This window comes from Kitasatospora sp. NPDC004723 (genome assembly GCF_040609255.1).
Taxonomy (GTDB): Bacteria; Actinomycetota; Actinomycetes; order Streptomycetales; family Streptomycetaceae; genus Kitasatospora.
In genome coordinates this window covers 56,244-111,965 of the sequence record NZ_JBEXJT010000020.1, presented here as the reverse complement: position 1 = coordinate 111,965, position 55,722 = coordinate 56,244, and the positions used below count along the sequence as shown (strand labels likewise).

Below are 55,722 nucleotides of genomic sequence, written 5' to 3'. Positions count from 1 at the left end.
GCGTGTCCCCGACCATCGAGTCGGCGGTACAGTCGGCCGGGCTGCCGAACTCGGTGGTGGGTGTCGTGATCGCGCTGCTCGTCCTGCTGCCGGAGACCATCGCCGCCCTGCGCGCGGCCAAGCGCAACCGGGTGCAGACCAGCCTCAACCTGGCGCTCGGCTCCGCGCTGGCGAGCATCGGCCTGACCATCCCGGCCGTGGCGGTCGCCTCGTACTGGCTCTCCGGGCCGCTGGTGCTCGGCCTGGACTCCTCGCACCTGGTGCTGCTCACGCTGACCATCGTGGTCGGCACGCTGACGGTCATCCCGCGCCGGGCGACGCCGCTCCAGGGCGCGGTGCACCTGGCCATCCTGGCCGCCTACGTGGAGCTGGCGATCACCCCCTGAGCGCCCTCCGGGGGGTGGGGGCGGGGACACACGAACGGGCCGGTGACCTTGAGGGTCACCGGCCCGTTCGTGTGTCCGGGTGCCGGAGGTCCGGGCGCCGGATCAGGAGGAGCGGCGGGTACGGCGGGTGTAGACGACGGCGCCCGCGCCGCCGAGCAGCAGGACGGTGCCCGCGCCGGCCATCAGCAGGGTGCCGGTGCCGTTGCTCCCGGTGGACGCGAGGTCCTTGCCGGAGGAGGTGCCACCGGCGATCGGGGTCGGCACGCTGACCTGGGTCGGCATGATCAGCGGGTTGGCCGGGTCGACGACGGTGTTCGCCGGCGCGACGTGCACCGGAACGGTTGCGGTGGGCTTGGGGGCCGGGCCGCTCGCACTCGGCTCCGGCGCCTGGCCGCCCGGGGTGGCGGTGCCCGACGGGCTCGCCGAACCGGTGGCGCCCGGGGTGGCCGACGGGGTCGCGGCCGGGGTGGTGGCCGGGGTGCCGCTCGGCGTGGCACTCGGGGTCACCGACGGGACCTCGCTCGGGGTGACGCTCGGGGCCACGGTCGGCGGGACCGTCGGGTTCGGCGGCGTCGTGGTCGGCGGCGTGGACGGGGTCGGCGACGCCGCCTGGGACGGCGTCTCGCTCGGGGCCACCGTGGGCACCGTGCTCGGGGTGACCGGGACCGTCGGGACCGGCGTCGTCGGCGGGGTGGTCGGCGGGGTGGTCGGCGGCGCGCTGGGCGTGGCGCTCGGGGCGGTGGTGGGCGGCGGCGGGACCGGGGTCGCCTTGGTGGGCGTCGGGGTCGGCGTGGCGGTCGGGGTGGGGGTGCGGCCGCCGCAGTCCACCTTGAACACCTTGTGCTTCGGGTTGTTGAGCTTCGGCGGCGCCGTCGGCAGCTTGCCGTGGTCCATCTCCACCGCGGCCCAGTACAGCTTGTACTGGCCGTCCGGCAGGTTGATGTCCTCGGTCCGGACGTGGCCCTTGCCGTCCACCGGGATGTCGCCGTACACGACGGCGGTCTCCTTGGTGTCGGTGTGCATCTGGGCGATCAGCCAGACGATGTCCTGACCCGGGTCGAAGCCGAACGAGTCCAGGTAGAAGGCGCAGACCTTGGGCTCGTTGTTCTTGGGCTCCTCACCCGTCGAGGCGTCATGGATCTTGACGGTGCCGTTGTTGCCCTTCGCGGCCTGGCCGCCGGCGGCGGCTTCGGCGGCGGGGGTGGCGAGCAGCAGGGCGGCGACGGCGGGGACGGCGACGAGGGACCGTGCCGTGGTGGAGCGAATGCGCATGGCTGTGTCCAACGGGGATCGGCGGTCCCGAGGGGACCGCGCGGGGAGGTGGGAGCCCTCGGCCGACGGCAGTCGGCGGACGAGGCGCATCAAACTCCCGCAGTCGGTCCGGCCCCGCAAGGAGGGTTTGGCCGAATTGCCAGGAAGCGGAGCCGATTGTCCGACAAGTCCATTGCAACGATTCGGTCACCCGGATGTGAGGGGCCGGCGGGCCGGATCGGTCCGATCGGGCCGGATGGGGCCGGGTGGGGCGGCCGATGCCCGCGTGTCGGGTTCGACGGGGCGTTCGCGGTCCATATCGTCTGTGTCCGCCGAATCCGCTGAGTCCGCCGCAGGACCGACACCCGTGGGAGCGCCGCATGCCCGGCCCAGCAGAGCAGTCGTCCACCCGTCCCGCCCAGCCGGATCCCGCCGGCCCGTCCGACGGCGCCGAGCCGGTCGGGGCTGCCGGGCCGGTCGGGGGTGCCGAGCAGGCCGGGGGAGCGGAACCGGTCGAGGGGGCGGAGCCGACCGCCGCCGACGACGCGTCCGGGAACGGCGTGGACACCGCCGATGTGATCGTGGTCGGCGCCGGTCCGGCCGGCTCCACCGCCGCCTACCACCTGGCCCGCACCGGCCTGGACGTCCTCCTGCTGGAGAAGTCGGCCTTCCCCCGGGAGAAGGTCTGCGGCGACGGCCTCACCCCCCGCGCCGTCCGGCAGCTGATCGACCTCGGCATCGACGTCTCGGAATCCGCCGGCTGGCTGCACAACCGCGGCCTGCGGATCGTCGCGGGCGGGCGCCGGGTGGAACTCGACTGGCCGGAGCTGGCCGCCTACCCCGGCTTCGGGCTGGTCCGCCGCCGCGCCGACTTCGACGAGCTGCTCGCCCGGCGGGCCGCCGCGGCCGGCGCCCGGCTGGTGGAGCGGGCCAACGTGGCGGGCCCGGTGCTGGACGAGCGGACCGGCCGGATCACCGGTGTCACCGCCCGGCTCGGCGAGGAACGCCGGCCCGTCACCTACCGCGCGCCCCTGGTGGTCGCCGCCGACGGCAACTCCACCCGGCTCTCCCTGGCGATGCGGCGCTACCGCCGTACCGACCGCGCGATGGGGGTCGCCTACCGCACCTACTTCACCACCCCGCGCCACGAGGACCGCTACCTGGAGGCCTGGCTCGACCTGCGCGACCCCGCCGATCCGGCCCGCCGTCTGCTGCCCGGCTACGCCTGGGTGTTCGGCATGGGCGACGGCACCGCCAACATCGGCCTCGGCGTCGTCGACACCGGCGCGGTGCCCCGCGAGGTGGACTGGCGGCAGCTGCTCCGCCGCTGGTGCGACGACCTCCCCGCCGAGTACGGCTACCACCCCGAGGCCGTCACCGAACCGATCCGCGGCTCCGCCCTCCCGATGGGACTCAACCGCCGACCCCACTACGCCGACGGCCTGTTGCTGGTCGGCGACGCCGGCGGCACGGTCAGCCCGGCCACCGGTGAGGGCATCGCCTACGCGATGGAGTCCGGCCGCTTCGCCGCCGAGGCGATCGTCCAGGCCCTCGCCCGGCGCACCGACCGCGGCCGTGACCTGGCCCTGCGCGCCTATCCGCAGGCCCTGCGCGCCGCCTACGACGGCTACTTCGCGCTCGGGCGGCTCACCGCCGCCGCGCTGAGCCGCCCGCGTCTGGTGGGCGCGGCCGGGGCGGCCGGGCTCGGCAACCCGGCCCTGCTGCGGGCGGCGTTCCGGCTGATGGTCAACCTGACGGAGCCCAACTCCCGTGACGCGCTGGACCGCCTGCTGCACCTCCTCGGCCGCCTGGCCCCCAGCAGCCGGGGCTGAGCCCCGCGGTCCCTGCTCCGAATCCCGCGGCCCCTGCCGCGGGGGCCGACGGGCGTGCCTAGTCACTGAACCAGGCGCGCCCGTCGGAGGACAGGAACGCCCGCAGGACGAACGCGCCGAGGGCGATGCCGGCCAGGGCGGCGAACGAGCCGGTGGCCACCAGGAGCACGCCGACGGCCACGGACAGCGCTTCGATGACGGCCACCGTCGTCCTGGTCCAGCCGGCCCGGCGCGAGGCGAGGCCGGCACAGGTGCCGAGCAGCAGGCCGACCAGCACGGAGGTCATCGCGACGAAGCGCACCAGCGCGACCTCGTCGCCCTGGTTCCGGCCGAGGGCCCCGAGCAGCAGCAGGCCCGAGCAGCCGCTGAGCGCGGCGTGGATCCACACGCACGCGACCGCCCGCCGGACCGACGTCGGCATCCGCCGTGCGGCGCCCTGGTCCGTCATCGCTGACCACCCCCGGTCGTCGAGCGGCCGTGGCCGGCGGCCGGGCCGTACCGGCGAGGATCGGGCCGGCCCGACGTGCTGTCAATGGAACTGATGCGTCCCCCGGCGGCTCCCGCGGGGTCCGCCGCTGGTTGCGGCGGCTGTGCCGGGTCCGAGGCTGGGGGCGCGACCCTCCAGTTTGCGCGCCCCCGGCGCCCGGCGTGCGCGGGTTGGCCGAAACCGGGGGCTCCGGACCCGTTACGGGCTCCGGCGGTTGACGTGCGGTCAGATGATCCGATTGCCTGGTGCCGGCTTGGCCACGGAGGGTGACCGATCACGCTCCGGTCCGCCCGCCGTGCCGCTGCCGGCTCATCACCGCACCACCCGACCTGCTCGCCAGCTCACCACCTCATGACGGAGACAACGTGCGCCTTCGCCTGTTCGCCGTACCGCTCGCCGCGGTCGTCGCCCTGCTCGCCCCGACCACCCCGGCCCTCGCCGCCGGGACGGCCGCCACCCCGTCCAACGAGTGCTCGACGGCGGACTTCCACGGCGATCCCCGGCTCGGCCCCGCCGACCTGCCGACCGCCGGCACGGTCGGCCGCGAGCTGATCGGCTACCGGCGGACCGGCGGCCTCGACGAGGCGAAGTTCCTCGCCACCTACTACAGCCCCACCGCCAACAACGGCAGCCCGGGCTGGATATACCCGCCCGCCAACGGCTACGTCACCCTGCCCGACGGCACCCCGGTCGAGTTCGAGATCACCCTCTACCCGAACCAGCGGATCGACCGCTACGGCAGCGAGTACGGTGCGTTCCTCGCCCCCGAGGGCCTGCCCTACGCCAGCCGCTCCATCCCGCCGCAGAGCCTGGACGCCAACCCGGCCGCGAGCTGCAACTACCACGACTACCAGGTGGTCAAGCCCTTCAAGGTGCACGCCGGACCGATAGCGCCCTGGTTCGGTCAGCCCGGCTACGGCCTGCAGTACCAGCTCGACGCCGCGCTCGTCCCCGACGGCCCGGCCCGGCTGAACGTGCTCTGGCTCGTCGACAACGGCTACCTCGCCCGGGTCTGACACCCTCCGGCGCGACGGCGGCCTCCGGGCCCCGGGCCCCGGGCTCCGGCTACCGGACGTCGCCGTCGCGCCGATTGCACAGCAACCGCCCGTCGGGGTCCAGCGCCACCGCACCCGGCAGCACGACCACCTCGCCCTCGTCGTCCGCCGCAGCGGCAGCTGCCGCTGGACCACCGCCGCGTGCCCGATCAGCACCCCGTGCTCCCGGTCCTCCTCGGTCAGGTCGACGAACGCCTCGGCCGGCAGGGCCCGGACCGCCTCCCTGGTGCCGTGGTCCAGGGCGGAGGTGTGGGTGGTGACGAGTTCGGCCATGGGCCGATCGTGGCGCGCCGGGGCGGCGGTGCCGACCGGCTTTCGCGGCGGCCGTAAATCCGTTGCCGGGCAGGTGGGGAGGGGATAGGAAGGGTGGATGAGCACCACGCACCCCACCGCATCCGTCGGCCCTGTCGCTTCCTCCGCTCCCGCAGCTCCCGCAGCTCCCGCAGGACCGCCGACCGGTGGCAGCCGAGGGTTCGTCCCGGCCGTCCTCGACCTGGGCGACGTCGTCCTGCACCCGTGGCGGCCCGGCCTGGAGGTCCGGGGCGGTGCACTGGCGAGCCTGACCGCGGCCGCCGCCGATCCGGAGATCGCCCTCTGGAATCCGCTGCGCGCCGCCGACCTGGTGCAGGCCGAGGCGTGCCTCGACCGCTGGGCCACCGGCTGGGAGAACGGCAGCCTCGCCTACTTCGCGATCCTGGACGCCGTGGACTCCGAACTGCTCGGCACCATCGCACTGCGGTGGACCGACCGTGCCGACGGGCTCGCCATGGTCGGCTATTGGCTGCTGGCGGCGGCCCGGGGGCGGGGCGTGATCACCCGGGCCACCCGCACGGTCACCCGCTGGGGCTTCGACACCGCCGGCGCCCGGCGGATCGAACTCGCGCACGCGGTCGACAACCCCGCCTCCTGCCGGGTCGCCGAACGCTGCGACTTCCCGCTCGAAGGCACCCTGCGCGCCTCCTACCGCTTCGGCGACGGCCTCTACCACGACGAGCACCTCCACGCCCGGCTGGCCACCGACCCCGACACCGACGACGGTGCGGGTCCCGGCCCCGGGGCGCGGGGCCGCCGGGACGGCTGAGCCCGCGCGGACGGCGGCGGTCCGCCCGGGTCCCGGCCGGCCCGGCGGGCTCCCCGACCGCCGCACGGGGCTCCCCGCCTGCCCCGCCGGGCAGGGGGCGGGGTGCCGGGTGCGGGCCTAACCTGGAAGGGCGCGCCCGTACGTGGTGCGGAACGGGAGCGGTGGGCCATGACGGTCATCTCCGCGGCACTCTTCGGAGCCGATTGGCGTGCGACGCCACGCGGTTCCGCCGACCTGCCGCGCGAGTGCGCCGCCCGTGGCTGGACCGTGCTGCTGACCGCTCCCGGTCCTGCCGGGACCCCCGCGCTCACCGTGACCGACCCCGGTCACGACCCGGTTCGGGCCGCGCTCGACCTGGTCGGCGGCGAACCCGCGCACGCGGTGTTCGTCGCCGGGAGCGTGCCCGAGGTCCGGGCGGCGCGCCGGGCCGGGGTGGCCTGTGTCGCCGTGCTCGGCGTCGGTGCCACCGCGCCCGAACTGCGGGCCGCGGGCGCCGTCGAGGTGCACCGTGACGCCGCGGCCCTGTTGCGCGTGCTGGACGACAGCCTGCTCGCCCGCCCCCGGGCGTTCCGCGACCGCCGTCCGACCGCGTCGACCGGGTGGACTGCTTCGACCGCCTTGGCGGGCCGGAGCGGTTAGCCCGCACCCTCCGGGCACTCGCCCGGGCGGGAGGACGTCGTCACCGGAAGTGCCGGAGGTGACCGAGATGGACGGACCCGCGCTGAGCGGACGGGAGCGGCGGCTCCTGGCCGAGATCGAGGGCGAGCTGAGCAGGGACACCCGCCTCGACCGGCGGTTGAGCACGATGGGTGCCAAACGGCCGAGCCGGTTGGGGAACGCGTTGGGCGGCCTCGGCCGCCGGATGCCGGCCGGTGTGCTGATGACGGCACTGGTGATGTCGGCGGTCTGCCTCAGCGTCGCGGTGCGCAAGCCGACCGCGGCCGTGGCGATCGCCTCGGCGGCGGTCTGGGTCGGCAGCGTCCTGCTGGCGGCGGCCCTGTCGACCGTGCTGCGCCGTCGGCGGCGCGCCCGTGCGGAGACGGCGGACGAACTGCTGGACGGCGGGTACCGGGAACCGCGCGCCCGCGGGTGGCCGGGGGAGCCCACGGACGGCGGCGACCGCCCCGGCGATCATCCGGAGGGGCGCCGCGGCCGGCAGGACGGTCGTGAACGCAGGCCCTGGGACTATCCGGAGACGTGATGACCACCGAGCTGTGGGAGTACCGCCCCGGCTCCCACCACGCCGCCGATCTCACGCTGGTCGGCTACGAGGTCGAGGCGACGGACGGCCCGCTGGGCCGGGTGGACCAGGACGCCGGGGACCACCTGCTGGTGGACACCCGGCCGTGGGTGCCGGGCGCCCCGGTCCTGGTACCGGTCGGACTGGTGTCCCGGATCGACCACCTGGAACTGGTCGTCCATCTCGACTGCCCGCGCGCCCGGGTGCGCTCGGCGCCGCCGCCCGCGGCCGTCGACCGGGCGGGAGGGTCGGCCGGGCCCGGTGCGGGCCGTCCGGGCCGTGCGGGCTGAATCGGCGCGGGACGGGTGGTGAGCGGGGTGAGCCGGACGGAGTTCGTCGTCCTCACCGGCCGCACGGTCGCGTTCCTGGTCGCACCCGAGGGCGTCGAGCAGACCGAACTGACGTCCTCCTGGCAGGCCGTCGCCGAGGCGGGCGGCACGCCGCGACTGGTGTCCACCCGGCCCGGACGCGTGCAGGCGTTCCGGCACCTGGACCGGGCGGACACCTTCCCCGTCGACGACCTCGTCGGTGTGGCCGAGCCGGCCGCCTACGACGCGCTGGTCCTGCCGGGCGGCGTCGCCAACCCCGACACCCTGCGGCTGCACCGGGCTGCCGTGGCCTTCGTCCACGAGCTGTCCGCCGCCGGCCGGCCGGTCGCGGTGATCTGCCACGGCGCGTGGACGCTGATCGAGGCGGACGCGGTGCGCGGCCGCACGCTCACCTCCTGGCCGAGCATCCGCACGGACCTGGTCAACGCCGGCGCCTACTGGGTGGACGAGCCGGTCCACATCTGCCGGGACGGTCCCGGCGTGCTGGTCTCCGGCCGAAAGCCCTCCGACCTGCCGGTCTTCAACGAGACGCTGGTGACGGAGTTCGCCCACGCGCACCCGGCCAAGGGCCCGCACCCGCCCTGGCCGGTCGCCCACGAGGCCGCCCCCTCCCGCCACACGGCAGCGGAGGACGTCAGCCGAGGAAGCGGTGGACCGGTCCCAGACTGACCGGCAGTTCGTCGCTCACATCGACGGTGCAGACGTAGGTGACGGCGGCACGCCGGTCGTCGGCCGGGTCGAAGAAGCGCACCATCACGTCCTGGCAGTCGGAGCCCGCCCGGCAGTACGGGCTCCCGGCGACGGCGATCGTGTCCAGGGTGCAGAGGCCGGGCGTGGCGGGGACGGGCGTGGCGGGGGCGAGCGCGTCGGGCAGCTGCTGGGCCGAGAGCGGGCCCTCGCCGAGCAGACCGCCGCTCAGGAAGACCTCCGTCGCGGCGTGGTTCAGCGCCCGTTCGGCGGCGCTCCGGCCCGGGTTGCGGAGCTGGTGGTACACCTTGTCGAGCAGCGCGCGGACGTGTCCGGTCACCGCTTCGTGGTCGTGCTCGCGGGCTGGGTTGCGATCGCGCCGGGTGATGCCCTCCGCGACGGTGTCCACGGCGGCCTCGATCAGCGGGGTCTCCGTCCAGCGGGCCAGGCCGACGGCGCTGACCCGGACCACCGGCACGGTCCGGCCGGAGAACAGCCGCGTCGAGCGTCCGGTGAGCCGGCCGGGCACGGTGAGCCGGCCGATACGGCCCGGATCCCCGGCCGGGAGCGACTGGCCGAGCAGTGTGTCGCGCAGCGCCCGGTGGACGGGGTGCACCGGCGGGGCGGCGGCGATCCGGCGCAACAGCGCGAGCCGTTCCTCCTCGTTCCCGCCCGGCGCGGGGCCGGGGAGCGGGCCGGACCAGTCCATCCCGACGGCGGGTTCGGCCTCCAGGGCGTAGACCGTGGTGCTGTCGAGGGAGAGCGTCCAGGTCACCCTGGACGAGGCCCAGGGGTTGCGGACCAGGTGGTCGTACAGCTGCCGGGCGTCCCCGGGGTCCGGGGGCGGTCCGCCGGGGGCCTCCGCCAGTTGTCGTCGGAAGCCGTCCAGGCGGGCCTCGGAGCGGAAGTCGACGCCGATCCGGCCGACCGCGTACACGGGCGCGCCCTCGTCGGGGCTGGCGTCGGTGACTCGGTCGGCATCGGCATCGGCATCGGCATCGCCATCGCCATCGGCTTCGGCGGGGTTGGGGCTGGGGCTGTGGTCCATGGTGCTGGGCTCCCTCGACGCGGCTCGGTGTGCGGATACGGATCGGTCTGCGCGTCCGGGCTCAGTCGCCGCGCAGCCGCACGAAGAGCGCCGTCGGAGGCCGTCCGGTCACGGTCACCTCGGCGCGCAGCGCGGTGGTGAGCGGCCGGACGGAGCCGTACTGCGGATCGTGGACGGGCGGGCCGAGCCGTCCGGCCGTCGCCTCCGCCACCTGTCGGGACTGCGGCGGCGAGAGCGGCGGCGAGGAGAGCAGCACCCGGCCGTCGTCCAGTTCCAGGACGACCGCCCTCGGCCGCGTCGGCGGTCCGGTGACGGCGCGCACGGCCGCGTCCACGGTGTCGCCGCGCCGGTACTTCACCCAGACCCGCCCGGCGCCGCGGGCCCGGTACCGGGAGCCGGCCGCCTTGCAGACCAGCCCCTCCACCCCGGTGTCGGCGAGCCGTTCCATCCAGGCCAGCGCCTCGGCCCGGTCGGTGGTCGCCAGGACCGCCTGGACCGGGGGCGGGACGTCGGCCAGCGCGGCCAGCAGCAGCCGCCGCCGGTCGGCCAGCGGCAACCCCCGGACGTCCCGGCCCGGCAGGGCGAGCACGTCGAAGGCGATCAACCCGAGCGCCACGTCCTTGGCGGCCCGCGCCCGGCGGGTGCGCAGCAGTTCCTCGAAGGCGAACCGTCCGCCGCGCCAGGCGACCAGCTCCGTGTCCAGCACCAGCCCGGCCGGGAGCCGCGCCACGGCGGCGGCGATCGGCGGGAAGTCGGCGGTGAGGTCCCGCCCCGAGCGGGACTGCAGGAACGGCGGGCGCCCCGGCCCGTGCGCGAAGGCCACGCAGCGGAAGCCGTCCAGCTTGAGCTCGTACACCACCCCGGCCCCGCCGAGGCCGTCCGCCGGAGGGACGGCGGGCACCGCCGCCGGGCGCATCACCTCCACCGGGGGCTCCAGCACCACCGGATCACGGGCGGCGGCCGAGGGCGCTCCTCGGGGCGAGGTGGGCGAGGTGGGCGAGGTGGTCGGGGCGGCTGAGGTGGCTGAGGTGGTTGGCGCGGCGGCGGGCAGCGGACGGGCGCGCGCCGGATCGAGGAGCGGCGCGAGCAGGTCGCCGCGCGCTGCCAGCCGAGCCGGTACGTCGGCGATCGTGAACACCAGCTCCTCCGCCGACCCGGCCGCGTCCAACTCCGCCCAGGACAGCGGCGCCGACACCGTCGGCCGCTGCTGCGCCCGCACGGTGTACGGCGCGGCGGTGGTCTTCTTGGCCGCGTTCTGCGACCAGTCGACCAGCACCCGGCCGGTGCGACGGGCCTTCGCCATGGTGTGCACGACCAGGTGCGGGTGGGCCGCCTCCAGCTCGGCGGCCAACTGCTTGGCGTACGCGGAGACCCGGGCGCTCGGCGTCGGCTCCAACGGCACCATCAGGTGCAGGCCCTTGCCGCCGGAGGTCTTCACCCAGGCCTCCAGGCCGTCCGCCGCGAGCCGCTCGCGCAGCATCCCGGCCACCGCGCGGCAGGTGAGGACGTTCGCCCCCGCGCCCGGGTCGAGGTCCAGGACCAGCCGGTCCGCCAGCCCCGGCGCGGCGGTGTGCCACTGCGGCACGTGCAGCTCCAGACAGCCCAGGTTCACCAGTGAGAGCAGGGCAGCGCCGCTCTCCAGCACCACCTGGCGCAGCTCGCCGCTGTTGCTCGGCACCTCGGCCGTGCGCACCCAGCGGGGCGTCCCGGGCGGCGGGTTCTTCGCGATGAAGACCTCGGCCGCCACGCCGTCCGGGGTACGCAGGAAGGACACCGGGCGGTCGTGCAGGTGCGGCAGCAGCGCGGCATGGACGGCGGCGTAGTAGCGCAGCACCTCGCCCTTGAGGGTGCCGGTCTGCGGGTAGTACACCTTGTCCAGATGCGAGAGCGCGAGCGTGCGCCCGTCGACCACCATCTGCGGCATCGCCGCCTCCGAGGCTGCGCGCGTCCCGGCGCGGCCGGGTCCGTTGCGGCCAGTCTGCCCGGGGCGGGGGCGCGGCGCGAGCCGTCCCCGCCCCGGGCAGGTCGCCGGCCCGGTGATGTCACGGCCCGAGCAGGTCCAGCGCGGTACGGACCAGCGTGGCATCGGTGCGCGGCGCCCGCTCACCCGCCAGCCCGGAGCGGAACAGCGAGGCGCCCTCGATCAGCATCACGAACACCCCGGCCCTGGCCTGCCGCTCGGCCTCCGACAGCCCGGGCCGTCGCCGGCCGAGGAACGCGGCCACCCGCTCCCGGTAGCCGTCGTAGAACCGGCGGACGGCACCCGCCACCGCTGCGTCCCGGGCGGCGAGCGCCCACACCTCGGTGAACAGCCGGACCAGCCGCCTGTCCTCCTGCTCGGCCAGCAGCGCCGCTACCACCGCTGCGGCGGTGTCGGCGGTGTCGGCGGTGTCGATGGGGTCGGTGTCGGCGGTGTCGATGGGGTCGGTGTCGGCTTCGGAGTCGGTGTCAGGGGCGAGCAGCGGGGCCAACCGCTCCGCCGACCGCCGCAGCACCCGCTCCAGCACAGCCGCGACCAGGTCGGCGTGCGTGGGGAAGTAGTACTGGAGATGCCCCAGCCGCACCCCGGCCGCCGCCGCCACGGCCCGCATCGTCAGCTCCGCCCCGCCCTCGGCGACCAGCACCCGCTCCGCCGCGTCCAACAGCGCCTCCCGCCGCTCCACCCCCTTCCGCCCCCGCCCCGGGCCCGCCTTGCCGGCGCTCCCGGTAACCCGCTCACCGGGCCCAGCCCCCACCGGGCGGCTGCCGGAGCCGCCCGGCCCCGGGGCCGCCGAGCCGGTCGGGGCGCGGCCTTCCGGAGCGGTGGCCGATCCGTGCGGACCGGCGGCGCCTTCCGCCCGCTCCGTGTCGGGCGCCGCCACGGCGGCGGTTTCCGTCTGCCGTTCCGGTTCCGCCCGTTCGCCTGCTCGCCCGGGGGCTGTTGTGGTGGCCTCCGTGGCGTTGTCCGGGGTCGGGTCCGGCGGTGCGGCGGGGCCGGGGGTGGTGCTCATGCGGCAGCATCCAAGCCGGTGGCGGAGTGGATGTCGACCGAGACACCCAGGGCGGCGAGTGCGGGGAGGAGCTGGGCGGGGCGGGGCGCCTGTTCCGGGAAGGAGACCCCGGCCGGGGCCGGGGCCGCACCGTCCGTGCCGAGGGCGCGGTGGAGGGCGAGTAGGCCGCCCACGGCGGTGAGGTGGGCCTGGCCGGCGCGGTCCTCGACGACGGCGGTGAGGGTGCGGCCGCCGTGCGTGACGTCGATCCGCAGGAGCGCGGTGCCGCCGTCGCCGGGGGAGTACAGCATGGCGCGGCGGGCGGACTGCCAGCGCTCGCCCCGGCCCCAGCGGAAGAAGCCGGTGTGCTTGGCGGCCAGCAGGGCCCGGGTGCTGAGGCCGGAACTGAAGCCGATCCGGGTGGTGGCGGTTGCGGTGCCGAGGGTGAGCGGCAGGGTGAACTGCTCGGGCGTGTCGATCCGGGCGACCCGGGTGGGGTGGTCGCCGATCCGGACGGTGGCCGCGTCACTCAGCGGGGTAACCGTGCTGCGCCGGCCCCCTCGGATGACCTCGTAGTCCAGCCCCAGCCGGTCCATGAACTCGACGGAGTCCGCGCCGGCCCGGTCGGCGAGGTCCCAGCGGATGGCGGTCTCGACCCGGTCCGCCCCGCCGAGCCGGTCCGCCAGCGCGGCGGTGACCAGGCTGACGACGCCGCCCATCCACGCGGAGGAGAGCAGCACCGGTGCGGTCGGGCGCAGCAGGGCGGCCACGGTGGCGGCCCGTTGGAGCCGGACGGTCCAGCGGGTGATGTCCGCGTACGGCACCCCGCCGGCGACCGCGGCTCGCAGCACCCGGTCGTCCGGGTCGTTGACCACGCCCACGACGGCCCGGACCGCGGCCTCGAACGGTGCCGGGTCGGCGAGGTCCCAGCGGCGGGCCGCGGCGTGCGGGGCTCCGCCGAGGTCGTGGGCCAGGGCTGCTCCCCGTTCCTCGGACCGGCCGGTGAGCAGCACGGGGTGGTCGGCCGCCACCAGGCGGGCGAGTTCGGAGCCGACCGTCCCGTAGCCGCCGACCAGGAGGACGGGCCCCTGGGGGTCGTGGGTGAGCGAGTCGGGGGCGGAGGCGTGTGCGGGCTTGGTCATGGGAGAAAAAGTAGGTCACCTGACCTAAAAATCTCGTGAAGGTGCCCGGCCGGTCACCAGGGCGTGCGCGTCGGCGACCAGGTCCTCGATCCGCTCCCCGTCGAGCGGTGTCACATCGAGGCGGACGCCGACCCAGCCCCGGTGACCGACGTAGGGCGGCCGGAAGAACCGGTCCGGCTCCTCGGCGACCAGGAACTCCTGGGCGCCGGCCGCCGCCGGACACCAGAACGCGAGGCGGTCGTCGTGGTGGTGGTCGGAGAGCATCACGAACACCCGCGCCCGGCGGCCGGCACCGGCGAACCAGGTCGGTTCACCGTGGCTGACCCGCTCCTCCACCTCGGGGAGCGCCAGGCAGACGGCCCGCAGCCGCTGCACGGCCGCCGCCTCGCGGGAGGGGTCGGCTGCGGTCGTGCCACGAGTCGTGTTGCCAGGGTGCACGGCTCAGCCCGCCATGGGTCGGGGCGCGCCCGGGTAGGTGCCGAAGTACCAGTGGTTGCCCTCCGGATCGGCGGCGGCGAAGTCGCGCGAGCCGTAGTCCGTGTCGTACGGCGCGGTGGTGATCCGCGCCCCGGCGGCGACGGCCCGCGCGTGCAGGGCGTCCGGGTCCGCCGTGACCACGTACGCGCTGAACGTCCCGGGGCCGCCCGGCCAGGGCTCGGCACCCTCGGGCGTCGGACGGTCGGAACCGAGCATCACACCACCGCCCTCCGGCCAGGCCAACTCCGCGTGGGCCACGAACGCGCCCTCGCCGTAGGCGACCACCTCCTCGAAGCCGAACGCCTCCGAGAGGAAGCGGATCAGCGCGCGGGCGTCGCGGGCGCGCAGGCTCGGCCAGACCTGCGGCGCAGGCGTCGTACCGCCGGTGCTGGTGCTGTCGCTGCCCATGGCGGGTACCTCCTTCGGGTCGTGGCGACCGGTCCCGGACGGGCACCGGGCCGGACCGCCGTCATGCCTCCCACTCTGGCGCGGGCCCGGTGGCCCCGCCTTGGACGATTCGGAACTTCGCCGCGTCCGGGCCCTCCTCGGCCAGCCAGGTACTCGGCGCGCACCCGGCCAGTGCGCGGAACTCGCGGGCCAGATGGGCCTGGTCGGCGAAGCCGCAGTGCGCCGCGAGCTCCGCCAGCCGGGGCGTCCCGCCGGGCGCGGCCAGCAGCCGTCGGGCCCGGTCGAACCGGATCACGCGGGCGGCGGCCTTCGGGCTGAGGCCGGTCTCCCGGCGGAACCGGTCCAGCAGGTGCCGTTCGCTCCACCCGGTCTCCCGGGCGAGCGCGGCCACCGGCAGGGCCCCACCGCTGCGGCGCAGTGCGGACCAGGCGTGGACGACCTCCGGTGGCACCTGGCCGGACGGGCGCGCGAGCCGCAGCAGCGCGCCGTCCAGCGCCGCGAAGCGCTGCGGCCAGTCGCGGGCCTCCCGGACCGCCTCCCGGAGGTTCGCGACCGCCGCCCCGAGCACCGCCTCGGCCGGGACGTCCAGCCCGGACAGCTCCCCGGCCGGCAGCCCGAACAGGGCCCGCGCCGCGAGCGGGTGGACGGCGAGCTGGATGCCGGACTGCCGGCCGTCGTGGCTGATCAGCGCGGGCGCCGTGTGCAGGCCGCCGATCAGCGTGGCGTACCGGCCGGGTGGCTGCCCCGGGTCCGGGTGACCGGCCAGCGTGAGCGGATCGTCCAGGGTCAGGATGAAGGTGAGGTACGGGGACGGCAGGCCGCGGTGCAGGGCGGGTGGCACGCCGTGCTGGCGGTAGCCCGAGTACCAGGCCACGTACGGGCGCAGCGCCGTCGTGGGCCGCACCCGGACCGCCTCGTCGAGCAGGTCGTCGCCGGCCGCCGTCCTGCCGGGCGGTGCCCCGGCGAACTCGTCCGTCACGCCCCCAGTATCGGTCCGCCCCGTCGCCCGCCGCAGCGGCCGGGCCACCGCCGGGCCCTGCTCCCGCACGGCCCGGCGGTGACCGCACGTAGCCCCCGGGGCGATGCGCTCGCGGACCGTCGGCGGGGTGCATAGGGTGGGCGCAGCGGACCGTTCGCTGCTCGGGGGAAGACCCTGAGGAGGAGTCCCCGTGACCACAGCCCGAGACATCATGCACCCCGGCGCCCAGTGCGTCGACGCCGAACAGAGCCTCGCCGACGCCGCCCGGATGATGCGCGACATGAACGTCGGCGCCCTCCCGATCTGCGGTGGCGACCAGAAGCTGAAGGGCATCATCACCGACCGCGACATCATCGTCCGATGTATCGCGGAGGGACGGGACCCGGCCGCCGTGAAGGCCGTGGAACTGGCCGGCCACCTGCACTGCGTCCGTGCCGAGGACGGCATCGACGTCGTGCTCCAGAAGATGGAGCAACACCAGATCCGCCGGATCCCGGTGATCGACGGTGACCGGCTGGTCGGCATGATCAGCGAGGCCGACCTGGCGATGGGCCACCGTCAGGGCCACCGTCTGACGGACCAGCAGATCGTCGACTTCATGGACAGCGTCTACATGAAGCGGTGACGCCGGCCGTCCCGGACCTGCCGGGGCGGGGCGAGCGGGCCCCGCCCCGCGAGGGCGCCCGCGCCGAGCCGTGCGAGGGTCCTCGCCGTCGCCTCCGGACCCGGGCCGCAGGGCGATGACGGCGACGGTGACGACGGTGGCGACTGCCGGGACGAGGGCCGCGAGGACGGCGGGGGACGTCAGGACCGTCAGGGCCCGGCCGGGTCGGCGAAGGCGCGATCGGATGATCCGACGGTCCGTCAGAACGCTGTGGCGCATGGATGTTCACTCCTGGGTCCGAGGTCCCGGGGGTGGGCCGGGAGGATCGCTGAACCTGACGCTGATGAGGCTAGGGGTCCGCGCAGGGGGCCAAGAAGTGCCGATCTGCACATGTTCGCGCGGTCTGTGCCCTGGCCCTCCATGACGTTTGGCCAATCTTTGTGCGCGGGAGGGGAGGGTGCCGGGAACGCGGGTACAGTCCCGGCGTGGTCGGGACCGGCCCGGTCGGCACTGAGGAGGGGTGGATGGAACAGCGCGCCGTGCGGTGGATCCCGCCCGTGCTCTACACCGTGGTTCTGGCCGGTGGCTTCTACCACGCGGCGGTCGCCGCCGGTGAGTTCGGCGGTGCCCGGCTCACCGTCTTCGCCGCCGGTCTGCTGGCCCTGCTCGCCCTGGAGGCGCCCGGGCCGGACCTGGCGCCGGCCGCGCGGCTGCCCGCGGAACCGCTGCTGGTGGCGCGGGTGGTGCTGTTCGTGGTGGTCGCGGTGGTGGACGGCTCCGGGGTGTCGCGGGCGCTGTTCGTCCTGGTGCCGTTCACCGCGTACCTGGCCTTCGGCCGCTGGGCGGCGCTCGCCTGCGCCGCCGGGTGCGTCGGGCTGCTGCTGGTCGGGCTGACGGTCCTGGCGCCGGGGTGGTGGGTGCGGCCGGTCTACGTGTCGGACGTGCTGATGTTCGGCCTCGCCCTGGCGCTGGTCCTGTCGGTGGCCGGGGCGGCGGTCCGTGAACAGGAGACGCGGGTACGGCTGGAGGAGTCGCGCGAGCGGCTGGCCCGCTACGCGGAGCGGGTCGCGGAACTGTCCGCGGCCGACGAGCGCAGCCGGGCGGCCGGGGAGATCCACGTGAGCCTCGGCCACCGGCTCACCGCCGTCGGCGTGCAGTTGGAGAAGGCCGAGGCGTTCCGGGCGCTGGACCAGGAGGTCTCGGCGCGGGCCCTCGCGGACGCGCGCCGGTCGGTCGGGCGGGCGCTGGAGGAGGTGCGCGCGTCGGTGGGCGTGCTGCGCGGGGTGCGGCCGTTCTCCCTGGTCCGCTCGCTCGCCGAGCTCGTCCGGTACCTCGGCGACGAGCGGCTGGCGGTGGAGCTCACGGTCACCGGTGAGGAGTCGGGCCACGACGCCGGGACGCTCACGACCCTCTACCGTGCCGCGCAGGAGGCGATCACCAACGCCCGCCGGCACGGCCGGGCGACCAGGGTGGAGGTCCGGCTCGTCCTGGACGGTCCGGCCGCCCGGCTGACCGTCACCGACAACGGGAGGGGGATCGCCCGGGGCTCCGTACCGGGCCACGGCATACGCGGTTTGCGCGAGCGGGTGGCGCTGCTCGGCGGCCGGGTGGACATCCGTGGCGGGGCCGACGGGGCCGACGGGGTCGGCGAGGCCGGTGAATCCGGGGGCGTGGCCGTCACCGTGACGGTGCCCCGCCGGTCGCCCGCCGGAGCCGGAGCCGGAGCCGGAGCCGGGGTCGGGGGCGACGTCACGACGACGGCAACGACCGCCGCAGCGGCGGCGACCAGGGCAGATGGTGCGACCGGCCGAGCTGCCGGATGAACATCGCGCGCGACTCCGGGTTCTGACGGCCCGCCTGCCAACCCGTCGGCACCCGAGCCCGCCGCGAGCCCCGCCGGGAGCCCCGCCCCGAGCCCCGCCACGAGACGGGCGCGGCGCCGAGGACCGCTCGGCACCGCGCCCGCCCCGGTCAGCAGGTGAGCACCGGCGCGGCCCAGTCGGCGTGGTCGCTGTTGGTGCCGTCGCCACCGTCCGTCACCACGAGCCGCAGCTCGTTGGCTCCGGTCAGCGCCGCCGTGAGGTGCTTGACCCCGGAGGCTGCGGTCATCCGCCCGCTGTCGGCGACCTTGCTGTCGTCGGCGTAGATCTCGAAGGAGACCGAGCCCCGGCCCTGCGCCTCGTCGTCGACGCCCACGTCGGTGCTCAGCGCGGAGCAGGATCCGCCGAGGTAGTAGACGATCTCGCTGAACGCGTTGACGCCCAGGCCCTTGGCGTACTTGGCGCCCCCGATGCTGATCGTGGAGCCGTCGCGGGCCTGGTTGTCACCATTGCTCATGTCCCGCTCGACCGGACCCCAGCTGTTGCCCGCGGAGGACCAGGCGAGGTCGGAGAGCTGGTGGGTGCCGGCGGCCGGGCCGCTGCCGCAGGCGATCCGGACGTTCGCCCAGTCGGCGTGGTCCCAGCTGGTGCCGTCGCCGCCGTCGGTGACCACCAGCCGCAGCTCCTGGGCCCCGGTGAGGTCGGCGGTGAGCCGCTTCGCCGCGTCCCGGCCGGTGACCGGACCGCTGTCGGCGGCCTTCGCACCGTCCGCGTAGACCTGGAACACCACCGAGCCGTTGCCGTACGCCTCGTCGTCGATCCCGACGTCGCTGACCAGGTTGCGGCAGGTGCCGCCCAGGTGGAAGCCGATCTCGCTGGGGGCGTGCACCCCCAGGCCGTAGGGGTACTGGACGCCGCGGACAGTGATGGTCCGTCCGTCGCCGGCCGCGTGGTCGCCGTTGCTGTGGTCGCGCTCCACCGGGCCCCAGAAGTTGGTGGCGGAGGTGAACGGCAGGTCGCTCAACCGCGTGACCCCGTCGGGCGGGGAGACCGGCGAGCTCGGGGTGACCCGGAACATCGCCGTGCCGTGTCCCGGGACGACCGCGCCGATCGCCCCGGTGCTGGTCGTGGTCTGCTTGGACCACAGGTCCTTGACCGTGTACGACGCCGCGCCGCCGATGCCGACGGCCTGCGCCGTGGTGCTGATGGTGGTGTCATAGGAGCGCTCGTTGGTGAGGGTCACCGAACGGCTGCCGTCCGCCAGCGGCTTGCTCATCACCACGAGGCCGTTCACCCGGGAGACCACGGAGCCCTGCCGGCCGAGCGGGTCCTGGTCCACCGCGATGACGTCCTTGTTGGTGAGGATCTCCAGGGTCTCCGGCTCGGCGCCGCGCAGGTCGGAGCCGATCAGCAGCGGTGCGGCCATCTGGGCCCAGAGGCTGAAGTGGGTCCGGTACTCGGTGCCGGTCATGCCGCCGTTGCCGACCTCCAGCATGTCCGGGTCGTTGAAGGCCCCGGGCTTGGCGTAGTTGGCCAGGCCCTGGTTGGCCTGCGCGATGGAGATCATGCTCTCCCAGTTGTCACTGATGTCACCGGTGGTGCGCCAGGAGTTGCCCACCGGCTGCGCCCAGTTCCACGGCCCGGTGCTGCCCCACTCGCAGATGCTGTAGAGGATCGGCCGGCCGGTCCGCTTCAGCGCGTCGCCCATGGCCCGGTAGCGAGTCTGCGCATCGACGCCCTGGTTGTGGCAGTTGTCGTACTTGAGGTAGTCGACGCCCCAGGAGGCCCACAGATCGGCGTCCTGCTGTTCGTGGCCGAGGCCGCCGGGGAAGCCCTTGGTGTCGCAGGTGTGGTCGCCGGCGCTGGAGTAGAGGCCGAGCTTCAGCCCCTTGCCGTGCACGTAGTCGGCGAGCGCCTTGATGCCGTGCGGGAAGCGGACCGGGTCGGGCACGAGGTTGCCGGCCCCGTCGCGCTGGGGCAGCGCCCAGCAGTCGTCGAGGTTGACGTACTGGTAGCCGGCGGCCTTGAGGCCCTTGTCGACGAAGATGTCGGCGATGTTCTTGATCATCGCCTCGTTGAACTGCTCCCCGCAGGCGGTGGAGTTCCAGTTGTTGAACCCCATCTGCGGGGTCAGGTTGAGGCCGTTGTCGAGGGCCGCGGCCGGTGGCGCGGTGGCGAGTTGGAGCCCGACGGTGAGGGCGCCGCCACCCGCCATCAGGGTGAGCGCGGTCAGTGCGGCCGCGACGCGGCGGCCCGGCCGGGTTTCGGGGGTGCGCAAGAATCCTCCAGGTGAGGGAGCCGAAAGGATGGTCGGGTCGGGGGAGTTGGACCCGGGGAAGGAAGGAACGGAACGCGGCCGCTCAGTTGAGCAGTGTCCAGGCCTGACCGGGGGCGGCCGGGTTCGGCGCGCCGAGGACGACCGCGGAAGTCGGTGCGCTCTGCGGGGCCTCCAGGGCCAGCCCGGTGGCGACATTGGTGATGATCAGTGCGCCGGTGGCGGTGTTCTGCATGACCCGCCACTTCTGGTGCGGGCTCGCGGGGTCCCAGCGGTTGAGCACCCAGGCGGCCGAGCCGGCCCCGTTGCCGCCGGTCAGGGTGCCGTGCACCTGGGTGGGCGTGTCGCAGTTGTCGGTGATGTGCACGGTGCCGTCGGGGTTCGGGGTGAACTTCCACTGCTCCGAGGTGTGCCAGTCCCACCAGGTGTTGATGTCGGTGGTGGAGCCGTCCGGCGCGGCGCACATGCCGCGGACCTCCAGGGCCTGGCCGCCGGTGCCGCCCGCGCTGATGCCGTGGTAGCGGCCGTCGCCGACGACCGCGGCCGGGACGGTGCTGGGCAGTGCCTTGAGGCGGTACAGCGCGACGCCGTGCGGTGCCACCCAGGACCCGACGGTGTTGGTGAAGACGCCGGTGGCACCGCTCCAGAGGTCCTTGACCGTGTAGCCGGGGCCGGTCAGCCCGAGATCGGTGAGCGTGGTGGTGATGTTCTGCCAGCCGGACGGGTCCTGGTTGACCAGCAGCACGGCGGTGTCGCCGTCGGCCAGTTGGCGCTTGAGCACGATCGGTTTGGTGGGACCGTCCGGCGGGGCGCCGACCAGGGTGGCCGGCTTGCCGAGGCGGTCCTGGTCCACCGCGATGACATCGGTGTTCTTGTAGATCGCGAGGGCGGAGTCGCTGATGCCGGTGGTCCAGGTGACGCCCTGGTCGGTGTGCCGGGTGTCCGCCGTGGTGCGCAGGTCGGCGCCGCTGATCAGGGGGGCGGCCATCATCGCGAGGATGGACATCTCGCTGCGCGCCTCGTCGTCGGTCATCGGCTTGTGGCAGGTGCAGTTGTCGGTGGTGCCGTAGACGCCGTAGGGGTACAGCCAGCCCGCGAACATCATGTCCATGTCGTTCCAGCTGCCGGGCCGGACGTTGCCCGGGTACTCCAGCGCGGTCCGCAGCTGGCCGTTGTAGAGCACGCCGTCCAGGTCGGGGCCGCGGTCGCCGCCGATCCGGCACAGGTTGGCGACCTGGCCGCACCACTTGCCGGTCGGCGCGTAGCCGGGCGCCTCGTAGGCGGGCGTGCCGGCGGCGACGACGACCGGGTCGGTGCGGGCGGGGTCGTCGGCCGCCAGCAGGTACGGGATGCCGGTGTGCACGGGCTGGGCGGAGATGCTCAGGGTGACCCGGGGCCGGTTCCGGGCGGCGGAGGAGGCGTCCAGTGCCCGGCGGAAGTCCTGGGCACGGGCGTAGATGGAGCGGGTGAGCTCCCGGCCGATGCCCTGGGTGTAGTAGCGGTGGCCGTCCGGTCCGGTGATCTGGGGTCCGTAGGGGCAGTCGTCGTACTTGACGTAGTCGACGCCCCAGGCCACGAAGTCGTCGGCGTCGGTGCTCTCGTGGCCCAGGCTGCCGGGGTGGCCCTGGCAGGTGGTGTAGGTGGTGGTGGCGTAGATGCCGAACTTCATGCCCTTGCTGTGCGCGTACCAGGAGAGGTATTCGATGCCGTTGACGGTGCGGCCGTTGACGGTGCGGGAGGGGAAGCGCGCCGGGTCGGGCACCAGGTGTCCGCTGGTGACGTCGAAGCCGGTGCCGTCGGTGCCGCTGACCGGATTGCGGTTGGCGTCGTAGAGCTGCATGGCGCCTTCGGCGGTCTTCGCGAAGTCGGTGCTCTGGCCGTCGCGGTGGCCCAGTGACCACCCGTCGTCGATCGTGACGGTGTCGTAGCCGGCCGCGACCAGTCCGCGGGCGACCATGAAGTCGACGGTCTGCACGACCTGTTCCTGGGTGACGGCGGTGCCGAGGGTGTTCCAGGAGTTCCAGCCCATCGGCGGGGTGAGGGCCTGTCCGTTCTCGACGGTGACGGCCGTGGGCGCGGCCGCGGCGGGGCCCGCCGCCGGGCCGAGGGCGAGCGCGCCGAGGCCGGACGAGGCGAGGGTCAGCGCCAGCAGTGTGCGGGGGACGATTCGGGGCGCGGATCTGCGCATGGGCGCTCCAGGAGTGCGCGGGTGGGGGGCGCATGAGGTTCGCTGGTGAAGGGGAGTCGCGCTGGTGCTTTCTGTCTCATTTTCAAACAGAAAGCAACGCAGCATAGGTCTGGCGGGAGCCGACATTCAAGAGCACCTTTCTGCTGCAAGGGGCTTGACGGTCCATCAGTACCGGGTGTGATATTTCACATCGCGTTGAAATCTGTTTGGTTCTGCTTGATGAGGAGCGGTCCAGTCCATGACCAGAAGCACCAGCCGCCGCGCTGCGGTCGGCTCCCTCCTGCTCGCCCTCGGCCTGACCGCCGCCTGCTCCGACGGGCAGGAGACGACGACCGGCAACGCCTCGGCGGCACCCGTCGATGGGAAGATCTCGATCACCTACCTGCAGAAGCAGGGCGACCAGGAGTACTTCATCGGCGAGGCCGCCGGCGCCAAGGCCAAGGCCGCCGAACTCGGCATCGACCTCAAGGTGGTCAACCTCGGCAGCGACGCCAACAAGACGGTCAGCGAGGTGCAGGGGGCCGTCGCCCGGAAGACCAACGGGGTGATCGTCGTCGTCCCCGACCCGGCCGTCGGGCCGCAGGTCGTGCGGACCCTCCGGGACGCCGGGACCGCCCTGCTCACCTCCGACGACCAGGTCTGCGCCACCGGTCCCGACCCGGCCGCCTGCGCCAAGGCCGACCTGGTGCCGCGGATCGGCTTCAGCGGCGCCCAGATGGGCGCCGAGGTCGGCCGGCGCGCCGCCGAGGAGTACACCAAGGCGGGCTGGTCGGCGGCCGACACCCGGGTCGTCGCGGCCTGGAAACAGGACGTCACCGTCTGCGGGGACCGCGTCAAGGCGGCCAAGGAGGCCTTCGATTCGGCCGCCCCCGGCGTACGGACCATCGACGTCGCCACCGACAACACCCCCACCGGCGCGCAGGACAAGGTCGCCGCGACCGTCACCGCCAACCCGGGCGTCAAGCACTGGGTGGTGTGGGGCTGCAACGACGAGAACGTGCACGGCGGCGTCACCGCGCTGCAGAATGCCGGCCTCGGCGCGAACGACGTGATCGGCGTCGGCCTCGGCGCCTACCTCGCCTGCAAGGACTGGAGCGCGGGCAAGCCGACCGGGATGAAGGCCGCGCTGTTCATCAACGGGCGGGAGGTCGGCGCGCTCGCCGTCCAGACCATGTACGACAAGCTCAAGAACGGCAAGGAGTTCCCGGCCGAGCTGTTCGCGCGCGCCACCATGGTCGACGCCGCCACCTGGCAGGGCGCGGGAGTCACCTGTGGCTGACCGGGCCGCCGAGCCGTCGGCCACCCCGGAGCCGCCCGGGCCCCGGCCGCCCACCGGGCAGCGGCCCACCCCGCAACCGCCCGGCACCACCGGCGTCGCGGCCCTCACCAAGACCTTCGGCGCCGTCCGGGCCCTGAGCGGCGTCACCCTCGACTTCCCCCGCGGGACGGTCACCGCGCTGATGGGCGAGAACGGCGCCGGCAAGTCCACCCTGCTGAAGATCCTCACCGGCGACCACCGGCCCACCGAGGGCCGCGTCCTGCTCGACGGCCACCCCGTCGACCTGCGCTCCCCGGCCCAGGCCCGCGCCCTCGGCATCCGGATCGTCCCGCAGGAACCGGAGATCGTCCCGCACGTCTCGGTCGCCGAGAACGTCTACGCCGGCGCCCTCCCCACCGGCCGGGGCCGCCGGCTGGACCGCGCCGCGCTGCGCCGCCGGATCACCGCCGACCTCGACCGGCTCGGCTTCACCGGCGTCCTCGACCCCGACCTGCCCGGCTCCCGGCTCACCGCCGCCCAGCGCCAACTGGTCGAGATCATGCGCGCGCTGACCGGTGGGGCCGGCGAGGCCAAGCTGATCGCCTTCGACGAGCCCACCTCCTCGCTGTCCGAGCACGAGGCCGACACCCTCTTCGCGCTCATCGGCCGGCTGCGCGCCGAGGGCGTCGCGGTCGTCTACGTCTCGCACCGGATGCGCGAGATCTTCCGGCTCGCCGACCGGATCGCCGTGCTGCGCGACGGAGCGCTGGCCGGCGTCCAGGACGCACGCGACACCACCGAGGGCGACCTCGTGCGGCAGATGGTCGGCCGCGACCTGTCCGCCCTGTTCGTCCGCGGCGACGTCGCCACCGACCGCGTGGTGCTGCGGGCCCGCGGCCTGACCACCGACCACGTGCGCGACATCGACCTCACCGTCCGGGCCGGAGAGGTGGTCGGTCTGGCCGGGCTGATCGGCGCGGGGCGCTCGGAACTCGCCCTGGCGCTCGCCGGGGACCTGCCGGTCCGCGCCGGCACGGTCACCCTCGACGAGCGGCCGCTGCCCACCGGCAGCCCCGGCCGGGTGATCCGCGCCGGCCTGGGCCTCGCCCCCGAGGAGCGCAAGGCCCAGGCCCTCTTCCTGCACCGGTCGATCCGCGACAACACCTCGATCGCCGTCCTGGACCGGCTGCGCCGCTGGCGCTTCGTCAAACGCGCGGCCGAACGCGACCTGGCCCGCGTGTACACGGACCGGCTGCGGGTGCGCGCCCCGTCCATCGAGCACGAGGTGCGCAAGCTCTCCGGCGGCAACCAGCAGAAGGTCGTGCTCGCCCGCTGGCTGGCCCGCCGGCCCAAGCTGCTGATCCTCGACGAGCCGACCCGCGGCATCGACGTCGGCGCCAAGACCGAGATCCACCGGATCATCGCCGACCTGGCCGAGGAGGGCGTCGCCCTGCTGGTCATCTCCTCCGAACTGCCCGAACTCCTGGGCCTGGCCGACCGGATCGTCGTCCTGCAGAACGGCCGGATCACCGGCGAACTCGACCGCGCCGACGCCACCGAGGAGGCCGTCCTGCAGCTCGCCATGGCCGACGACATCACCGCGGCCGCCACCGCCGACCGCCCGTCCTCCCCGGGAGCACCCTCATGAGCAGCGCCGCCACTCCGCCCGCCGTCGGGCGACCCGGTCCCGGCGAACCCGGGTCCGGAGAACCCGGCTCCGACCGCGGACCGCGCTCCGGCCACGGCCGCTGGCGGCGCACGGGCGGCCGCCCGCTCGCCCTGCTCGCCGGGATCGGCGGCCAGAACCTCAGCCTGCTCGGCGCCCTGGCCCTGGTCCTCACCGTCTTCGGCCTGCTCGACGACAACTACCTCGGCTTGACCAACCTCCAGGTGATCGCCGAGGCCGCGACCATCACCGGCCTGCTCGCCGTCGTCCAGACCGTCGTGATCATCTGCGGCGGCCTGGACATCTCGGTCGGCTCACAGGCCGGCCTGGCCTCCGTGGTCAGCGCCATGGCCTTCACCTCGGCCGGGTCGAACGCCCTCGCCGGGACGGCGGCCGCGGTGGCCGTCGGCGTCCTCGTCGGCACCGTCAACGGCCTGGTCATCGTCCGCGGCCGGGTCAACGCGACCATCGCCACCCTGGCCGGACTCGCCGCCTACAAGGGCATCGCCCAACTCGTCTCGGACGGGCGGGCGCAGGGCTATGTGCTCGGCGACCCCGTGTTCGTCTTCCTGGGCCGCGGCAAGATCGCCGGACTGCCGGTGATGGTCTGGATCCTGATCCTCGTCGCGCTCGCCGTGCACGTCCTGCTCACCTACACCGACCTCGGCCGCAACCTCTACGCGATCGGCGGCAACGACACCGCCGCCCGGCTGGCCGGCATCGCGATCAACAAGTACCTGGTGGCCGTCTACGCCCTGATCGGCGCGGTCGCCGCGCTCGCCGGCATCCTGCTCACCGCCCGCACCGGCTCGGGCCAGCCGGTCTCCGGCAGCGAGGGCCTGGAACTCAAGGCGATCACCGCCGCGGCGCTCGGCGGCTGCGCCCTCAAGGGCGGCCGGGGCGGGATCGGCGGCACCCTGCTGGCCGTCGCCCTGCTCGGGGCCCTGGAGAACGGGCTCACCGTCGAAGGCATCAACTCCTTCTGGCAGAACGTCGCCCAGGGCTCCCTGCTGGTGGTCGCCGTCGTGGTCCAGCAGTCCCGCTCCGGCGACCGCGCGGTCGGCCTGCCCGGCTAGGGTCCGGTCGGCCTGCCCGGTCAGCGTCCGGCCGGCCCGGCCGGCGTCAGTCCGTCGGGACCGGAGCGACGACCAGCTCCCCGACGGCCTCCGCCAGGGCGGTGCGGGCCTGGGCGTTGAGGCCCGAGTCGGTGACGAACACGTCGATCTCGTCGAGACCGGCGAACCCGCTGAGCGCGACCACGCCCCACTTGGTGTGGTCGGCCACCACCGCGACCCGGCGGGCGGAGGCGACCAGTGCCCGGTTGGTCTGCGCCTCGGCGAGGTTGGGGGTGGTCAGACCGGCCTTCTCGCTGACCCCGTGCGCCCCGAGGATCAGCAGGTCGACATGGAGCGAGCGGACCGCCTGGTCGGCCAGCGGGCCGACCAGCGCCGCCGAGGGGGTGGGCGAGCCGCCGGTCAGCAGCAGCGTGGGCGCGCCGGCCGCCGGCTCGTCACCCGTCGAGCGGATCAGCTCCGCGACCGGCAGCGAGTTGGTGACGACGGTGAGGCGCGGTACGTGCAGCAGCCGGGCGGCGACCGCGTACGCCGTGGTGCCCGCCGCGAGGGCGACCACGCTGCCGGGCTCGACCAGGGTGGCCGCGGCCTCCGCCACGGCCGCCTTCGCGGCCGATTCCAGCGCCGACTTCGCCTCGAAACCCGGCTCGTCGATGGCCGTGCCGGCGGCGGCGACGGCCCCGCCGTGCACCTTCTTCACCACGCCGGACCGCTCCAGGGCGTCGAGGTCACGGCGCACGGTCATGTCGGAGACGCCCAGCTGCTCGACCAGCTCGGCGACGCGCACGGCCCCGCTGCGGCGCACCATCTCGGCGATCATCGCCTGCCGCTGATGGGCCAGCAGCCCGCTGTCGGCCAAGACCCCACTCCTCACGCTGGTACGCCCTGCGGGACCGGGCGGTCCGCGAGTCCGTCAAGGATACTGTCCGACCGGGTGCGGCCGACCGGGACCGCCCAGCCGGGTCCGGCCGACCGGGCACGGCCGACCACCGAGGTGCGGCGGGCGTCCGGCATGCGGAAAGCGATGTCCCCGCCGGTGGCCCGAAGGCGGACCGGGACCTGCGCGCGCCGTACCCGGCCGCCGGACGGACGAGGAGTTCGACGACTACTGTGCGCGCAAGCCGCACGTGGCCACCAGCCTCGACGGCCGCGTCGCAGAACGCACGACGCCGCTGGACGCCGACCGGCCCTTCAGGGGCCCGGTCGGGTGCAGCGGCGTTGTCGTGGTGCTCCCCGCGGAGGGGGTGCGGTGCTTCCCGGCGAGGGGAGGCGCGGGGTCCTGCCCGGCCAGGGGTCTTACTTGGTCAGACCGGCCTTGACGGAGCAGACCGGCCAGGCGCCGGGGCCCTGCGAGGCGAGGACCTTCTCGCCGACGGCGATCTGCTGCGCCTTGGTGGCCTGGTGCGCCTGCGGCGCGTAGGCGGTGCCACCGAAGGCGGCCCAGGTGCTGGAGGTGAACTGCAGGCCGCCGTAGAAGCCGTTGCCCGAGTTGATGGCCCAGTTACCGGTCGCCTCGCACTGCGCGACCTTGTCCCACACGGAGACCGGCGCGGCGGAGGCGCCGTTCGCCGCGACGAGGCCGGCCACCGGGAGAGCGGTGAGCGCCCCGGCCATCAGAGCCATCCGGACGCGGTTGCGGCGCTTGGTGGCGGTGGTGGTGGCAGCGGCGGTCTCGTTACGGAAGGTCATGGGTTTCCTTTCGGAGAGGGTTTGCGAGCGTGCGGAACCAGGCCCTCGGAAGGCCGTCGGTTTCGGGGACTCAGCACTCGCGTGGTCTTGCACCGTCCTGCTCCCGGGGCGGTGAGGCCCTGGTGAGCGGCTTGCTCGGTGCAACGACTTCGAAGTTACGGGGGCTGTGGGGCCGTTTCAAGGAATCGCAGGTTTAGCCACGTCAGGGCGGGGTTACCGCTAGTAAGGATCAAGAAAATGGGTGGATTTGAAGGCAAATGTCCCGATTTTCAAGATCAAACCTTCTGGGAAAGTGGCCTGGCGCACATCCCGGGCCCTGTGAGGCCGCGCACACGGTCGACGGGGCGTGACGGGCGCTCGCCGCGCCGTGCGCGAATCCGCCCCTCCGGGGGCCGGGAGCCGGGGGCGCGGGTGGCCCGCACCACAGCCCTCACCGGCCGTGCCCCCTGCGGTCACCCGCCGTGTCCGGCATAGCCTCGGGCCATGACCAACGAGAGCGATGCGGAGCGGGACGAGGCGGACTTCGAGGCCGAGGAGCCGGGCGGTGCGGTCGCGCCGGCCGGGTTCGAGCTGGGCACCGACGGCCCCAAGATGCTCCTGGCGGGCCTGGACGGCTCGGACTCCTCCTGGCGTGCCACCGCCTACGCGGCCGGCCTGGCCCGGCGGCAGAACGCCACCCTGGCGATCGCCTACATCCAGCCGGTCCTGGGCGCGGCCACCGCCCTGGCCGGCGCGGCCGTCGAGGAGACCACCCGGGAGATCGCCGAGGAACTGCTCACCGCGATCCGCGAGGCCGAGCACCGGCTGCGCGACGTCTGGCGGGTGGACTGGCGGTTCCTGACCGTGCGCGGCGACCCGTACACGGGGCTGGCGCGGCTGGCGGACGAGCTGCGGGCCGACGGGGTGGTGGTCGGAGCCTCCGAGCAGGCCGGGCACCGGGTGATCGGCTCGGTCGCGGTGCGGCTGGTCAAGGCGGGCCGCTGGCCGGTCACGGTGGTCCCGTAGGCGCCCGCGGGGAGGGGAAGGCGCGCAGCCAAGGAGAACGGGCTGCGGCCCCGGGGTTCCGGGACCGCAGCCCTCGGCGTGCGGGGGCGCGCCGGTGAGGCGTCGGCGCGCGGGCGGGCTTCGGTCAGAGGACGGACAGACTGTTGCCGCAGACGTTGATCGGGACGCTGATCGGGATCTGGATCTGGTTGCCGGACAGCACGCCCGGCGAGTTGGCCACCACACCGCTGGCGTAGGCCCCGCCCTCGTTGATACAGGTCGTTCCGCCGCCCTCGTGGGGGGTGGGGGAGTGGAACGCGGGGGCGTGCTGCCCCGGCTCGTGGTGCCCGTGCTCGGGCTCGTCGCAGTCGCCGGCGAAGGCGGGGCCGGCGGACAGGACCGCCAGCGCGGCACCGAGGCCCGCGGCGATCAGGTACTTCCTGGTGTTGGTCATGCCGAAGGAATAGCCAGCCGACACGCAGAGAACGACACAATCCGACCATCGGATCACCCGATCGCAGTCGGAAGCACACACCGATGCAGGAACGGCGCAACCCACCCGGCGGGGCCGACCGGGCGACGGCGCCGGGCCGCCCGAGGCCGCGGGGCCCGGCCCCAGGGCCCGCACGGGCCCGGCGCTAAGGTGCATGACCATGACGGACACCCCGGTCGATCCGCCCCGGACACCCCGCCGCCGTCCCGCCGGATCCGGCGGACCGGCGCACCCCGTCGCCGGTCCGGCCCACCACCCCGGGCGCCCGACGGACGACGTGAACGCCACCGCCGCCGCCACCCGCTCCGACGCCGGCCCGTCCGGCACCGACCTGCACCTCGACCTGCCCGCCACGGGCAGCCGCCGGTCCGCGCTGATGGCCGCCCTGCGCGAGGCGATCCGCAGCGGCCGGCTCGCCCCCGGCACCCGGCTGCCGCCCTACCGCACGCTCGCCGCCGATCTCGGCATCGCCCGCAACACCGCCGCCGACGCCTATGCGGAACTCGTCGCCGAGGGCTGGCTCACCGCCCGCCAGGGCTCGGGCACCGCCGTCGCCGAACGGGCCGAACCGGTCGCCGCGAACCGCGCCCGCCGCTCCTCCCTGCCGCAGCGCCCCACGCACGACCTGCGGCAGGGCCGGCCCGACGCGGCCGCCTTCCCCCGCACCGCCTGGCTCGCCGCCGGACGCCGGGCGCTCACCGCCGCGCCCAACGAGGCGTTCGGACCGGGCGACCCGCAGGGCCGGCGCGAACTGCGCGAGGCCCTCGCCGACTACCTCGCCCGCGCCCGCGGGGTGCGGACCGACCCGGACCGGATCGTGGTCTGCTCCGGCTTCGCCCACGCGCTGCGCCTGCTGTTCGACGGCCCTGGCGCCGTGCTCCCCGCCCGCAGCCGGGGCCCGCTCGCCGTCGAGGGCTACGGACTGCCCTTCCACCGCGGTCTGCTGGCCGCCGCCGGGGTCACCACCGCCCCGCTCCCGCTCGACGAGCACGGCGCGCGGGTCGGCGCGCTGGCGGACCAGCGCGAGGTCCGGACCGCGCTGCTCACCCCCGCCCACCAGTTCCCGACCGGGGGACCGCTGCACGCGGGCCGGCGGGCGGCCGTGGTGGACTGGGCGCGCGGGCGCGGCGGGCTGGTCCTGGAGGACGACTACGACGGTGAGTTCCGCTACGACCGGCAGCCGGTCGGTGCGGTGCAGGGACTGGACCCGGAGCGGGTGGTCTACCTCGGGACGGCCAGCAAGAGCCTCAGCCCGGCCCTGCGGCTCGGCTGGATGGTGCTGCCCGACCACCTGGTGGACCGGGTGGTCGCCGCCAAGGGGGAGCGCGAGGGCTGGGCGAGCGCGCTGGACCAGCTGACCCTGGCGGAGTTCATCGACTCGGGCGGCTACGACCGGCACGTGCGGCGGATGCGCCGCCGCTACCGCGAGCGCCGCGACCGGCTGGTCGACGCCCTGGCCGAACGGGCCCCGCACGTCGAGGTCACCGGGATCGCGGCCGGACTGCACGCGGTGCTCCGGCTGGCGCCCGGCACGGAGCGCTCGGTGCTCAAGGCGGCGGCCTACCGGGGGCTGGCCCTGGACGGGCTGGCGGACTTCCGGCACCCGCTCCTGGCCCCGGAGGCGATGCCGGCGGTGGACGGCCTGGTGGTCGGCTACGCGACCCCGCCCGACCACGCCTACCCGGCGGCCGTGGAGGCGCTCTGCGCGATCCTGCCGCCGCCGCTCTGACGGAACACGGGCCCGGCCGCTCGGCGCCCGGTCCGCCGGACCGCTCCGTCGCCCGGCTCGTGGGCGAGCCGCCGTCCCGCGCGGCGGGAGGGGAGGGTAGGGCTCCGGACACCCGGGAGCGAAGCGAACCGGAAGGTAATGGCCCGGGCGTCCGCTCGCCGGTCATATGCCGGTACGGACCGGGGCGGAAGCCGCCGCCGCGACCCGGACGGCCGCCTACGCTCACTGGTCATGCGCACTTCACTCAAGAGCCGTCTCGGCCTCCCCGCGGTCCTCGCCTTCCTGGTCGCCCTGCTGCTGTCGGCGACCCCCGCCCACGCCGGCACCCCGGTGCTGTCCGTCGCCGTCGACAAGGCGACCGCCACCCCGGGCTCCTCCGTCACCCTCACGCTCACCCTGACCAACACGCACGACACCGCCGCGCAGTTCGTCTACGAGTCCATCCAGCCGACCTACGCCACCACCCTGAACACCGGCCTGAAGTACGGCTTCTCCGCCTGTGGCGGCAACGTCACCAGCTGTGACACCGGCGCCACCAGCGGCCTGGTCCACCACTCCGTCCCGGTCGCGGCCGGCGCCACCACCACGGTCACCCTGACCTACGCCATCGGCGCCGACTCGGTCTGCGGCAACGGCGCGCGGATCGACTTCTACACCTACCTCTACTACGAGTACGCGAACGGCACCGCCAACGACTCCGGCGTCTTCCAGGTCCCCGGCAACGAGGTCGTCTGCTCCTGACGGCCCGCGTCCCCTCTCCTTCCGTGACTCCCCGTCAGGTGCCGCTCGCCCCCGTGGCGGCACCTGACGGGGGCTTCGCCGTTCCCGGCGCCCGTCCGCGTACCTGCCCGTGTGCCCGTCCGCGTGCCCGTCCGCCCGCCCGGGCAGCGGCTGCCGCCCGGCGTTGTCGTACCCCCGTGACAGGCTTGGCGCATGGCCGAACTGGTGACCACCGACACCCGCGTGACCGTCCCCGGCGAGGGCGTGCCGCCGATACCCGGCGAGGTCGCGGAGCTGATCCGCGCCCGGGCCGGCGAGCGGCTGGCGCCGCTGGTCCACGGGCTGTTCCGCTCCTCCCTCGTCCTCGATCCCGTGGCGGACACCGCAGACACCGGTGACGCCGGCGGTGCCGCGCACGACGACGTGGTCGGCCGGCTCGGCGGGCTGCCCGCGCTGCCGGCGGGCACGGCCTGGCCGGAGTTCGCCGACCGTCCGATGCAGCTGCTCGCCCAGCTCGACTGCGCCGAGCTCGCCGCGGCCTTCCTGGCCACCGGACCGGACGCCGGCGGCTGGCCGCTGCCCGCCGACGGACTGCTGCTCTTCTTCCACGACGAGTGGCTCACCGACTTCACCGGCCGCGGCTGCCGGGTCCTGCACGTGGCCGCCGGTGCTCCGCCGCGGCCGGCGCCGCTCACCGAGCGTGGCACTCCCGCCGTGCCGGCCGTCCCGGTCCGGGCTGCCCGGGCGCTGTCCGCGCCGTCCTACCAGGACCGCGAGCTGGAGCGGCTGTTCCCCGACGACTTCCTGATCGCCCTCGACCTCGCCCAGGACCTCGCCGAGCAGCTGCCCCGCCCCGCGGTCCGGGTGCTCGGCTGGTGCGACACCGACACCGGCCGCCCCGAGGGCCACCGCCCGCTGCTCCAGATCGAGAGCGGCGTGCTGGCCGCCGACTGGGGCGAGTGCGTCAACGTCTCCTTCTGGATCACCCCCGACGACCTCGCGGCCGACCGCTTCGACCGGGTCCGGCAGGGCTTCGAGGTCGCCTGACCGGCGGGAGGCCGGATCCGCGTCCACGGGGGCGGAGTGCGTGCGGTCGGGGGCACCTCCCGGCCGCAGGCCGGGGCGGACGGCCCGGCAGGCGGGATTTCGAGGGCAGCACCTAGGCTGGGAGGAGCCCGGGCGAGGCGTCGGCCCGGGTGTGGCCGGAGCGCGCGGCGGACGGTGGGACGGACGTGGCCCCAACGACAGACCCGGGCCCTGGGCGCCCGGAACAGCCCGGGGCACCCGGGGCCGACGAGAGCGCCCCCGTCGTCGAGCTGATGCGCTCGATGCGCGCCCACCCGGCCCGGATGCCGGAGCTGCTGGCGGTCTTCGCCGTCCGCCACCGCGGGCCCCGGGCCGCCCGCCGGGTCGCGGAGCTCCGGGCGGCGCATCCGGACGCCCCGGAGCGCGACCTGGCCCGGCGGGCCGTCGACCGCGCCCGCCGGGCCAGCCAGAACGAGGGCGCGTTCGTCGCGGGCCCCTTCCTCTGGATGGCCCCGTTCGCCTTCTGCATCGCGCTGCTGGCCCAGGGCCAGCTGCTGCTGGAGCTGGCCGCCCTCGCGGGCAAGGACCCCACGGACCGGACCCGGGCCCCCGAACTGCTCGTCCTCCAGGGGGCGCACCCGGACCTCGCGAGTGCCGAGCGGGCCATCGAGGCCGGCCCGCTGCCGGAGGCGGACGCCGCTCGCCCCGGCCGGTTCCGGGGGTTCGCCGCACTGGTGTGGCGGATGGCCCGCCTGCTCGGGCTGACCAGCGAGGACGTCGTCCCGCCGCCGTCCCGGTGGCGGACCGCGGGGGAGTGGGCACTGCTCGCCCTGGTGTTCCTGGTCGGCACCGTCGCCCCGCTGATCTGGCTGCCCTACATGGCGTTCTCCTACAACCGGGCGACCGACCGGCTGGCCGCGCGCGCCGTCGCCTTCCACCTCGGCGGGGAGCCGGCCGACTGGCCCGGCCCCCGCCGGGCCCGGACCGACCCCGGGGTGGTGACCGCGGCCGCCCGGGCCGCGTTCGCGCTGCTCGTCCCGGTCGCTGGGGTGGGGGTCCTGTTGGTCGCCGACATCCGGCTCGCCGACAGCCGCTGGCCGGCCCTGGCCCTGGTGGTGATCGGCCTCTCGGTCGTGGTGAGCGGGCTCTGGTGGATGGCGCACTGGCGCTCCCTGCACCCGCCCAGGAACCGGCCGCCGTCCCGCCGCCGCACGGGTCCGCCCGCAGCCCGCCGGACCCCGCCCGACGGCCGGTCGCGACGCGAGGATTAGGCTGCCCGCGGGCCCCGGCCGAGGCCGACGCCGTTCGAACGCAGGTCCTGATCCGGACCCCTGTCCGCAGCCTTCAATCGCACAGTGTTCGAATCTCGAACAGACGTTTGACGGTCTCGCGCCCCACAGGCTGGGGCGCGCGCGCTCGCGCCCCTCCGTTCGGGTGGGGTGAATCGTTCCTGCGTCTGGGCGATTCGCATGCGCAGAAATGTGCGGCCGCGGTGGCGTGCGGTTCTCGGATTCAAACCTTCCGATCGGAGAGATTCACCCTATCGGGGGGCAGTCGGCTGCCGTGCGGGGTTGCCGGGGTCTTGGTGATCTAGGGTTCCGATGGATCGCCCGAGCGGGGCGCACCGCATCGCGAAGGCCGCCAAAACTCCCACCGATACGCGTATCTGATGATCCGTCGAAACAGAGACTCCGGCTGTCAGCCGGCCGTCCGACGGGTCGGCGTGACCCGATCACACGAAGGAGATCCCTGCCGATGTCCGTGGAGACGACCACCCCGGAGACACCGCAGGTGGCGCAGCAGTCCAGCCTGACGACGGCTGCGGCCCGCAATCTTGCCACGACCACCAAGTCCGCACCGCAGATGCAGGAGATCACCTCCCGCTGGCTGCTCAAGGTGCTGCCCTGGGTGCAGGCCGCCGGTGGCGCCTACCGGGTCAACCGCCGACTGACCTACACGGTCGGTGACGGCCGGATCGAGTTCATCAAGACCGGTTCCCAGGTCCGGGTCATCCCGCAGGAGCTCGGCGAACTCGCCCTGCTGCGCGGCTTCGAGGACGACGAGGTGCTCACCGCGCTGGCCGACCGCTGCGAGCAGCGCGACTTCGGCCCGGGCGAGGTGCTCGCCGACCGCGGCACGTCCGCAGACCGGATCTACCTGATCGCGCACGGCAAGATCAACCAGATCGGCACCGGCAAGTACGGCGACGAGACGGTGGTCAGCGTGCTCGGCGACGGTGACCGCTTCGGCGAGAACGCCGTGCTCGAACCCGACGCCGTCTGGGAGTTCACCGCCAAGACGGCGACCGCCGGTACGGTGCTGTCGCTGCTCCGCCGGGACTTCGAGCAGATCCGCGACAACTCGGCCGCGCTGCGGGAGCACCTGGAGGCCTTCCTCGCGCTGCCGCTCCAGGCCCAGAACGAGCGCGGTGAGGCCGAGATCGCCATGTCGGCGGGCCACCACGGCGAGTACCAGCTCCCCGGCGCCTTCGTGGACTACGAGCTCAAGCCGCGCGAGTACGAGCTGAGCGTCGCCCAGACGATCCTCAAGGTGCACACCCGGGTCGCCGACCTCTACAACCAGCCGATGAACCAGATCGAGCACCAGCTGCGGCTGACCATCGAGGCGCTGCGCGAGCGCCAGGAGCACGAGCTGGTCAACAACCCGGAGTTCGGCCTGCTCAACAACGCCGACTTCGACCAGCGGATCCAGACCCACTCCGGCCCGCCCACCCCGGACGACCTGGACGAGCTGCTCAACCGCCGCCGTGACCCGGACTACCTGCTCGCCCACCCGCGGACCATCGCCGCGATCGGCCGTGAGCTGAACGCGCGCGGGCTCTACCCGCACCACGTCGACCTCGGCGGGCAGCAGGTGCCGGCGTGGCGCGGCGTTCCGATCCTGCCGTGCAACAAGATCCCGATCAGCAAGGAGAACACCAGCTCGATCCTGGTGATCCGTACCGGCGAGGACAACCAGGGCGTCATCGGCCTGCACCAGACCGGCATTCCGGACGAGTACCAGCCGAGCCTGTCCGTCCGGTTCATGGGCATCGACGAGAAGGCGATCATCTCCTACCTTGTGAGTGCCTACTACTCCGCCGCGATCCTGGTGCCGGACGCGGTGGGTGTGCTGGAGAACGTCGAGATCGCGCACGGGCGCCGCTGAGGCGCAGTTCGGGCGGGCCCTCCCCGGGGGCCCGCCACGGGCCGGGCGTAACCGGTCCACCCCGATGATCGTTCAACCGGATACCGGACGGCCCGCCCCCGTGGCGGGCCGTCCGGTGTCGGCCCCCTCCCGGCGCGGCCGACCTCCTGACGACGCGAGAGGTGCACGGAGCGATGCCGCTGCCCCAGCCGCCCCGGCGGATATCGATGGACGGGCCGTCGTGACCGCGGACCGGAGCCCGGCGCCCGTCGCCGCCGGGCACGGTGCCTCCGGCGGCCCTCGCGCGCGGCGGATCCGGCTGGCCGGTGCGGCGGCCGGGGTGGCCGCGCTCTGCGCGCTGGTGAGCGGCTCGGCCGCCGCCCGCTCCACGGGGGACCAGCAGGGCGGCGGTCGGCCGCACGGCCCGGTCGTCGAGACCTGCGTCTGCGTCGGGACGGATGTCGCGGTCGGGGTCGGCCGGGGCGGCGTGGACGTCGGGGTGGGCGTGAACGTGGCGGTCGGCGTGGACGTCGACCTCGCCGGGATCCTGCACCACCCGCACCCGCACCCGCATCCGACAAAGCCGACGCACCACCCCTGCCCGTCGCCGTCGCCGAGCCCATCGCCCACTCCGACGCCGAGCCCGTCGCCGAGTGCGTCGCCGTCGCCGAGCCCCAGTCCGACGCCGACCCCGACGCCCCGGCCCACGCCGACTCCCACACCGACGCCCGTCGAGACGCCGACGCCGATCGTCACCCCGATCCCCACCCCGGTGCCGACCCCGCCGCCGATCCCGGCCCCGGTGCAGCCGGCCCCGCCCGCCCCGCCGGCTCCGACGCCGCGGCCCACGCCGTCGGCCACCCCGCCGCCCGCGTCGCCCCGGCCGTCGGCGTCCACCCCCACTCCGAGACCGACGACCCCGCCGCCCGTGCCGGTCGTCCCGCCGCCCCCACTCCCGCCCCCGGCGCCCGCGCCCGAAGCGCCCGCGCCGCCCGCGTCGACGCCGACCCCGTTGCCCCCGGCTCCCAGCCCGGTGCGGTCGGCTCCGACGCTGCGACCCGTGCCACCGGCTCCGCCCGTCCAGGCGCCGGAGCGGCATCACGGCGGCTCCACGACCCGGACCATGCTGGTCGTCACGGTGCCCGCCGTGCTCGCGGCGGCGGCGCTGCGCCCGCGCGGCCGGGCCGGTCGCGGTGGTGGCGGCTCCGGCGGCTCCCGGGGTTCCGGCGGAACCAGCGGCTCCTGACGCCGCCTCCGCTTCCCCTCCCCCCTTTTCCCCTTCCCCTTTTTGCTTCCCGTTTGTCGAACCGCACTGGTCAGGACGAACGGTCCCGATTGCTTCCGATCGACCCTGTCGATCTCCGACCGAGAAAGGAGTTCCCATGTCCGAGTGGTTGGCGCTGGCCATCGCCATGCTGGCGGCCGGCGCCGTCGTGGTGGCGGTGGTGCTGCTGAAGCACCGCCGCGCCGGTGTGAACGAGGCCGCCGACGAGACGCCCGACGTCATCGAGTACATGACGATGATGATCGGCGTGGTCTACGCGATCGTGCTCGGCCTCGCCATCGCCGGTGTCTGGGAGGCGCGCGGCCAGGCGCAGGACGACCTCTTCCGCGAGGCGCAGTCGCTGCACGAGGTCAGCGAGCGGGCGCAGGTCTACCCGGTGGAGTTCCGGGACCAGGTCCGCGCCGACGTCGACGCCTACGTCTCCTACGTGGTGGACGTGGAGTGGACGTACATGCGCGAGAACGGTGAGATCTCCGACCGGGGAACCGAGCTGCTGGAGAAGCTGCGCACCGACGTCGCGACCCGTGCCCCGGCCTCCGACCTGGAGGCCCAGGCCTATCAGCCGATCATGGACCGGATCAGCATCGCCGACGACGCCCGCAACGCGCGCGGGCAGAACGCCGGCCCGACCATGCCGGGCGTGGTCTGGTTCGGTCTGATCGTGGGCGCCGTGGTGACGGTCGGCATGGTGTTCGCCCTGCAGATCCGGCGCTCCGCGCGCGAGTTGCTGCTCGCCGGTGCGTTCAGCGCGCTGATCGCCTTCCTGCTGTTCCTCATCTGGGACTTCGACGACCCCTTCGGCCGCAGCGTCTCGGTCACCACCCAGACGTTCACCGACCTGTTCCCCACGCTCGGCGGCGGGAGCGACTGAGCGCCCTGCCCGGTCCTCGCCCTGGCCGGCCCCCGCGATCACGGCCTTCGATAGTCTGATCGAGCCGTTGGGGGTCGGCCCCGGCGTGCGCGCCGAGAGGAATCATCAGCGTTGTCCCACCAGCAGCCCGGCCAGGGCGAACAGTTCCCGACGACCAGACGCCCCGGACGGGCCTGGTGGTGGCTGCCGGCCGAGGAGCGGCGCCGGCGCAAGCGGCAGCAGCGGGAATGGAAGGCGTACCTGCGCGCGCACGGGGAGAAGAAGAAGCAGAAGGACGACGTGGACGACTGCCTCCCCTCCGGCTGCGGCTGCGGTGGTGGCGGCGGTGACGGGTGCGACGGTCCCTGCCTGATCGGTCTCTTCCCGGTGATGATGGCCGCCGGCCTCCGGTTCGCCCTCACCGGCGGCAGGACGCGGCGCGCCGCGGCGCACCGCACCGACCCGGCCGCGCCCCCGCCGCGGGGCCTGGCCGCCGGGATGCTGTACGGCGCGGTGCGGCACTACCGCGCCGAGATCAGCCCGAACCGCCCGGCCTGCTGCCCGTACACCCCGACCTGCTCGACCTACGCCGTCCAGGCGCTGCACCGCCACGGCGCGCTGCGCGGTGCCCGTCTGACGGCGGGCCGGCTGCTGCGCTGCCGCCCCGGCGCGGCCCGGCGCGGCGGCGGCGTCGACCCGGTGCCGGAGCGCTGAGCCGACGCCCGGAGGCACCCGCCGGCGCACCGTCCGGAAACGACGAGGCCCCGGAGGGTCGGCCGGTGCACCACCACCGGCCGGCCCCCGGGGCCGCTGAGAGCGGAGCGTCAGTTCAGGCTGCTGCTCATCGCGTTGAGCATGGTGGCGGAGGCGTCGTCGTTCTCCAGGGAGAAGGCGAACATGCCCGCCAGGCCCTTGCTCTTGGCGTACGCGCCGCGGGCCTGGACGGCCTGCGGGGTGTCACCGGTCCAGAAGTTGGTGCCGTCGTACACCCAGGAGGACTCGGTCACCGGGTCCCAGTGGGTGTTGGCGGCGGTCGGGTTGAGCTCCTTCCAGGCGGCCAGGCCGGCCTCCGCGCTCAGCGGCTTGGCCGGGGTCGGGCCGGTCGCGCTCTGGTAGAGGCCGAAGTTGTCGCCGGCCGGCACGCCGGTCCAGCCGCGCCAGTAGAACGGCACCCCGAGCACGATCTTGTTCGCCGGGAACCCGCCGGTGATGCCGTACTCCGACAGGCCGGTGGTGTACGCAGCCAGCGTGGTGTCGATGTTGTACTTGCGGGTGCCGGGGGTGATCGGCGTGGTCGGGTCGGCCGGGCTGTCGTGCAGCGGGTCCTGGTGGTTGGTCGGGCCCTTGGCGTCCCACGACCCGTGCATGTCGTAGGTCATGATGTCGGCGTAGTCCAGGTACGCGCCGATCTTGTCGGTCTCCAGCTGCGCGATCTTGTCCTGGCCGCTGGGCAGCGCCGCGGTCAGCAGGAACCGCTTGCCCTGGGCGTTGCCGAGGGCGTCCAGCTGGGTGCGGAACTCCTTGAGCAGCAGGGTGAAGTTCTGCTTGTCGGCGGGGGAGTAGTGGTTGCCGGTGTGGCCGCCGGCCGAGCCCGGGTACTCCCAGTCGATGTCGACGCCGTCGAAGAGGCCGGCCGCCGAGGCCGCGCCGCCCGCCGGGTCACCGGCGACGTTGGCCGGCAGGTTCCCCTTGAGGAACATGTCGAGGCAGGAGGAGACGAACTTCTTGCGCGAGGCGTCGGTGGCGGACGCGTCCGAGAAGTACTTGGAGTACGTCCAGCCGCCGAGCGAGATGGTGAACCGCAGGTTCGGGTACTTGGCCTTCAGCTGGCGCAGCTGGTTGAAGTTGCCCTTGACCGGCTGCTCCCAGGTGTCGGCCGTGCCGTCCACGCTGGTGGCGGCGTTGTAGTCGGCCTGGTAGTCGGCGTAGGCGTCACCGGCGCCGTCACCGGCGTTCGGGTTGTTCTCGTTCGCCGAGTCCGAGGCCTTGACCGCCTGGAAGCAGGTCAGGTTGGTGGGGTGGATGTTGGCGAACGCGTAGTTGATGACGTCCAGCTTGCCGGCCGCACCGCTGGTGTCGACGTTCTTCGCGTGGTAGGCGTTCTCGTAGACGCCCCACTGGTCGAAGTAGGCCGAGCGGAACGGGCTGTTGGCGGGCGCCGCGGCGGTGGTGGTGTTCACCGGGGCGGACTGCGCGGAGGCGTGGCTGCCGGAGTAGCCCTGGACGGTGAAGGTGTAGCCGCGGGTCGGCAGCAGCGAGCTGACCGCCACCGAGGTGCCCATCGAGGTGGCCACCAACTGGTCGCCCGCGTAGACCTTGTAGGCGACCGGGAGGTCGCCGGCGCTCACGGTGGCCGGCTGCCACTTGAGGACCACGGCGTTGTGGGTGACCTTGGTGACGGTGAGGCCGGTCGGCGTGGTGACCTTGCCGTCCCCGGTGGGACCGGTGCCGGTCGAGGTGGCGGTGGGCGTCACGGTCGGGCTGTTGGTCGCCGTGGGGCTGTTGGTGGCGGTGGGGCTGTTCGTGGCCGTCGGGCTGTTGGTCGCGGTGGGGCTGTTGGTCGCGGTCGGGCTGCTCGTGGCGGTGGGGCTGTTGGTCGCGGTCGGGCTGGCCGTACCGGTCGGGCCCGCCGGGCCGGTCAGGGTGAGGTCGTCGGCCTGGTACGCGCCGGTGCCGTACCAGCCGTGCGTGAAGACCGTCACCGAGGTGGTGCTCGCACCCGTGGTGAAGGTGGTGCTCAGCTGGGTCCAGGCGGTGGCACTGGGCGCCCAGCTCTGGGAGTTGACGCCGGTTCCGGTCGCGCCCAGGTAGACGTAGCTGCCGCGCACCCAGCCGGCCAGGGTGTAGGTGGTGTTCGGCTGGACGACGACCGTCTGCTGGCACTGCGCGGTGTCGGACGCCGAGGCGGCGCCGTTGAGCGCGTAACTTCCGCCGTGCACCGGGGTGGTGACGACCGATCCGTTGGCACAGGTCCAGCCGGCCAGCGTGCCGGTCTCGAAGTCGGCGTTGGTGAGCAGGTTGACGGGGGCGGCCGAGGCGGTGTTGAGGGAGAGCGCGAGGGCGGCGCTGCCGGTGCTGAGCGTGGCGGCCAGGGCGAGGGCGAGCGCGCGGCGGCGCGGAGCGGCGGCCCGGCGCTCAACGGGGCGCGCGGACATGACACGGTCGTGCATGCGGTGGTCCTCCGGAGGAGTGGGGGTTCCGGCGGTGCGGTGGCCCGGGTGGGCCGTGGGAGCCGGACCGCGTGCTGTGGGGGCGCGCGGTCGGGTGAAGCACGTGCGGCAGGGCAGGATGCGGCAGGGCGTGCGGGTTCGTGCCGCGGACCGGCCCGGAGGCCGCCGCGGTCACGACATCACAGATTGGACTGGACCAATATTCGCCGTCAAGGGGGTCCGGTGGGCGGACGGTCGGCGGCCGTGCGGCGGGTGCGCGGAGCGTGGGCCCGGTACGGTGGCCTCCCGAGAGGTCCCGCGTCGAACGGAGAACGGGTCATGGACAGCCGCGCCTGGGACGACCGCTACGCCGCCGGCGAGCTGGTCTGGGGCACCGAGGCCAACCGCTGGGTGGTCCGCGAACTGGCCGGGCTCACCCCCGGGCGCGCCCTGGACCTCGCCGCCGGGGAGGGCCGCAACGCCATGTGGCTGGCCGCTCTGGGCTGGGAGGTCACCGGCCTGGACTTCTCCACCGTCGCCCTCGGTCGCGCCGAACGGCTCACCGCCGGGCTGCCCGACGAGGTCGCCGACCGCCTCACCTGGCGGCACGGCGACGCCCGGACCTTCGAAGCCCCGCCCGAGGGCTACGACCTGGTGCTGGTCGCCTACCTCCAGCTCCCCGCCGCGGACCGCCGGGCCGCGCTGCGCCGCGCCGCCGGGGCCCTCGCCCCCGGCGGCACCCTGCTGGTGGTCGGACACGACTCCGGCAACTTGACCGAGGGGGTCGGCGGCCCCCAGGACCCGGCGGTGCTCTTCACGCCCGACGACGTCCTCGCCGACCTGGCCGACGCCGGGCTGCGCACCGTCCGCGCCGAGCGGGTCCGCCGCCCGGTGGGCGAGGCGGAGGCGATCGACGCCCTGGTCCGCCTGGAGCGGGCGTAGGGCCGGGCGCCGGGGAGGCCGGGGCCCGGTGACGGCCGGGGATTCGCTTCCCGGGCACGTCCGCGGGGTATGCAGGTGTCCCGGGACGAGGGCGTACGCGGGGCGCGGAAAAGATCTACAGTGCTGTAGATTCGAGGCGCGCAGGCGAGCAACGAGGAGGGCGCGATGAGCGTTTCGCTGGCGAAGGGTCAGAAGCTGAGCCTGGAGAAGCCGGGTGGAGGCCGACTGGGCGTGGTGCGGATGGGCCTCGGCTGGCGCGCCGCACAGAAGAAGGGCTTCCTCGCGAAGCTGTTCGCCGCCCAGGACATCGACCTGGACGCCTCGGCGGTGCTGTTCGCCGCGGGCAAGCCGGTCGACGTGGTCTTCTTCCAGCACCTCACCAGCAACGACGGTTCGGTGCGGCACAGCGGCGACAACCTGACCGGCGGCGCCGGGGACGCGACGGACGACGAGACCATCACCGTCGACCTCACCGCCGTGCCGGCCGAGGTGGACCAGATCCTCTTCACCGTCAACTCGTTCACCGGCCAGACCTTCCAGGAGGTCGAGAACGCGTTCTGCCGGCTGGTCGACACCCAGACCGGCGCCGAGCTGGCCCGCTACACGCTCACCGGCGGCGGCGCGTACACCGCGCAGATCATGGCCAAGGTGCAGCGCACCGCGGGCGGCTGGCAGATGATCGCGATCGGGCAGCCGGCCAGCGGGCGCACCTTCCAGGACCTCATGCCGGAGCTGGTCAAGCACCTCTGAGCGAGGGCTCCGATGGCCCGTCCGGGGGGACCCGGGCGGGCCGTCGGCCGTTCCGGCGGAGCCCGTCGGCGGTGCCGGGAGCAGGCCGTGCCCGGTCGGGTGGAGTTTCCGCGATAACCCTGCGGTGCTCTCCGCACGTCCGCTAACACTGGCCGCATGGACGATGACGCTGTGCAGTTGCCCGAGCACCTCACCATCTGGGTCACCCACACCGACGACCCGGTCGCCGCCGTGGCCGGTCTGGAGGCCTGGGCGTCCCGCGAGAAGTACCCCAATCTCATGATGATGCCGCCCGTCTTCGGCTGCCTGGAGCGGACCGACACGGGCGCCTGGAAGATCCTCGGGTTCCACGCCATCACCCCGCAGGCGGCCAGGGACGAGCTGGGGCACACCTTCCGGGCCTGGGCCGTGGCCGAACCGGGTACCAGCCTGGCCGCCCCCCGCCCGCTCACCGACGAGGAACGCGCCTCGTACACCGAGGCCTACGAGCGGCTGGAGTGGGAGGCGCTCGACGAGATCTCGGTGGCCGGGCGGGACTACCGCATCTTCCGGGCCGAGCAGGTGCTGCGCTCGGGTCCGGACGGGATCGAGCCGCCCCGGCCCACCGACCCGGACCCGGCCGCCGTCGGCGAGGGGTACCGGGTGCCCTCGCGGGTGAACGGCTTCGTGATCGACCCGGCCGCCGGCGTCACGCTGGTCGACGGGATCCTGCGGCTGGACCTGATGACGCTGGTGCCGACCGGCCGGTTCATCCCGGAGGACGTCCGGGCCGAGGCACGGCTCGCTTCCCACCTCTACCCCAATGTGCTGGTCCTGCCCGTGCACTGCGCCGTCGCGGAGTTCCGGGACGGCCGCTGGGGGCCGATGACCGGCGCCTGCGAGACCCCGCAGGGCGCCCGGGACAGCCTGGCCGCCTATCTGCGCGACTTCGCGCCCCGACTGGACCCGAGCCTCGGGGAGGAGGAACTGGCCCGGTACGCGGAGGCCGCCGACCGGCTGGACGCCGAGCGGGCCGACGAGGTGCGGGCCGCGGACCGCCGGTTCCGGCTGGTCAGGGTCGAGCCGGTGGTCCGCCTCGGGCCGGACGGGCCGGAGCTGCCCCGCACCTCGGACTGGGACCCGGACGTGCCGTTGCGGGTGCAGGAGCAGCGCGACCGCGCCGCCGGCATCGTCTACGGCGAGGACGAGGAGGACGAGGAGGGCGAGGAGGACTCGGCAGGCGGGCGGGCCGAGGAGCCGGAGAACGGCTGAGGGACGGCCGCCCCGCGCGCATCGGCCCGCCTCCCGGACGAACGGGAGACGGGCCGGTGTCGTGGTGCGGGTCCGCCCGGGCCGGTCAGTGCGCCGAGGGGGCGGCGGCCGAGGGGGAGAGCGCGGCGCTCGGGGAGGCGGAGCCGGACGGGAGCGCCGTCGGGGCCGTCGAAGGGGCGGTCGGCGTGGGGCAGCCGGGGCCGGTCGGGGTGGCGGTCGCGCTCGGCGTGGCCGAGGGGCTGGCGCTCGCGGACGGGCTCGCGCTCGCGCTCGGGGTGCCGGTGGGGGCGTCCGTCGGCGTCGCACAGCCGGTGGGCGTCTCGGTGGGCGTCCCCGTCGGCGTGGCGCTCGGGGTGCCGGTCGGGGTGCCGCTCGGCGTCGTCGACGGGGTCCCGGACGGCGTCGTGCTGGGCGTACCGGTCGGGGTCGCGCTCGCGGAGGGGCTCGCGCTGCCGGACGGCGTGGTGCCGGGCGTGGTCGGCGGGGTGGTGCCCGGCTGCTCCGAGGGCGAGGCGCTCGCGGAGGGCGAGGGCGCGGACGACGGCGAGCCGGAGGGCGTCGCGCTCGGCGACGGAGCGCCGGACGGGGTGCCGGTGGGCGCCGTGGACGGGGTGCCGGACGGCGTCGTGGCCGGGCCGGAACCCTGCTCCGGGGTCGGCTGCGAGCCGGTGGTCGGGCTCGGCGTCACCGGTGCGAGCGGGCTCGGCGGTGTGACGGGCAGCAGCGGTGCGAGCGGGCTCACCGTGCCCGGACGGTCCGGGGTGGTGACCGGGCTGCCGCTGCCGAAGTGCGCCATCCAGTTCCGGACGGTGCGCAGGTACTCGTTGGAGTGGTTGTAGCCGAGGATCGCCCGGTCCAGCTGGGCCTGGTCGGACAGGTCGCGGCCGCCCGCGCACAGGTACCGGCCGGCCGCCTCGGAGGCGTCGAAGATGTTGTTCGGGTCGGCCTTGCCGTCCCCGTTGGCGTCGACTCCGTAGGACGCCCAGGTGGAGGGGATGAACTGCATCGGCCCGACGGCGCGGTCCCAGACGGCGTCGCCGTCGTAGCGCCCGCCGTCGGTGTCGGCGATCGCCGCGAACCCGGCGCCGTTCAGCACCGGGCCGAGGATCGGGCGGAACGTCGTCCCGGCGGCGTCGACCGCGCCGCGGCCGGCCTGGCCGGACTCGACCTCGCCGATCGCGGCGAGCAACTGCCAGGGGAGGTGGCAGCCGGGCGAGCGCTGCGCGAGCGCGGCCTCGGCCTTGCGGTAGGCGGCGAAGACCGTCTCCGGCAGGGACGGCCCGGTGCGCAGCGGGTCGGCGAAGGGCGAGGTGAGCGGGGAGAGCGGCGGCTGGAGCAGCGGCAGGGTGCCGCCGCCGTCGACCGGCGCGATGCCGAGCGTGCCGGGAATCCCGGGAACGCTGGTGGTGAAGGGCGAGGCGGTGCTGCCGTCGGCCGCGCCGCCGGGGAGCGTGGTGGCCGTGCCGGGCAGCGCCTCCGCGGCACCCGCCGCGGCGACCGGGGAGAAGCCGAGACCGGTCTGAGAACCGGTCAGCGCCGCGAGGGCGGTGAACACCGCCAGCATCCCGGTCACCCGCTTGCCGAGCCGCAGTCGGCGGCCGGCCGTCCGGCCCGTCCGCCGCGTTTCGGTCCCAGCGGGTTTCCCGCCGTCCCGCGTGGCCTCGCCGTTCCTGCTCACCATGCCGTGCCCCTCCCGTCACCGTCCGGTCCCCCCGGGAACGGACGGGTTGTCACCATCGTGCCCGCCGGTGCATGACAGTCGTCGTTTCCGGAATGATTAGTATCACGACGATCCGACAGGGGCTTGGTGTCCGGGGACGATCCCGGGCGCCACCGTTCGGTGAACGGACGGTGGCCGCGTTCGACCGGACGCGGTCAGACGGCCGTCCGGGAAGGGGAACCTCCCAGATCGAGCAGCATCCCGTCCTCGGCGACGGCAGCGCCCGCCGCCGCCAGCGCCGGCGCCAGGGCGGCGGCCTCCGGTGAACCCCGGTGGGCGAGCGGGTTGGTGTTGTTGAGGTGGGTGTAGAGGTAGCGCGGGCCGGGCCGGCGGGCCAGTTCGGGGAGCGAGTCGGCGACGGCGAGATGGCCCATGCCGCGCGAGGTGCGGGCGCCGCCGGTGCGTTCGGCGAGTTCGTCGTCGGTGGCGAAGGTGCCGTCCAGGATCACCACGTCGGCGTCGGCCACCGCCCGGTCGAGGCCGGGTGTCCAGGCGGCGAGGCCGGGCGCGTAGACGGCGCGGGCCGGGCCGCCCGCCTCGGTGAAGCGGTAGCCGACCACCCAGTCCGTCCGCTCGGCGCAGGGGCTGCCGGAGGGGTCGTCGGACGGGCCACCGGCGGACGGGGCGAGCGGGTCGGCGGCGTAGCGGGGGCGTTTGCCGCCGAGCGCCAGCGGCTCGGCGACCAGCCCGCCGGCCAGCTCGACGGGTGTCCCCGCGGTGACGGTGCGCCAGTGCGCCTTGGTGTAGGGGGCGAGCAGCGGGCCGACCGGGAACGCCTCGTGGAGCGCGGTACGGACCGGCGCGGTGGCGTGCACGGAGAGCTCGGCGGCCTCCCGCAGGGTCACCAGCCCCAGGGTGTGGTCGAGTTCGCCGCTGGTGAGCAGCACACCGCGCAGCGGGGTGGCCCGGGTGCCCGGCGCGGGCGCCAGTTCGGGCGCGGCGAGCAGCTGGGAGCGCAGGTCCGGCGAGGCGTTGACCAGGTACCAGGCGGTGCCGTCGGCACTGATCGCCAGGCAGTCCTGGCTGCGGACGGCGCCGGTGCGGCGGGCGGTGGCGCAGCCCGCGCAGCCGCAGTTCCACTGGGGCAGGCCGCCGCCGGCGGCGGTGCCGAGGATCCGGATCTTCAGCGGGTGCTCCTCAGTCCGGGTCCGGGGCGGGCCGGACCGGTGGCACGGGCGGGACGGGCGGGACGGGCGCAGTGAACCTGCGCGGAACCGGTGCCGGAGCGGGCGCGGGCTCCGCGTCCGGTTCTCCCCGCACCAGGTGGTGGTGCGGGGAGAACCGGCAGGCCGGGTCGGTGACGCCCGGGTCGCCGGTGAACTGGAAGGCCTGGCAGCGGCAGCCGCCGAAGTCCTGCTCGCGCAGCGCGCAGCCGCGGCACGGCTCGGGCATCCAGTCGGTGCCGCGGTACCGGTTGAAGGCGGGCGAGTCGTGCCAGCTCGCCGCCAGCCCGTCGGTGACCGCGTTCGGCAGTGCGAGGTCGGGCAGTTGGGCGGCGGCCAGGCAGGGCAGCACGGCGCCGTCCGGTGCGACGACCAGCTGTTCGTTCCCCCAGCCGTTCATGCACGGCTTCGCGGTGCCGCCGTGGTGGTCGGCGAGCACGTGGGTGATCTCGATCCGGTCGCCGTGCCGCGCCCGGGCCCCGGCGACGTCCTCCTCGGCCCGGCGGACCTGCTCGTCGTCGGGCGCGAGGTGGGCCCGGTTGACCCAGGCCCAGCCGTAGAACTGGGTGTGCGCGAGCTCGACCCGGTCGGCGCCCAGCTCGACGGCGAGGTCGGCGATGGCGCCGAGGCGGGCGACGTTGCCCCGGTGCAGCACCGCGTTGACGGTGAGCGGCAGGCCGGCGCCGGTGAGCAGGGCGGCCGCGGCGAGCTTGCGCTCGTGGCCGGTGGGGCCGGTCAGCCGGGTCAGTCCGGCGATGGCGTCGGCCCGGTGCGGATCGGCGTCCTGGACGGAGAGCTGGACGTGGTCCAGCCCCGCCGCGGCGAGCTCGGCGGCGCGCGGGCCGTCCAGCGGCAGACCGCTGGTGATCAGGTTGGTGTAGAGGCCGAGGCCGCGGGCGTGCGCGACGATGACGGCCAGGTCGCGGCGGAGCAGCGGTTCGCCGCCGGTGAGGTGGACCTGCAGCACGCCCAGGCCGCGCGCCTGGTCGAGGATGCGCAGCCACTGCCCGGTGTCCAGCTCGTCGCGTTGCCGGGTGAGTTCGACCGGGTTCGCGCAGTAGGAGCACTGCAGCGGGCAGCGGTGGGTGAGTTCGGCGACCAGGCCGAGCGGGGCGGGCGCCCGCTTCCCGGCGGCGGCGCCGGGAAGCCCGGCCGCCGGGTACGGCTCGGCGGGTGCGCCGGTGCCGTCGAGGGTGAGCAGCCGGCGCGCGGCGAGGTCGGTGAGCAGGGCCAGCACCTGGCCGGCGTCCACGCCCTCGTACTCCTCGGCGAGCCGGGCGGTGATCCGGGCCGCGTCGCGCCGGCCGTCGATGTGCCGCAGCACGGCGGCGGCGGTCGCGTTGAGCAGCAGCACGCCCTCCGGGTAGAGCAGCGCGGCCTGTTGGCGCACCGGGTCGTCGACCAGCCGCACCCCGCGCCGCAGCCCGGGGGCCGCGGCGGCGGGTGCGGCGTTCACCCGGCGGTCCCGGCGGTCCCTGCGGTCCCGGCGGCCACCGACGTCTGCGCCGGTGCGGCGGGCCCGGTCGGGGCGGCGCCCTCCGGCCCGTAGTCGACGGCGTCGAGCATCGCGCGCAGCACCTCGCACTTGAACGCGAGCGCGTCCACCGCGGCCCGCTGCTGCTCGGCCGTCACGCAGTGCTCCAGCACCAGATCGAGGGTCTGCGCGCTGTCCCGGCGGGCGTCGGGGATCCGGTGCTCGAAGTAGGCGTAGCCGGCCGGGTCGATCCAGTCGTAGTGCTTCTGCCAGGCGACCACCCGGTCCGCCATGTGGTCGGGCGAGAACATCTCGGTCAGCGCCGCCGCCACGCCCTCGGTCCACGGCCGGGTCCGGCAGAAGTTCAGGTAGGCGTCGACGGCGAAGCGCGTGCCGCGGGCCACGTGCCGTTCGTCCAGGACCTCGGCGCGGTCCAGGCCGACGGCCTCGGCGAGCACCAGCCAGTCGGCCAGCCCGCCCGCGCCCTCGTGCGGGCCGTCCTGGTAGCCGAGCCGCCGCGTCCACTCCCTGCGGACCTCCGGAAGCGGGCAGTTGGCGATGATCGCGGCGTTCTTGCGGGTCAGGACCAGCTGGTAGTACCAGCGGTTGGCGACCCAGCGCCGCAGCTCCGGCGGCGTGCAGCCGCCGGAGTGCAGGCGCAGATGGAACGGGTGGGTGTCCCAGTACCGTCCCCGCAGGCCGTACAGCCTGGCCGCGAACTCCTCGCGGGTCGACGCGGTGGTGGAGGCGCCGGTGGGGGCGTGGGTCACCGAGTGGTCCGCGCGGCGTACGCGGTGACCTCGGCGCCGGTGCGGTGGCACTCCACCGCAGGGGCGGACCAGACGGGCTTGGCCGGGGCCGCCGCGGCGGCGGGCACGGTGGTGGCGGTGGAGGCGGTCAGCGGGGTGGTGAGCGGGGACTTCATGGGAGTTGCCCTCCTCGGTGAAGTGGGGTTCGGGGCCCGGCGGCCCCTGGAGCAGGACGCTACGAGCCGCCGGGCCCGCCTGCCGGGCCAACCCGCGCGACAGTGTGCCAAACGCGCTCGAACGGGTGACGCGACGGGCTCCGCGGCCGGACCGGGCCCGCGCGGCAAAACCGGTGTCGAGTGTGCCGCGCGGGCAGTGCCGTGTCGAGTGGGCCGACGAAGGGTCTGTCAGGTGGCGTCTCCCGGGCGCCTCCCGGGGAGCTTCCAGCGGGTCAGCCGGAGCGGCCGAACGCCAGCAGGTGGCCGTCCTTGGTGCCGACGAACACCCGCCCGCCGTCGGTCGCGGGCACCGAGAACCTGGTCACCGTGCCGAGCGCGAAGCTGCGCCGCAGGGTGAGCGTGCCGTTGACCGGAAGCGCGTCGTAGACCCGCAGTTCGCCGTTCTGGCCGCCCGGTCCGGTGCCCGAGTAGACGGTCCACACCAGGGCCGAGCCGGTCGCCGTCCCGTCGGAGGTGACCACGGGTGAGCCGGAGGCGTAGCCGAAGCCCTCGGCGCTTGTCGCGGCACTCGTCAACTGCGGGTTCCCGGCGCCGTTCACCGAGTACTTGAGGGCCCGCAGCGCGCCGTAGTTCTCGACCAGGTAGACGTAGCCGCCGTCGCCGCCCCACACTCCGGGGTGGCCCCAGACGCCCTTGAACGGGCCGGTGGTGCCGACCACGCCGTCGGTGCCGCCGGGGCCCTGGCCCATGCCGCCGAGGCGGTCCCGGTCGAGCAGGAAGATCCGGCCGTCCTTGCCGACCTGCACCATGAGGCGCGGGTGCGCGGCGGTGCCGAAACCGGAGGGCAGGGCGGCCGGGCCGCCGGAGCCGAGATCGATGTCCCCGTGGTCCATCGCCCGGTTGTCGGTGGGGCTGAAGAAGTCCCGTGGGGCGAGGCCGCCGTCGGCGGTGACGCCCAGCCGGACGACGGACTCGGCGAAGTGGCCGCCGGGCCGGTCGCCGGGGCCCTTCGGCGGGGAGGCGCCGTCGCCCGCGCCGTTCCCGGTGGCCAGGAAGATCCGCCCGGGGCCGTCCGAGACCAGGCCGCCGCCGCTCATCCAGACGCCCCCGTTCTGCGAGGCGGAGCCGGACTCGGTGGACCAGAGGGTGAGTCTGCGGGTGCTGGTGTTGACGCCGGCGACCGTGCCGACGTAGGTGCCGACCCCGCAGTCGGAGGCGAACCCGAAGTAGACCGCGCCGTCCAGCAGCAGCAGCCCGGCCCGCTGGGCGGAGGTGGCCGGGTCGAACGGCACGCCGGGGCTGTTCACCGCCGAGCCCTCGACGGGGACCGGCCAGCCCGCGCGCTCGGCGCCCGAGGCGGCGTCCAGGGCGTGCACCGAGAAGCGCGCGCCGCCCCCGTCGCCGGACTTGGAGACCAGGTAGACCGTCCTGCTCGCCTTGTCGTAGACCGGCGTGGAGATGATGCCGGTGCCGGGGGAGAGGCAGGCGGTGGAGGCGGGCACCGGGGCGCCGAGCGAGCGCTGCCACAGGATCCGGCCGTCGGCCGCGTCGACGCCGTAGACGTGGTTGGTCGCGGTGGCGACCACCACCGTCGATCCGGCCACCAGCGGCTGGGCGTACACCGCGCCGTCCACAGCGGTGGACCAGCGGCGGCCGAAGTCGGCGGAGGACACCCTGGCCGGGGCGAGACCGGGCTCGGCGGCGTCCCAGGCGGTGCGCAGATTGTTGACGGAGACGGTCGGATTGTCGGCCCGGGTGGGCGTCGCACCGCCGAGCGCGCCGGCGGCGAGCGCCGGGAGGAGCAGCGCCAGCCCGGAGATCAGGGCCGCCGCCGACCGCGGCGGCCGGGCGGGTCGGGCGGGGCGGTGGGGCCGGACGGGACCGGGGGCGTCCGGGGCCGGTCCGGTGACGCGCGCGGGTGGGTGAGATCGGCTCATGCGATCCGCCTTGGCTGTCGGGGGGAGTACGGACAACGGCGCCGTGGCGTCGTTGTGCGAACGACCGTCCCGCACCCGCGGCGGCCCGGCACCACCGTGCCCGCCCCGTTCACGCCCCGGGGGGAACCGGCTGCGCCGGGCGGAGGTGCGCCGGGCGGAGGTGCGGCGGCTACACCCCCTTGGACAGCAGCAGCGCCAGTCCGGTGGCGGCGGCCGCCTCGGCGTCGGCGTTCACGTCGTCGCCCGGGCCGCGGTCCTTGACCACCTCGACGGAGTACGCGTGGCCGTCGGCGGTGAGGAAGTTCACCTCGGGACGGCGGCCGTTCTTGTCACGGAGCAGGTAGGCGTCCTGGCCGGTGCCGGGGATCGGGGTGGAGGTGAACTCCGGGTTGGACTTCAGCGAGGTGAACAGGGCGGGGTCCATCTCCTGGATGTGGGCGAAGGACTGCCGGGAACCCCAGGTACAGCCCCAGACCGGCTTGCCGTCCTTGGGATCGGGGTGGGTGCCGGTGAACGGTCCGCCGGTGCCGACGGCGGCGACCACCTGGGGGGAGGTCAGCAGGCTGCAGGCGTCCGCGGGTCGCTTGCCGGTGCCGGCGGCCGTACCGGCCGGCGTGCCGGCGGTGGGGGCGGCCTGGGTCGCGGTCGGGGCCGGGGCGGTGGTGGCGGGCGCGGTGGTGGCGGGAGCGGCCGCGGTGGTCGTCGGAGCGGCGCCGGTGGTGGCCGGCGCGGAGGCGGCCGTCGTCGAGCCGCCGCCCGAGGAGGAGCAGCCGGCCACCGCGGCGGCCGCGAGGGCCAGCGCGGGCAGCCAGCCGTACCGGCGGCCGGACATGATCGGTGACCTGCGGTCCATGGAACCCCCTCCGATGGCGCCCGCCGGTGCGGCGGGCGGCGACGTGGCAGGATCCTACGGCGTCGGGCGGTCCGCGATTTCCTGTTTGTGCTACAGGAGTTGGACGACTCCGTCACGGGCGCGAGCGGGTCGTCGGCCGGTCGCGGGGCCGGCGCGCCCGGGCGCCCGGGACGGCGGTCCGGAGCACGGGGGTGGTACGCGCACGTGCGGCCGGGCTCCGGGCGGCGCCCGTGCCGGGGCGAGCTGACCTGCCCGGATGTCCGGGCCCCTCATTATCAGTGCGGCAGGTCCGGTGTCGAGCGCGGGACGGCGTCTTCCCCGGACGGGTGACGTTCTGGTGAAAGTGGTCATGCCAGGAACGGCGGCCCGGCATCCTGTGCCCGTGATCATGCGGATCCCGGGACGGGGCGGGGCGCGCGACCGAGCGGATGCCCATTGGGACGGAGGCCCTGAGAGATGAGCACCAACCTGCCGGAGACCGTGGTGGAGGCCCCGGCCGTCCTGCCCGCGCCGCCCCGGGTGGTCGACGACCTCGCCCGTGATCTGACCCGGGCGGCAGCGGCCGTCCGGTCCGCCTCCAGAGACGGCCGCAGCGGCGGCGATCTCGCGGTGGCCGCCTACACCGCCGTGGTCTGCACCGGACGGTCGGCGGCCCGCGCCCTGGAAGAGGCCGCCGCCTGGTGCCGGCAGGCGCCCGAGGCCGAAGTGCACTCGCTGGCCTGGGCGCGGGTGCCGGGTCACCGCGACGACGTGGACGAGTACCGGGTCACCCTCGCCGTCAGCTTCCCCGACCAGGAGACCGGCGAACACGTCGGCGACACCCACCGCGCCCGGCGCTGAACCCCGGGCCCGGGCCGGCCGATCGACGGGGTCCGCCCGGGGTGTCCGCGTGGCAGACTCGCCGTCATGGACACCCAGGGGGCGAACGATCCTGCTGTGACCGAGCGTGAACTGTCCGTCGGGTCAGCCGTGGTGGTCACGGTGCTGGCCGGGCTCTGCGGCGCGGCGCTGCTGCTGGCCATGCTGCACTGGCTGGGCTGGACCGTCCCCGGCCTCGGCCGGCTGCTCGCCAAGGGCGCCGTGAAGCTCGGGGCCGGCGGCGCGGTCGGCCTGACGGCCGCCGTCGCCTGGTTCCGGGTCCGCCGCGCCGGCCGGGGACGGGACGCTTCCTGAGCGATCCGCCTCAGGACCGGGTGGCCGCGCACTCCAGGTGGCCCCAGGTGGCGCCCACCTTGGTGATCTTGTCGCCCTTGGCGTACGGGCGGGAGCACGGGCAGGTGCCGGGGAAGCGGGCGGAGAGCGTCGGCGCTCCGCCGGAGCCGGCGGAGCCGCCGGCGGTCCGACGCTTGGCCGAGGCCGAGGCCGAGGCCGAGGCGGGGGCGGCACGGCGGGCCCGCGGCGGGGCGCTCGTGACCGGGTCCGGGACCGGCAGGTCGGCGGCGGTCCCGCCGGCCGCCTCCTGGGTGCGGGCGGCGTCGCTGGCGGCCTTGTCGGCGATGGCGTTCAGCGGATCGCCGTCCACCTGGTGGGCGGGCACGTAGACGAACGCGACCTCGCGTCCCTCCAGGAGCCCGTCGATCCGCTGGATCAGCTCCTGGTTGGCCACCGGCTTGCCGGCGGCGGTCTTCCAGCCGTTGCGCTTCCAGCCCTTCAGCCACTTCGTCACCGCGTCACGGGTGTACGTGCTGTCCAGCCGGACCTCCAGCGGCACGGCGGGATCGGTGGCGGCCAGCAGCTGCTCCAGGGCCGTGAGCTCGCCCACGTTGTTGGTGTTGCGCCCGAGCGGGCCGGCCTGCCAGCGCTGCGGCACCCCCGCACCGTCGGCCACCACGTAGGCCCAGGCCGCCGGGCCCGGGTTCCCCTTGGCCGCCCCGTCACAGGCGGCGATGATTCGGTCGTTCATCCTGCGATCATGCCAGCCCGCGCGGGCCCCGCGGACCGCGCGGCGGCCCGGCCCCGGGCCCCGCGCGGTCAGGGCAGCAGGACCAGCCGCCCGCGCAGACCGCCCCGCGCCAGTCGGCGGTGCGCCTCGGCGGCCCGTTCCAGCGGCAGGGTGTCGGCCACCCGCAGGGCCAGCTCGCGGCGTGCGGCCAGGGCTGCGAGCCCGGTGAGCGCGGCGCCGTCCGCCGCCACCCAGACGTGCACGACCCGGATCCCGCGCAGCCCGGGCGGTGCCGCACCCGCCGACACCGCGACGAAGGCCCCCCGGTTGCGCACCGCGCCGAGCACCGCCACCCCGAGCAGCGCCGCGTCCAGCGCGCCGTCCACGCCGCCGGGCACCAGCACGCGGACCTCGGCGGCGATGTCGGGTGCGTCGCGCGGCACGCACCACCGCGCCCCCAGTTCCCGCAGCCGCCCGGCGTCCCGCTCGCCCGCCACCGCGACCACGCGCAGTCCGCGGCGCGCCGCCAGCTGGACCGCGAAGCCGCCGACCGCACCCGCCGCGCCGGTGACCAGCAGTGTCGCCCCGGGCGGCAGGTTCAGCAGGTCCAGTGCCTGGACGGCGGTGAGCCCGTTGAGCGGCAGCGTCGCCGCCTCGACGGCCGGCACGCCCGGCGGCGCGGCGGCGAGCGCCGAGGCGTCCAGCACCAGGGCGTCGGCGTAGCCGCCGAGCGGGACGTCCAGCCGGTCGCGCAGCCCGATCACGGCGTCCCCGACCGCGAATCCGGACACCCCGGGGCCGATCCGCTCCACCGTGCCGGCCACGTCCCAGCCGATGCCGACGGCCTCTCGCGGCGCCATCAGCCCGGCCTGCGCCAGCACCCCGGCGCGGGTCACCGCGTCCACCGGGTTGACCCCGGTGGCTGCCACCCGCACCCGAACCTGGCCCGGCCCCGGCTCGGGGACGGGCACCTCGACCAGCTCCAGGGCCTCGGGACCGCCGAACCGGCGGACGACCACGGCGCGCATCGCGCTCTCCTTCCAGCAGGGGGCCGCCACCGCCCGCGGCGGACGGCGGGGCTTGCCAACGGCACTCAACCTAGGGAGAGTTGCTCCCCGGCAGGAAGTACGCACCCGCGAGTGCGTACCGTACGGAGAGGAGAGCCGATGGCGACCACGACCGCCGCCCAGCGCCGCTCGGCCGCCCGGGCCGGCTACGACGCCTACCTCGCCGAGTGCCCCGCGCGGCAGCTGCTGGAGCGGATCGGCGACAAGTGGGTCAGCCTGATCGTCAACGCCCTGGCCGACGGGCCGCAGCGCTACAGCGACCTTCGCCGCCGCCTCGCCGGGGTCAGCGAGAAGATGCTCACCCAGACCCTGCGCGCCCTGGAACGCGACGGTCTGCTGACCCGGACGGTCACCGCGGCGGTCCCGGCCCGGGTCGACTACGCGCTCACCCCGCTCGGCGCCGGGCTGCTCCCACTGCTGCGGGCGATCAA

51 protein-coding genes and 2 pseudogenes (2 of these 53 running past the window's edge) are annotated in these 55,722 nt (G+C 74.9%); 28 read left to right on the top strand and 25 right to left on the bottom strand.

The features are described from left to right. Window positions 1-386 carry the 3' portion of an ionic transporter y4hA gene (locus tag ABZW10_RS20755; RefSeq protein ID WP_355367733.1) on the top strand. Its footprint begins 715 nt before the window's first position, so the window shows 386 of its 1,101 coding nt (coding positions 716-1,101); its start codon lies off the left edge, out of view; it ends in the stop codon at window positions 384-386. Between the two features lie 102 nt (window positions 387-488). Here the strand turns inward: ABZW10_RS20755 and ABZW10_RS20750 are convergent, their stop codons facing one another. Next, window positions 489-1,658 carry an LPXTG cell wall anchor domain-containing protein gene (locus tag ABZW10_RS20750; protein WP_355367730.1) on the bottom strand — a complete coding sequence of 390 codons (1,170 nt, stop codon included), beginning with the start codon at window positions 1,656-1,658 and terminating at the stop codon, window positions 489-491. Window positions 1,659-2,017: 359 nt separating this feature from the next. On the opposite strand from ABZW10_RS20750, the gene ABZW10_RS20745 reads away from it, so the two are divergent. Then, the gene (locus tag ABZW10_RS20745) at window positions 2,018-3,469 is read left to right on the top strand and encodes a geranylgeranyl reductase family protein (protein ID WP_355367727.1); all 1,452 of its coding nucleotides are present in this window, start codon (window positions 2,018-2,020) and stop codon (window positions 3,467-3,469) included. A gap of 58 nt (window positions 3,470-3,527) precedes the next feature. On the opposite strand, the gene ABZW10_RS20740 is transcribed toward ABZW10_RS20745, so the two are convergent. Next, window positions 3,528-3,917, bottom strand: a complete 390-nt coding sequence (locus ABZW10_RS20740) for a hypothetical protein (protein WP_355367724.1) — start codon at window positions 3,915-3,917, stop codon at window positions 3,528-3,530. A gap of 404 nt (window positions 3,918-4,321) precedes the next feature. Here ABZW10_RS20740 and ABZW10_RS20735 point away from each other — a divergent pair, with 404 nt between their 5' ends. The 6 genes and pseudogenes from ABZW10_RS20735 to ABZW10_RS20710 form a co-directional block, all read left to right on the top strand. Beyond that, window positions 4,322-4,972 carry a TNT domain-containing protein gene (locus ABZW10_RS20735; RefSeq protein WP_355367721.1) on the top strand — a complete coding sequence of 217 codons (651 nt, stop codon included), beginning with the start codon at window positions 4,322-4,324 and terminating at the stop codon, window positions 4,970-4,972. Window positions 4,973-5,381: 409 nt separating this feature from the next. Next, window positions 5,382-6,092 (top strand): GNAT family protein, encoded by a 711-nt coding sequence (locus tag ABZW10_RS20730; protein ID WP_355367718.1) that lies wholly within the window; start codon window positions 5,382-5,384, stop codon window positions 6,090-6,092. A gap of 168 nt (window positions 6,093-6,260) precedes the next feature. Beyond that, window positions 6,261-6,731, top strand: coding sequence for a hypothetical protein (locus tag ABZW10_RS20725; RefSeq protein ID WP_355367715.1), 471 nt, complete (start codon window positions 6,261-6,263; stop codon window positions 6,729-6,731). A 58-nt stretch (window positions 6,732-6,789) separates the two neighbouring features. Further along, window positions 6,790-7,293, top strand: a complete 504-nt coding sequence (locus tag ABZW10_RS20720) for a hypothetical protein (RefSeq protein ID WP_355367712.1) — start codon at window positions 6,790-6,792, stop codon at window positions 7,291-7,293. Then, window positions 7,293-7,622: a PRC-barrel domain containing protein gene (locus ABZW10_RS20715; RefSeq protein ID WP_355367709.1), complete on the top strand. Its 330-nt coding sequence runs from the start codon at window positions 7,293-7,295 to the stop codon at window positions 7,620-7,622. The genes ABZW10_RS20720 and ABZW10_RS20715 overlap by 1 nt, the downstream gene beginning before the upstream one ends. A 27-nt stretch (window positions 7,623-7,649) precedes the next feature. Then, window positions 7,650-8,210 (top strand): annotated as a pseudogene (locus ABZW10_RS20710) (type 1 glutamine amidotransferase domain-containing protein); the annotation flags it as partial. Window positions 8,211-8,295: 85 nt separating this feature from the next. On the opposite strand, the gene ABZW10_RS20705 reads toward ABZW10_RS20710, so the two are convergent. The 8 genes and pseudogenes from ABZW10_RS20705 to ABZW10_RS20670 form a co-directional block, all read right to left on the bottom strand. Further along, the gene (locus ABZW10_RS20705; RefSeq protein ID WP_355367706.1) at window positions 8,296-9,396 is read right to left on the bottom strand and encodes a hypothetical protein; all 1,101 of its coding nucleotides are present in this window, start codon (window positions 9,394-9,396) and stop codon (window positions 8,296-8,298) included. Window positions 9,397-9,457: 61 nt separating this feature from the next. Next, window positions 9,458-10,312, bottom strand: coding sequence for a DNA ligase (locus tag ABZW10_RS20700; protein WP_355367784.1), 855 nt, complete (start codon window positions 10,310-10,312; stop codon window positions 9,458-9,460). 129 nt (window positions 10,313-10,441) lie between these two features. After that, a pseudogene (gene ligD, locus ABZW10_RS20695) lies at window positions 10,442-11,320 on the bottom strand (non-homologous end-joining DNA ligase); the annotation flags it as partial. Between the two features lie 118 nt (window positions 11,321-11,438). Further along, window positions 11,439-12,059, bottom strand: a complete 621-nt coding sequence (locus tag ABZW10_RS20690) for a TetR family transcriptional regulator (protein WP_355367703.1) — start codon at window positions 12,057-12,059, stop codon at window positions 11,439-11,441. Between the two features lie 323 nt (window positions 12,060-12,382). After that, window positions 12,383-13,507 (bottom strand): saccharopine dehydrogenase, encoded by a 1,125-nt coding sequence (locus tag ABZW10_RS20685; protein WP_355367700.1) that lies wholly within the window; start codon window positions 13,505-13,507, stop codon window positions 12,383-12,385. Window positions 13,508-13,531: 24 nt separating this feature from the next. Then, window positions 13,532-13,945: an MmcQ/YjbR family DNA-binding protein gene (locus ABZW10_RS20680; protein WP_355367697.1), complete on the bottom strand. Its 414-nt coding sequence runs from the start codon at window positions 13,943-13,945 to the stop codon at window positions 13,532-13,534. Window positions 13,946-13,948: 3 nt separating this feature from the next. After that, window positions 13,949-14,392, bottom strand: coding sequence for a VOC family protein (locus ABZW10_RS20675; protein ID WP_355367694.1), 444 nt, complete (start codon window positions 14,390-14,392; stop codon window positions 13,949-13,951). Window positions 14,393-14,453: 61 nt separating this feature from the next. After that, on the bottom strand, window positions 14,454-15,371 hold the full coding sequence (locus ABZW10_RS20670; RefSeq protein WP_355367691.1) for a helix-turn-helix domain-containing protein: 918 nt from the start codon (window positions 15,369-15,371) through the stop codon (window positions 14,454-14,456). A gap of 190 nt (window positions 15,372-15,561) precedes the next feature. Here ABZW10_RS20670 and ABZW10_RS20665 point away from each other — a divergent pair, with 190 nt between their 5' ends. After that, window positions 15,562-15,996, top strand: a complete 435-nt coding sequence (locus tag ABZW10_RS20665) for a CBS domain-containing protein (protein ID WP_355367688.1) — start codon at window positions 15,562-15,564, stop codon at window positions 15,994-15,996. Window positions 15,997-16,499: 503 nt separating this feature from the next. After that, window positions 16,500-17,798 (top strand): sensor histidine kinase, encoded by a 1,299-nt coding sequence (locus ABZW10_RS20660; protein ID WP_355367685.1) that lies wholly within the window; start codon window positions 16,500-16,502, stop codon window positions 17,796-17,798. Window positions 17,799-17,946: 148 nt separating this feature from the next. On the opposite strand, the gene ABZW10_RS20655 is transcribed toward ABZW10_RS20660, so the two are convergent. Beyond that, a complete protein-coding gene (locus tag ABZW10_RS20655) occupies window positions 17,947-19,917 on the bottom strand; it encodes an NPCBM/NEW2 domain-containing protein (protein ID WP_355367781.1) in 1,971 nt (656 codons plus the stop codon). Window positions 19,918-20,155: 238 nt separating this feature from the next. Continuing rightward, complete coding sequence (locus tag ABZW10_RS20650; RefSeq protein ID WP_355367682.1) at window positions 20,156-22,258, bottom strand: alpha-galactosidase; 2,103 nt, start codon at window positions 22,256-22,258, stop codon at window positions 20,156-20,158. A 238-nt stretch (window positions 22,259-22,496) separates the two neighbouring features. Between ABZW10_RS20650 and ABZW10_RS20645 the strand changes: the two genes are divergently transcribed. Genes ABZW10_RS20645 through ABZW10_RS20635 form a run of 3 tightly spaced genes read left to right on the top strand, consistent with a single transcriptional unit; the run spans window position 22,497 to window position 26,258 of the window. Next, window positions 22,497-23,537 carry a substrate-binding domain-containing protein gene (locus ABZW10_RS20645; RefSeq protein WP_355367679.1) on the top strand — a complete coding sequence of 347 codons (1,041 nt, stop codon included), beginning with the start codon at window positions 22,497-22,499 and terminating at the stop codon, window positions 23,535-23,537. Next, window positions 23,530-25,164, top strand: coding sequence for a sugar ABC transporter ATP-binding protein (locus tag ABZW10_RS20640; protein ID WP_355367676.1), 1,635 nt, complete (start codon window positions 23,530-23,532; stop codon window positions 25,162-25,164). Before ABZW10_RS20645 ends, ABZW10_RS20640 begins: the two co-directional genes overlap by 8 nt. Beyond that, entirely contained in the window at window positions 25,161-26,258 is a 1,098-nt protein-coding gene (locus ABZW10_RS20635) for an ABC transporter permease (protein WP_355367673.1), read from the top strand. The genes ABZW10_RS20640 and ABZW10_RS20635 overlap by 4 nt, the downstream gene beginning before the upstream one ends. Before the next feature lie 46 nt (window positions 26,259-26,304). Here the strand turns inward: ABZW10_RS20635 and ABZW10_RS20630 are convergent, their stop codons facing one another. Continuing rightward, window positions 26,305-27,114, bottom strand: coding sequence for a DeoR/GlpR family DNA-binding transcription regulator (locus ABZW10_RS20630; protein WP_355367670.1), 810 nt, complete (start codon window positions 27,112-27,114; stop codon window positions 26,305-26,307). 437 nt (window positions 27,115-27,551) lie between these two features. Beyond that, window positions 27,552-27,944, bottom strand: coding sequence for a transglycosylase family protein (locus ABZW10_RS20625; RefSeq protein ID WP_355367667.1), 393 nt, complete (start codon window positions 27,942-27,944; stop codon window positions 27,552-27,554). 591 nt (window positions 27,945-28,535) lie between these two features. Between ABZW10_RS20625 and ABZW10_RS20620 the strand changes: the two genes are divergently transcribed. Beyond that, a complete protein-coding gene (locus tag ABZW10_RS20620; RefSeq protein ID WP_355367778.1) occupies window positions 28,536-28,949 on the top strand; it encodes a universal stress protein in 414 nt (137 codons plus the stop codon). Window positions 28,950-29,073: 124 nt separating this feature from the next. Here the strand turns inward: ABZW10_RS20620 and ABZW10_RS20615 are convergent, their stop codons facing one another. Next, window positions 29,074-29,382, bottom strand: coding sequence for a chaplin (locus ABZW10_RS20615; RefSeq protein ID WP_355367664.1), 309 nt, complete (start codon window positions 29,380-29,382; stop codon window positions 29,074-29,076). A gap of 199 nt (window positions 29,383-29,581) precedes the next feature. Between ABZW10_RS20615 and ABZW10_RS20610 the strand changes: the two genes are divergently transcribed. The 8 genes from ABZW10_RS20610 (at window position 29,582) to yidD (ending at window position 38,892) form a co-directional block, all read left to right on the top strand. Next, window positions 29,582-31,150, top strand: a complete 1,569-nt coding sequence (locus tag ABZW10_RS20610; RefSeq protein ID WP_355367661.1) for a PLP-dependent aminotransferase family protein — start codon at window positions 29,582-29,584, stop codon at window positions 31,148-31,150. Window positions 31,151-31,381: 231 nt separating this feature from the next. Next, entirely contained in the window at window positions 31,382-31,891 is a 510-nt protein-coding gene (locus tag ABZW10_RS20605) for a hypothetical protein (RefSeq protein WP_355367658.1), read from the top strand. Window positions 31,892-32,083: 192 nt separating this feature from the next. Continuing rightward, window positions 32,084-32,917: a YwqG family protein gene (locus ABZW10_RS20600; protein WP_355367655.1), complete on the top strand. Its 834-nt coding sequence runs from the start codon at window positions 32,084-32,086 to the stop codon at window positions 32,915-32,917. A 185-nt stretch (window positions 32,918-33,102) separates the two neighbouring features. After that, window positions 33,103-34,167: a hypothetical protein gene (locus ABZW10_RS20595; RefSeq protein WP_355367652.1), complete on the top strand. Its 1,065-nt coding sequence runs from the start codon at window positions 33,103-33,105 to the stop codon at window positions 34,165-34,167. Between the two features lie 484 nt (window positions 34,168-34,651). Further along, window positions 34,652-36,064: a family 2B encapsulin nanocompartment shell protein gene (locus ABZW10_RS20590; RefSeq protein ID WP_355367649.1), complete on the top strand. Its 1,413-nt coding sequence runs from the start codon at window positions 34,652-34,654 to the stop codon at window positions 36,062-36,064. A gap of 1,039 nt (window positions 36,065-37,103) precedes the next feature. Then, entirely contained in the window at window positions 37,104-37,289 is a 186-nt protein-coding gene (locus ABZW10_RS20585) for a hypothetical protein (protein WP_355367646.1), read from the top strand. 136 nt (window positions 37,290-37,425) lie between these two features. Next, the gene (locus ABZW10_RS20580) at window positions 37,426-38,199 is read left to right on the top strand and encodes a hypothetical protein (RefSeq protein ID WP_355367643.1); all 774 of its coding nucleotides are present in this window, start codon (window positions 37,426-37,428) and stop codon (window positions 38,197-38,199) included. 111 nt (window positions 38,200-38,310) lie between these two features. After that, window positions 38,311-38,892 (top strand): membrane protein insertion efficiency factor YidD, encoded by a 582-nt coding sequence (gene yidD, locus ABZW10_RS20575; protein WP_355367640.1) that lies wholly within the window; start codon window positions 38,311-38,313, stop codon window positions 38,890-38,892. 110 nt (window positions 38,893-39,002) lie between these two features. Here yidD and ABZW10_RS20570 read toward each other — a convergent pair whose 3' ends face one another. Continuing rightward, window positions 39,003-41,348 (bottom strand): glycosyl hydrolase family 18 protein, encoded by a 2,346-nt coding sequence (locus tag ABZW10_RS20570; RefSeq protein ID WP_355367637.1) that lies wholly within the window; start codon window positions 41,346-41,348, stop codon window positions 39,003-39,005. Between the two features lie 318 nt (window positions 41,349-41,666). Here ABZW10_RS20570 and ABZW10_RS20565 point away from each other — a divergent pair, with 318 nt between their 5' ends. The 3 genes from ABZW10_RS20565 (at window position 41,667) to ABZW10_RS20555 (ending at window position 44,270) form a co-directional block, all read left to right on the top strand. Beyond that, on the top strand, window positions 41,667-42,269 hold the full coding sequence (locus tag ABZW10_RS20565) for a methyltransferase domain-containing protein (protein ID WP_355367634.1): 603 nt from the start codon (window positions 41,667-41,669) through the stop codon (window positions 42,267-42,269). Window positions 42,270-42,434: 165 nt separating this feature from the next. Beyond that, the gene (locus ABZW10_RS20560) at window positions 42,435-43,019 is read left to right on the top strand and encodes a TerD family protein (RefSeq protein ID WP_355367631.1); all 585 of its coding nucleotides are present in this window, start codon (window positions 42,435-42,437) and stop codon (window positions 43,017-43,019) included. A 156-nt stretch (window positions 43,020-43,175) separates the two neighbouring features. After that, window positions 43,176-44,270, top strand: coding sequence for a DUF5954 family protein (locus ABZW10_RS20555; protein ID WP_355367628.1), 1,095 nt, complete (start codon window positions 43,176-43,178; stop codon window positions 44,268-44,270). Window positions 44,271-44,355: 85 nt separating this feature from the next. On the opposite strand, the gene ABZW10_RS20550 is transcribed toward ABZW10_RS20555, so the two are convergent. The 7 genes from ABZW10_RS20550 to ABZW10_RS20520 all read right to left on the bottom strand — a co-directional run bounded on the left by ABZW10_RS20550 (window position 44,356) and on the right by ABZW10_RS20520 (window position 52,342). Beyond that, complete coding sequence (locus ABZW10_RS20550; RefSeq protein WP_355367625.1) at window positions 44,356-45,951, bottom strand: lytic murein transglycosylase; 1,596 nt, start codon at window positions 45,949-45,951, stop codon at window positions 44,356-44,358. 194 nt (window positions 45,952-46,145) lie between these two features. After that, complete coding sequence (locus ABZW10_RS20545) at window positions 46,146-47,105, bottom strand: MBL fold metallo-hydrolase (RefSeq protein ID WP_355367775.1); 960 nt, start codon at window positions 47,103-47,105, stop codon at window positions 46,146-46,148. 22 nt (window positions 47,106-47,127) lie between these two features. Then, on the bottom strand, window positions 47,128-48,609 hold the full coding sequence (gene pqqE / locus ABZW10_RS20540) for a pyrroloquinoline quinone biosynthesis protein PqqE (protein ID WP_355367622.1): 1,482 nt from the start codon (window positions 48,607-48,609) through the stop codon (window positions 47,128-47,130). Beyond that, on the bottom strand, window positions 48,606-49,397 hold the full coding sequence (gene pqqC, locus ABZW10_RS20535) for a pyrroloquinoline-quinone synthase PqqC (protein ID WP_355367619.1): 792 nt from the start codon (window positions 49,395-49,397) through the stop codon (window positions 48,606-48,608). The genes pqqE and pqqC overlap by 4 nt, the downstream gene beginning before the upstream one ends. Continuing rightward, a complete protein-coding gene (gene pqqA, locus ABZW10_RS20530) occupies window positions 49,394-49,552 on the bottom strand; it encodes a pyrroloquinoline quinone precursor peptide PqqA (RefSeq protein WP_355367616.1) in 159 nt (52 codons plus the stop codon). The genes pqqC and pqqA overlap by 4 nt, the downstream gene beginning before the upstream one ends. Before the next feature lie 272 nt (window positions 49,553-49,824). Further along, the gene (locus ABZW10_RS20525; protein WP_355367613.1) at window positions 49,825-51,489 is read right to left on the bottom strand and encodes a PQQ-binding-like beta-propeller repeat protein; all 1,665 of its coding nucleotides are present in this window, start codon (window positions 51,487-51,489) and stop codon (window positions 49,825-49,827) included. Between the two features lie 169 nt (window positions 51,490-51,658). Continuing rightward, entirely contained in the window at window positions 51,659-52,342 is a 684-nt protein-coding gene (locus ABZW10_RS20520; RefSeq protein WP_355367610.1) for a hypothetical protein, read from the bottom strand. Between the two features lie 456 nt (window positions 52,343-52,798). Between ABZW10_RS20520 and ABZW10_RS20515 the strand changes: the two genes are divergently transcribed. Together ABZW10_RS20515 and ABZW10_RS20510 are read left to right on the top strand one after the other, a co-directional pair. Further along, window positions 52,799-53,182 (top strand): hypothetical protein, encoded by a 384-nt coding sequence (locus tag ABZW10_RS20515; RefSeq protein WP_355367607.1) that lies wholly within the window; start codon window positions 52,799-52,801, stop codon window positions 53,180-53,182. A 96-nt stretch (window positions 53,183-53,278) separates the two neighbouring features. Beyond that, window positions 53,279-53,515, top strand: coding sequence for a hypothetical protein (locus ABZW10_RS20510; RefSeq protein ID WP_355367604.1), 237 nt, complete (start codon window positions 53,279-53,281; stop codon window positions 53,513-53,515). Between the two features lie 10 nt (window positions 53,516-53,525). On the opposite strand, the gene ABZW10_RS20505 is transcribed toward ABZW10_RS20510, so the two are convergent. Continuing rightward, the gene (locus tag ABZW10_RS20505; protein WP_355367601.1) at window positions 53,526-54,245 is read right to left on the bottom strand and encodes a ribonuclease H; all 720 of its coding nucleotides are present in this window, start codon (window positions 54,243-54,245) and stop codon (window positions 53,526-53,528) included. Between the two features lie 68 nt (window positions 54,246-54,313). Further along, entirely contained in the window at window positions 54,314-55,252 is a 939-nt protein-coding gene (locus ABZW10_RS20500; protein WP_355367598.1) for an NADP-dependent oxidoreductase, read from the bottom strand. A 138-nt stretch (window positions 55,253-55,390) separates the two neighbouring features. On the opposite strand from ABZW10_RS20500, the gene ABZW10_RS20495 reads away from it, so the two are divergent. Continuing rightward, a protein-coding gene (locus ABZW10_RS20495; protein ID WP_355367595.1) for a helix-turn-helix domain-containing protein crosses the window boundary here: on the top strand, window positions 55,391-55,722 show its 5' portion. Its footprint extends 70 nt past the window's final position; only the first 332 of its 402 coding nucleotides appear in the window; the start codon lies at window positions 55,391-55,393; its stop codon lies beyond the right edge, outside the window.

Excerpts from the sequence above, each read along its gene's own strand:
- ABZW10_RS20750 (WP_355367730.1), bottom strand. The coding sequence starts at position 1,658 with ATGCGCATTCGCTCCACCACGGCACGGTCCCTCGTCGCCGTCCCCGCC.
- ABZW10_RS20745 (WP_355367727.1), top strand. The coding sequence starts at position 2,018 with ATGCCCGGCCCAGCAGAGCAGTCGTCCACCCGTCCCGCCCAGCCGGAT.
- ABZW10_RS20740 (WP_355367724.1), bottom strand. The coding sequence starts at position 3,917 with ATGACGGACCAGGGCGCCGCACGGCGGATGCCGACGTCGGTCCGGCGG.
- ABZW10_RS20730 (WP_355367718.1), top strand. The coding sequence starts at position 5,382 with ATGAGCACCACGCACCCCACCGCATCCGTCGGCCCTGTCGCTTCCTCC.
- ABZW10_RS20725 (WP_355367715.1), top strand. The coding sequence starts at position 6,261 with ATGACGGTCATCTCCGCGGCACTCTTCGGAGCCGATTGGCGTGCGACG.
- ABZW10_RS20715 (WP_355367709.1), top strand. The coding sequence starts at position 7,293 with ATGACCACCGAGCTGTGGGAGTACCGCCCCGGCTCCCACCACGCCGCC.
- ABZW10_RS20705 (WP_355367706.1), bottom strand. The coding sequence starts at position 9,396 with ATGGACCACAGCCCCAGCCCCAACCCCGCCGAAGCCGATGGCGATGGC.
- ABZW10_RS20700 (WP_355367784.1), bottom strand. The coding sequence starts at position 10,312 with ATGCGCCCGGCGGCGGTGCCCGCCGTCCCTCCGGCGGACGGCCTCGGC.
- ABZW10_RS20685 (WP_355367700.1), bottom strand. The coding sequence starts at position 13,507 with ATGACCAAGCCCGCACACGCCTCCGCCCCCGACTCGCTCACCCACGAC.
- ABZW10_RS20675 (WP_355367694.1), bottom strand. The coding sequence starts at position 14,392 with ATGGGCAGCGACAGCACCAGCACCGGCGGTACGACGCCTGCGCCGCAG.
- ABZW10_RS20660 (WP_355367685.1), top strand. The coding sequence starts at position 16,500 with ATGGAACAGCGCGCCGTGCGGTGGATCCCGCCCGTGCTCTACACCGTG.
- ABZW10_RS20655 (WP_355367781.1), bottom strand. The coding sequence starts at position 19,917 with ATGGGGTTCAACAACTGGAACTCCACCGCCTGCGGGGAGCAGTTCAAC.
- ABZW10_RS20650 (WP_355367682.1), bottom strand. The coding sequence starts at position 22,258 with ATGCGCAGATCCGCGCCCCGAATCGTCCCCCGCACACTGCTGGCGCTG.
- ABZW10_RS20645 (WP_355367679.1), top strand. The coding sequence starts at position 22,497 with ATGACCAGAAGCACCAGCCGCCGCGCTGCGGTCGGCTCCCTCCTGCTC.
- ABZW10_RS20635 (WP_355367673.1), top strand. The coding sequence starts at position 25,161 with ATGAGCAGCGCCGCCACTCCGCCCGCCGTCGGGCGACCCGGTCCCGGC.
- ABZW10_RS20625 (WP_355367667.1), bottom strand. The coding sequence starts at position 27,944 with ATGACCTTCCGTAACGAGACCGCCGCTGCCACCACCACCGCCACCAAG.
- ABZW10_RS20620 (WP_355367778.1), top strand. The coding sequence starts at position 28,536 with ATGCTCCTGGCGGGCCTGGACGGCTCGGACTCCTCCTGGCGTGCCACC.
- ABZW10_RS20615 (WP_355367664.1), bottom strand. The coding sequence starts at position 29,382 with ATGACCAACACCAGGAAGTACCTGATCGCCGCGGGCCTCGGTGCCGCG.
- ABZW10_RS20610 (WP_355367661.1), top strand. The coding sequence starts at position 29,582 with ATGACGGACACCCCGGTCGATCCGCCCCGGACACCCCGCCGCCGTCCC.
- ABZW10_RS20605 (WP_355367658.1), top strand. The coding sequence starts at position 31,382 with ATGCGCACTTCACTCAAGAGCCGTCTCGGCCTCCCCGCGGTCCTCGCC.
- ABZW10_RS20600 (WP_355367655.1), top strand. The coding sequence starts at position 32,084 with ATGGCCGAACTGGTGACCACCGACACCCGCGTGACCGTCCCCGGCGAG.
- ABZW10_RS20590 (WP_355367649.1), top strand. The coding sequence starts at position 34,652 with ATGTCCGTGGAGACGACCACCCCGGAGACACCGCAGGTGGCGCAGCAG.
- ABZW10_RS20580 (WP_355367643.1), top strand. The coding sequence starts at position 37,426 with ATGTCCGAGTGGTTGGCGCTGGCCATCGCCATGCTGGCGGCCGGCGCC.
- ABZW10_RS20570 (WP_355367637.1), bottom strand. The coding sequence starts at position 41,348 with ATGCACGACCGTGTCATGTCCGCGCGCCCCGTTGAGCGCCGGGCCGCC.
- ABZW10_RS20565 (WP_355367634.1), top strand. The coding sequence starts at position 41,667 with ATGGACAGCCGCGCCTGGGACGACCGCTACGCCGCCGGCGAGCTGGTC.
- ABZW10_RS20560 (WP_355367631.1), top strand. The coding sequence starts at position 42,435 with ATGAGCGTTTCGCTGGCGAAGGGTCAGAAGCTGAGCCTGGAGAAGCCG.
- ABZW10_RS20555 (WP_355367628.1), top strand. The coding sequence starts at position 43,176 with ATGGACGATGACGCTGTGCAGTTGCCCGAGCACCTCACCATCTGGGTC.
- ABZW10_RS20550 (WP_355367625.1), bottom strand. The coding sequence starts at position 45,951 with ATGGTGAGCAGGAACGGCGAGGCCACGCGGGACGGCGGGAAACCCGCT.
- pqqA (WP_355367616.1), bottom strand. The coding sequence starts at position 49,552 with ATGAAGTCCCCGCTCACCACCCCGCTGACCGCCTCCACCGCCACCACC.
- ABZW10_RS20525 (WP_355367613.1), bottom strand. The coding sequence starts at position 51,489 with ATGAGCCGATCTCACCCACCCGCGCGCGTCACCGGACCGGCCCCGGAC.
- ABZW10_RS20520 (WP_355367610.1), bottom strand. The coding sequence starts at position 52,342 with ATGGACCGCAGGTCACCGATCATGTCCGGCCGCCGGTACGGCTGGCTG.
- ABZW10_RS20515 (WP_355367607.1), top strand. The coding sequence starts at position 52,799 with ATGAGCACCAACCTGCCGGAGACCGTGGTGGAGGCCCCGGCCGTCCTG.
- ABZW10_RS20505 (WP_355367601.1), bottom strand. The coding sequence starts at position 54,245 with ATGAACGACCGAATCATCGCCGCCTGTGACGGGGCGGCCAAGGGGAAC.
- ABZW10_RS20500 (WP_355367598.1), bottom strand. The coding sequence starts at position 55,252 with ATGCGCGCCGTGGTCGTCCGCCGGTTCGGCGGTCCCGAGGCCCTGGAG.